Origin of the sequence: Enterobacter sp. 01-M-03-SI-ECC, from assembly GCF_047530215.1 — a bacterium.
Taxonomy (GTDB): Bacteria; Pseudomonadota; Gammaproteobacteria; order Enterobacterales; family Enterobacteriaceae; genus Enterobacter; species Enterobacter chengduensis.
Genome location: NZ_JBLKDA010000001.1, coordinates 230,687 through 286,923 on the forward strand (window position 1 = coordinate 230,687; position 56,237 = coordinate 286,923).

Sequence of the window (56,237 nt, forward strand, 5' to 3'; positions counted from 1 at the left end):
GAGTTAGAGCTGTTCTGCGCCTGAACGGTCAGATCACGGATACGCTGCAGGTTGTTGTTGATTTCACCTAATGCACCTTCTGCCGTCTGAGCCAGAGAGATACCGTCGTTGGCGTTACGTGCAGCAACGGTCAGACCGTTGATGTTAGAGGTGAAACGGTTAGCGATTGCCTGACCAGCAGCATCATCCTTCGCGCTGTTGATGCGCAGACCGGAGGACAGACGCTCGATCGCGGTGCCCAGAGAAGACTGAGATTTGCTCAGGTTGTTCTGAGTCATCAGAGACAGGGTGTTAGTATTAATAACAGCCATGATGTATTCCTTTGAAAAAGTTGTCAGATTTAGGCATCTACCTACGGCTTTCTCACCGTCAATGAGGTTATCGACCGCCCTTTCTCAAGCTTTAGGAAAAAAATCATTTTTTTAAACCTGTAAACTGCCTGAATTTCTCCCTCTTTATTTACGCATTGTTTTTTTTAAATAACGCTAATCTTTTTCTCGTTTCTGCCGATAGACCATCCAGCGATTGTCTCAATAAAGGATGAAAAAATGGCAAGTATTAGTTCACTCGGCGCAGGCACTTCACTGGACCTGAATACGTTGTATGACAATTTACAGACAGCTGAGCAAACCAAGCTAAAGCCTATCACTACCCAGCAAACGTCATATAAAGCCAAGCTGACAGCGTGGGGAGTGGTGCAGACAGCACTCACTAAATTACAGACTGCTTCAGATGCATTAAAAAATACCTCTGCTATTGCACAATCAAAAGTTTCCAGCACTAACACGGCGTTTAGTGCGACGCTTGCCAGCAGTGCAGCAGCGGGATCTTATTCCGTTGAAGTGACGCAACTGGCAGCAGCGCAGTCTCTGTTAAGTCCTAAAGTCGGCAGCAAGGATACCGAACTCGGCGACAGCAGCATGAGCACGCGCACCCTTACAATTACTCAGCCGGGGCAGAAAGATCCGTTAACGATCACCCTGGCGAGTGATAAGACCAGCCTTGCCGATGTGCGTGACGCAATTAACGCCAAGCAGGGAAGCGTAAACGCCAGCATCATCAAAGCGGATGACAATAGTTACTACTTAGCGCTGACTTCTCGTGATACCGGTACAGCAAACGAGATGACCATTACGACGGATGATAGTCAACTGGCGAAATACATCAGCTACGACTCATCCAGCGCCACCAACGTAATGAGTGAACAGGTTCCTGCTGCCGACGCAAAAGTGAATATCAACGGCATCGAGATCGTTCGTAGCAGTAATGCCATCACTGATGCACCAGAAGGCGTTACCCTAAACCTGACGAAGACCAATAAAGGCAGCCCGGAGACATTGTCAATTGTCAAAGACAAGCAGCCAATGACCGATGCCATTCAGGCTTTTGTTGATGCGTATAACTCTCTGCAAACAACCATTGCCAATCAGACGAAATATACGGCGGTGGATCAGGGAAGCACCAACCAGGACAGCAGCAACGGCGACCTGTTGGGCGACGGAACGCTACGTAATATTCAGACCCGTCTACGCTCGATGATTTCGGCCAGTCAGGGCTCAGGCGATCTGGCCACCTTATCGCAGCTTGGGATTACGCAGGATACTACCGGTAAACTGACGGTAGACAGTACCAAACTTAACAAGGCACTGAACGAAAAATCGGCTGACGTTGTCGCGTTCCTGTCTGGCGATGGAAAAACCACCGGATTTGCCACCCAGACCAGCAGTCTGCTGAAAGATATGCTCGGAACTGATGGTTCCGTTCAGAATGCCACCGCTGGCATCAACAAGACCCTGAAACAACTGTCTGACGAATACGATCGCGTAAATGCGCAGATCACCGCCACCATGGCACGTTACAAAACACAATTTACCAGCCTGAGCCAGCTTGTTTCACAGATGGATCAGACCGGAAGTTATCTGACCCAACAGTTCAACGCCATGAACCGTTAATAAATGATGAATTGAGGTTTTACAATGTATACAAAATCGGGAATTCAGGCATACGCTCAGGTCGGTGTTGAATCAGCCGTTCTGAGTGCCAGCCCACATCAACTGGTTGTGCTTCTTTTTGATGGCGCATTAAGCGCCATGAAGAAAGCCACGATTTTGATTGAACAAGGTGATATTCCCGGTAAAGGGCAGGCCATAAGTAAAGCAATCAATATCATCAGCAACGGTTTGCAGTCAGGTCTAAACCATGAGGTAGGTGGCGACCTGGCGGCAAATCTTGATAGTCTTTATGACTATATGACCAGGCGTCTTTTACAGGCAAATCTTCACAACGACATTAATGCCATTAATGAAGTCGTGGAGTTACTCAATAACATTGCTGATGCCTGGAAAGAGATAGGCCCTCATTCTCAAAACATGTGGGACAATTACTAATGGACGTCCATTTCGGCTTGCTCCAACATTATCAGCAGTTATTAACAACCAGTAACACGATGCTTGTTCTTACCCAGGCAGGGCGCTGGGATGAGCTTATCGCTTACGAGGTTGACTATCTGACATCAGTTGAAAAACTTACCATGTTCCAGGATGCCAGCGAAATTCCGCCTCATATTCAGGCGCAAATACGCCCTATTCTGAGAAAAATACTCGATAATGAAATCGAGTTGAAAACCTTGCTGCACCAGCGCATGGAAGAGCTGAAAGCACTGGTTGGGCAGACGTCGAGACAACATAATCTGAACTCAACTTATGGACGTTTATCAGGAAATGTTCTCTTTCCCTCAGATCTTTAGTGTGGATATGATCTTTTGCGGATGAATATTATTTTGTGATTTCATCCGCGTTTTATCCCCATTTCGCCCATACTCACTGTGTTCTCAAAATGGAGCACGGACGATGAAAAACCCCACCCTGTTACAATGTTTTCACTGGTATTACCCTGCTGGCGGTGAATTGTGGCGAGAGGTCACGGCGTTAGCCCCCAATCTTAATGAAATCGGCATCAACATGATCTGGCTGCCGCCTGCCTACAAAGGCGCGTCCGGCGGGTATTCTGTTGGCTATGATTCTTACGATCTATTCGATCTCGGCGAGTTTGATCAAAAAGGCAGTATTGCCACCAAATACGGCGATAAAGCGCAGCTGCTGGAGGCCATCGACGCCCTCAAGAGCAACGACATAGCCGTGCTGCTGGACGTGGTGGTCAACCACAAAATGGGCGCCGACGAAAAAGAGTCCGTTCGCGTACAGCGCGTAAATCAGCAGGACCGCACGCAAATTGATGACGAGGTCATCGAGTGTGAAGCCTGGACCCGCTACACCTTCCCCGTCCGGGCCGGGCAGTATTCCCAGTTCATCTGGGATTACAAATGCTTCAGCGGCGTCGACCATATTGAAAACCCCGATGAAGACGGCATCTTTAAAATCGTCAACGACTACACCGGCGAAGGCTGGAACGATCAGGTTGATGATGAGATGGGCAACTTCGATTATCTGATGGGCGAAAACATCGATTTTCGCAACCACGCCGTGACCGAGGAGATCAAGTACTGGGCCCGCTGGGTGATGGAACAGACGGGCTGCAACGGTTTTCGTCTGGACGCGGTGAAACACATTCCCGCCTGGTTCTACAAAGAGTGGATTGAGCACGTCCAGGAGGTCGCCGACCAGCCGCTGTTTATCGTGGCGGAATACTGGTCCCACGAGGTGGATAAGCTTCAGGCCTACATTGACCAGGTCGACGGCAAAACCATGCTCTTTGATGCCCCCCTGCAGATGAAATTCCACGAGGCGTCGCGCCAGGGGCGGGATTACGACATGAGCCAAATCTTCACCGGCACCCTGGTGGAAGCCGATCCGTTTCATGCGGTAACGCTCGTCGCCAACCATGACACCCAGCCCTTGCAGGCGCTGGAGGCCCCGGTCGAAGCCTGGTTCAAACCGCTGGCCTACGCGCTGATCCTGCTGCGGGAAAATGGCGTACCGAGCGTCTTTTATCCGGATCTCTTCGGCGCCAGCTATGACGATACGGGAGGCGACGGTGAAACGTATCATATTGACATGCCGGTTATTGAGCAGCTCCACGAGCTGATCCTCGCCCGCCAGCGCTTTGCCCACGGCGTGCAGACGCTGTTTTTCGACCATCCTAACTGCATCGCCTTCAGCCGCAGCGGCACGGATGACGATCCCGGGTGCGTGGTGGTGCTGTCAAACGGGGACGACGGTGAGAAGGTCATTTGCCTGGGGGAAAACTACGGCAACAAAACGTGGCGGGATTTTCTCGGCAATCGTCAGGAAACGGTTACCACGGCGGCGGATGGCGAAGGGACCTTCACCTGCAATGGGGGAAGCGTCAGCGTGTGGGTTATTGAGGATGCGCTGTAGAAACAATGCCGGGTGGCGCTGACGCTTACCCGGCGTACGAGAAGGCACTTTTGTAGGCCGGGTAAGGCGAAGCCGCCACCCGGCAACAAACGGCTAGGGCAGCTTGCTCTCCAGCGGGTTCTTGCTCAGGTAATCCGCGCACTCAACCGTTGGGCGATCGACCTTCTGTAGCTCCAGCCCGTCGTACTCAAGCGTCGCGCCATCGCGCTCCAGCGGGTAGATATCCAGCTTGCGCGTGACGTTGTAATAACTGTCTGAACGCAGCATGATTTTACCCGGCACGGCAATCACGCGCTGCCACTGGCGGCAGTCCAGCGTGTCGCCCTCTTCCGTCACCACCAGCGTGGCAATCGCTTTCGGGCTGACCAGGTTGCTCTGCGGCCCTTTCGACTGCCAGTATCCGGCCAGATTCGCCGGGACAGGATGCTTAATCACCTCGTTATAGTTATCGACCTGAACGCACCCGGTCAGTGCCAGCAGCGCGCCAGCAATTGCTATTTTTTTCATCATCTTTCCTGCATTCGAAGAAAAAAATATTGTGGCATTAAAGCGCTGCGGCTGCCAGCGAAGATCGACAGGTCTTAAACCTGCATCCCCATCACTTCCTGATAGGCAGAGACCAGCTTGTTACGCACCTGGATCCCCATCTGCAGGGAAACCGAGGCTTTTTGCAAATCGGTCATCACATCATTCAGCGCCACGCCCGGCTCGCCGAGGGTAAACTTCTCTGCCTGCGTGCGCGCGGCGGTCTGGGTATCGCTGATACGGTCAAGCGCGGCATGCAGCTGCCCTGCAAAGCTGATGCTCGGCGGCTGATCAGCCACATTCTGATTACGGGCCGTCATCGCCGTTGCCTGCAGCTGACTGATTACCCCTTCGATGCCCTGTATAGCCATGACTCTCCCCTGGATGGTTTTTTACGCGGTCAAGACTAACAGCTTGTCAATAAGATAATGGCGGTAAATAGCGTGAAAAAACCAGGTTATTTGACGCATAGAAAATCACGAATCATCAAATAATGGCAGGGCCATCAATATGGAACTTTTGTCGTGTTTGCCGACCCGGGAGTCAGTTTTGTTTCTCTACACGAATAACGTAAACCACCAGGATTTAAGAGGTGCGCAATGAGTGCAACAGCATCGACAGCGCCGCAGAATAAATCACTCGAGTGGATGAACCGCCTTCGCGCGAATCCTAAAATCCCGTTGATCGTGGCAGGCGCTGCCGCAATTGCGATCCTTGTAGCGATGGTTCTGTGGGCGAAAAGCCCTGACTACCGGACGCTCTACAGCAACCTTTCCGATCAGGATGGCGGCGCCATCGTCACCCAGCTGACCCAGATGAACATCCCCTATCGCTTTGCCGATAACGGCGGCGCGCTGGAGGTTCCGGCAGATAAGGTGCATGAGCTGCGCCTGCGTCTGGCACAGCAGGGTCTGCCTAAGGGCGGTGCCGTTGGCTTTGAGCTGCTGGATCAGGAAAAATTCGGTATCAGCCAGTTCAGCGAGCAGGTGAACTACCAGCGTGCGCTGGAAGGTGAGCTGGCCCGCACCATTGAAACACTCGGCCCGGTAAAGAGTGCCCGCGTGCACCTGGCGATGCCTAAACCTTCTTTATTTGTTCGCGAACAGAAATCACCGTCGGCTTCCGTAACCGTTAACCTGCAGCCTGGCCGCGCGCTGGACGAAGGGCAAATCAGCGCGGTGACGCATCTCGTCTCCAGCGCCGTTGCCGGTCTGCCGCCGGGTAACGTGACGCTGGTTGACCAGAGCGGTCACCTGCTGACCCAGTCCAACACCGCCGGTCGCGACCTGAACGATGCGCAGCTGAAATACGCCGCCGATGTGGAAAGCCGCCTCCAGCGCCGCATTGAAGCGATTCTCGGCCCGGTCGTGGGCAACAGCAACGTGCACGCGCAGGTCACCGCGCAGATCGACTTCGCGAATAAAGAACAAACCGAAGAGCAGTACACCCCGAACGGCGATGCGGCTCAGGCGGTGATGCGTTCACGCCAGATCAATTCGAACGAACAGGTCGGCGGTGCATACCCGGGCGGCGTGCCGGGCGCGCTGTCTAACCAGCCTGCCCCGGCTAACGCGGCACCGATCTCTACGCCGCCGGCCAGCCAGCAGAACGGTCAGCAAAATAACCAGCAGACCACCTCAACGGCGAACACCAGCGGTCCGCGTACCAGCAGCCGTAACGAAACCACGAACTACGAAGTGGATAGAACAATTCGCCACACTAAACTGAACGTGGGCGATATTCAGCGTCTCTCTGTTGCGGTGGTGGTGAACTACAAAACGCTGGCGGATGGCAAACCGCTGCCGTTGACCGCCGAGCAGATGAAGCAGATTGAAAACCTGACCCGTGAAGCGATGGGTTACTCCGAGAAGCGTGGCGATACCCTCAACGTGGTGAACTCGCCGTTCAACGCGGTTGAAGAGACCGGCGGTGAACTGCCGTTCTGGCAACAGCAGGCGTTTATCGACCAGCTGCTGTCCGCGGGACGCTGGCTGCTGGTGCTGATCGTCGCGTGGCTGCTGTGGCGTAAGGGCGTGCGTCCGCAGCTCCAGCGCCGTGCGGAAGCTGAAAAAGCGGCTCGCGAGCAGATGAATACGCGTCAGGAGACGGAAGAAGCGGTTGAAGTTCGCCTCAGCAAAGATGAACAGATGCAGCAGCGTCGTGCTAACCAGCGCATGGGCGCTGAGGTCATGAGCCAGCGCATTCGCGAAATGTCAGATAACGATCCGCGCGTCGTGGCGCTGGTCATCCGCCAGTGGATGGGTAACGAACATGAGTAATACGCTTACGGGCACCGATAAAAGCGTCATCCTGCTGATGACCATTGGCGAAGACCGCGCGGCAGAGGTGTTTAAACACCTCTCCCAGCGAGAAGTGCAAATTCTCAGTGCGGCCATGGCCAACGTGCGTCAAATCTCCAACAAGCAGCTGACCGAAGTGCTGTCGGAATTTGAGCAGGAAGCCGAACAGTTTGCCGCGCTGAACGTCAACGCCAACGACTACCTGCGCTCCGTGCTGGTCAAGGCGCTGGGCGAGGAGCGTGCCGCCAGCCTGCTGGAAGACATTCTGGAAACCCGCGATACCGCCAGCGGTATCGAAACGCTCAACTTTATGGAGCCGCAGAGTGCCGCCGACCTTATTCGCGACGAGCACCCGCAGATTATCGCCACCATCCTGGTCCACCTGAAGCGTGGTCAGGCGGCCGATATTCTGGCCCTGTTCGAAGAGCGCCTGCGCCACGACGTGATGCTGCGTATTGCCACCTTCGGCGGCGTCCAGCCGGCCGCGCTGGCGGAGCTGACCGAAGTGCTGAACAACCTGCTCGACGGTCAGAACCTCAAGCGCAGCAAAATGGGCGGCGTGAGAACGGCGGCGGAAATCATCAACCTGATGAAAACCCAGCAGGAAGAGGCCGTTATTACCGCAGTTCGCGAATTCGACGGCGAGCTGGCGCAGAAAATCATCGACGAGATGTTCCTGTTCGAAAACCTCGTGGAAGTGGACGATCGCAGCATCCAGCGCCTGCTCCAGGAAGTGGATTCCGAGTCGCTGCTTATCGCCCTCAAAGGCGCCGAGCAGCCGCTGCGCGAGAAGTTCCTGCGCAACATGTCCCAGCGTGCGGCCGATATCCTGCGCGACGACCTTGCCAACCGCGGCCCGGTTCGTCTGTCTCAGGTGGAAAACGAACAGAAAGCGATTCTGCTTATTGTTCGTCGCCTGGCGGAAACCGGCGAGATGGTGATTGGCAGCGGAGACGACACCTATGTCTAACGAGCTGCCGTGGAAGCGCTGGACGCCGGACGATCTGGCGCCTCCCCTCTCCGAGTTCACGCCAGCCGTGATGCCGACCGAGGCGCCTGACCCGGACGTCGAGCAGCCCGAGCTGAGCGAAGAGGAACAGCAGGCACAGATGCTGGCCCAGCTGCAAATGCAGGCCCACGAGCAGGGCTACAATGCCGGTCTCAACGAAGGACGGCAGAAAGGCCACGACCTCGGGTATCAGGAAGGTCTGGCAAAAGGGTTAGAGCATGGTATCGATCAGGCGCGGCAGCAGCAGGCGCCGCTCCACGCCCGCATGCAGCAGCTGGTCAGCGAGTTTCAGCACACGCTGGACGCGCTGGACAGCGTGATCGCCTCGCGGCTGATGCAGATGGCGCTGGAAGCCGCGCGCCAGGTGATCGGCCAGACGCCCGTGGTGGATAACACGGCGCTGATCAAACAAATTCAGGGTCTGCTGCAGCAGGAGCCGCTGTTCAGCGGCAAACCGCAGCTGCGCGTCCATCCGGACGATCTGCAGCGCGTGGAAGAGAGCCTGGGCGCAACGCTTAGCCTGCACGGCTGGCGCCTGCGCGGCGACCCGTCGTTACACCACGGCGGCTGCAAAGTCTCTGCGGATGAAGGCGATCTGGATGCCAGCGTCGCCACCCGCTGGCAGGAGCTGTGCCGCCTGGCGGCACCGGGAGTCGTCTGATGACCGCGCGCCTCACCCGCTGGCTCACCACGCTCGACAACTTCGAGACGAAGATGACGCAACTGCCCGCCGTTCGTCGCTATGGGCGACTGACGCGCGCCACCGGTCTGGTTCTCGAAGCCACCGGCCTGCAGCTGCCGCTGGGGGCAACCTGCGTCATTGAGCGTCAGGACGGGCAGGAAACGCGTGAAGTCGAAAGCGAAGTGGTCGGCTTTAACGGCCAGCGCCTGTTCCTGATGCCGCTTGAAGAGGTGGAGGGTATTCTGCCCGGCGCCCGCGTCTACGCGAAAAGCGTCAGCGGCGACGGTCTGCAAAGCGGAAAACAGCTGCCCCTTGGCCCTGCGCTGCTGGGCCGCGTGCTGGACGGCAGCGGGAAACCGCTCGACGGGCTCCCTTCCCCGGACACCACCGAAACCGGCGCGCTGATCACCCAGCCGTTCAACCCCCTGCAGCGTACGCCTATCGAGCATGTGCTGGACACCGGCGTGCGCCCGATTAACGCCCTGCTGACCGTGGGACGTGGACAGCGTATGGGCCTGTTCGCCGGTTCCGGCGTGGGTAAATCCGTTCTGCTCGGCATGATGGCGCGCTACACCCAGGCCGACGTTATCGTCGTGGGGCTGATTGGCGAGCGCGGTCGCGAAGTAAAAGATTTTATTGAAAATATTCTGGGTGCGGAAGGCCGCGCCCGCTCGGTGGTGATTGCCGCCCCGGCGGACGTATCGCCGCTGCTGCGTATGCAGGGTGCCGCCTACGCCACCCGTATTGCCGAAGATTTCCGCGACCGCGGGAAGCACGTGCTGCTGATCATGGACTCCCTGACCCGTTACGCGATGGCGCAGCGTGAAATCGCGCTGGCCATCGGCGAGCCACCGGCAACCAAAGGCTACCCGCCTTCGGTCTTTGCCAAGCTCCCGGCGCTCGTTGAACGCGCGGGGAACGGCATCAGCGGCGGCGGATCCATTACCGCATTCTATACGGTGCTGACGGAAGGCGATGACCAGCAGGATCCGATTGCCGACTCCGCGCGCGCGATCCTTGACGGCCATATTGTGCTGTCGCGCCGTCTGGCCGAAGCCGGGCACTATCCGGCGATTGATATTGAAGCCTCTATCAGCCGCGCAATGACGGCGCTGATAACCGAGAAGCACTACGCCCGCGTGCGTAACTTTAAACAACTCCTCTCCAGCTTCCAGCGCAACCGCGATCTGGTCAGCGTCGGGGCGTATGCCAAAGGCAGCGATCCGATGCTCGACAAGGCGATTACCCTGTGGCCGCAGCTGGAGGCATTTTTGCAACAAGGCATTTTTGAACGCGCCGACTGGGAAGATTCACTTCAGGCACTGGAGCTGATTTTCCCGCAGGTGTAACACAGGTGGAGGGCGAAGGTCATGGCGCAAAACAGCGCGTTATCAACGCTGAAAGATCTGGCAGAAAAAGAAGTTGATGATGCCGCATTGCAGCTTGGCGCAATGCGACGCGGGTGCCAGCAGGCTGAAGAACAGTTGAAGATGTTAATCGACTATCAGCATGAGTATCGCACCAACCTCAATACCGATATGACCCAGGGCATTGGCAGCCAGCGCTGGATTAACTATCAGCAGTTTATCCAGACGCTGGAAAAGGCGATTGAACAGCATCGCCAGCAGCTAAACCAGTGGACCCAAAAAGTCGATACCGCGCTGAACTTCTGGCGCGAGAAAAAACAGCGGCTGCAGGCCTGGCAAACCTTACAGGACCGGCAGATTGCAGCCTCGACCCTGGCGGAAAACCGTCTGGATCAGAAAAAAATGGATGAGTTTGCCCAGCGCGCATCAATGAGGAAACCGGAATGATCACACTGCAACAACTGCTGATGAGCGACAGCGACCTGTCGGGCGGCACGCAAACGGGGAAAGGCGCCGACGGTGCGCAGGACTTTCTCTCCCTGCTGGCGGGCGCCCTGTCGGACGCAACGGGCAAGGGCAAAGATGCGCCGCTGACCCTGGCTGACCTGAAAGCCGCCGGCAGCAAGCTGTCAAAAGTGGCGCAGGACGCCAAAGGGGATACCGCCCTGCAGGCCAAAATTGCCGATCTGCTCGCGCGTCAGCCTGCTCTGAGTGGCGATGAGACCGCGCAGCTTACCGCCCCTGAAACCCTGATGTCCGGTCTGGTGCCCCTGTCAAAGGGCGATGCCGTGAAGACGCTGACGGCGGCAAACGGCAAGGATGACGGCAAAAGCGAACTGACTGAAGAAGAGCTGGCCGGATTAAGCGCGCTGATGGCCATGCTGCCGCACCAGCAGACCAGCACCGCTCACGCAGCGGGCAGTGACGGTATTGCGGCACGATCGGCGCTCGGTTCCGCGACGCTCGCTCAACGTGGTGCGAGCCAGCTGCCGCTGAACGCCCCTGCGGGAAGCCACGATAAAGGCCAGACGGCTGCACCTTATCAGAGCCAGGTGAAAACGAGCGGCCCGGATCTGACAGCCAGCGCGCCAGCCGCACCGGTTGTTCCCGCCGCGGCAGAGAAGCAGGAGCTCGCCAGCTCCTCCTCCACGGCCTCCCCAGCGGCTACCCTGGCACCGATTCTGTCCAGCCATGCCACCAGCCAGCCTGCCGCCACCGTTGCCACCGCGCCGGTGTTAAGCCAGCCGCTGGGCACCCACGAGTGGCAGCAGTCCCTGAGCCAGCACATCACGTTGTTCACTAAGCAGGGCCAGCAGACGGCCGAGCTGCGCCTGCACCCGGAAGATCTGGGTCAGGTGCAAATTTCGCTTAAGCTGGATGATAACCAGGCGCAGCTGCAGATGGTCTCCGCGCACAGCCACGTGCGTGCGGCGCTGGAAGCCGCGCTGCCGGTCCTGCGGACCTCGCTGGCGGAGAACGGCATTCAGCTTGCGCAGAGCAGCGTCAGCAGCGAGAGCTTCGCCGGGCAGCAGCACTCCTCATCCCAGCAGCAGCACCAGGCTTCGCGTTCCGGCAACACCGGCGGGTTTAATGAAGAGAGCGATGAATTACTGCCTGTTCCTGCCGCCCTGCAATCCGCAGCGCGCGGTAACGGTGCCGTAGACATCTTCGCCTAAACGCCAGAGGTAGCGTGATTATCCCCGTCTTTTCCACGCTTTGACGACGGCAGGACACGGGATAATCACCTTATTAAGCTGTACCGAAACAGGAAGCTCGTATCAGATGACTGACTCCGCTATCACCAAAAAAAGTAAGCGTTCCATCTGGATCCCGCTGCTGGTGTTGATCACGCTCGCCGCCTGCGCTACCGCGGGCTATAGTTACTGGCGTATGCAGCAGGAACCAACCACCGCTGCAGCCAAGGCTGAAGCGCCACCTCCGCCGGCTCCAGTGTTCTTCCCGCTGGATACCTTCACCGTCAATCTGGGTGATGCGGATCGCGTGCTTTATGTGGGCATTACGCTGCGCCTGAAAGATGAAGCCACCCGTTCACGTCTGAACGATTATCTTCCTGAAGTGCGCAGCCGCCTCCTGCTGCTGTTCTCTCGTCAGGACGCTTCGGCGCTGGCCACCGATGTGGGTAAGCAAAAGCTGGTCGACGCCATCAAACAAACGCTGGCGACCCCGCTGGTAAACGGCCAACCTAAGCAGGAAGTCACTGACGTTCTGTATACAGCATTCATTCTGCGGTAACGACATGGGCGACAGTATTCTTTCTCAGGCAGAAATCGATGCGCTGCTCAACGGCGACAGCGATAAAAACGATGATCCGCAACCGGGCCTAACGGGTGACGACAATATTCGTCCCTATGATCCGAATACCCAGCGCCGCGTGGTGCGTGAACGCCTGCAGGCGCTGGAGATCATTAACGAACGTTTTGCACGTCAGTTCCGTATGGGGCTGTTTAACCTGCTGCGTCGTAGCCCGGATATTACGGTCGGTGCGATCCGCATTCAGCCGTATCACGAGTTTGCCCGCAACCTGCCGGTGCCAACCAACCTTAACCTGATTCATCTGAAGCCGCTGCGCGGCACCGGTCTGGTGGTGTTCTCCCCAAGCCTGGTGTTCATCGCGGTGGATAACCTGTTCGGCGGCGACGGGCGTTTCCCGACCAAGGTAGAAGGCCGTGAATTCACCCACACCGAACAGCGCGTCATTAACCGCATGCTGAAGCTGGCGCTGGAGTCCTACAGCGACGCGTGGAAAGCGATTAACCCGCTGGAAGTGGAGTACGTCCGTTCCGAGATGCAGGTGAAATTTACCAATATCACCACCTCCCCGAACGATATCGTCGTGAACACCCCGTTCCACGTGGAGATCGGTAACCTGACCGGCGAGTTCAACATCTGCCTGCCGTTCAGCATGATCGAACCGCTGCGCGAGCTGCTGGTTAACCCGCCGCTGGAGAACTCCCGCAACGAGGACCAGAACTGGCGTGAGAACCTGGTCCGCCAGGTCCAGCATTCGCAGCTTGAGCTGGTGGCGAGCTTCGCCGATATCCCGCTGCGGTTATCTCAGATCCTGAAATTACAACCCGGTGACGTTTTGCCGATAGAAAAACCCGACCGCATTATTGCCCATGTGGATGGTGTCCCCGTGCTGACAAGCCAGTACGGCACGATTAACGGTCAGTATGCGTTACGCGTTGAGCACTTGATCAACCCGATTTTGAATTCGCTGAATGAGGAACAGCCCAAATGAGTGACATGAACAATCCGTCCGATGAAAACAGCGGAGCACTGGACGATCTGTGGGCTGACGCGTTAAACGAGCAAAAAGCACCTCCGGCCAAAAGCGCTGCGGATGCCGTATTCCAGCAGCTCGGCGGCGGTGACGTCAGCGGTACGCTGCAGGACATCGACCTGATTATGGATATCCCGGTAAAGCTGACCGTTGAGCTGGGACGCACCCGTATGACCATTAAAGAGCTGCTGCGCCTGACGCAGGGCTCCGTGGTGGCCCTTGACGGTCTGGCCGGCGAGCCGCTGGATATTCTGATCAACGGCTATCTGATTGCCCAGGGCGAAGTGGTGGTGGTTGCCGATAAATACGGCGTACGTATCACCGACATCATTACCCCGTCTGAACGTATGCGTCGTCTGAGCCGTTAAGCATGAAAACCCAGGCAACGCTATCGCAACCTTCTGCCGTTCCAGGCTCGCCTCTGCTCCAGGTGAGCGGGGCATTGTTCGGTATTATTGCCTTTATTCTTATCGCCGCCTGGCTGGCGAAGCGCTTTGGCCTGGCGGGGAAAACCGCCGGTGCCCGCGGCATGAAGGTCAGCGCCAGCACCACGCTGGGGCCGCGCGAACGCGTGGTTATCGTCGAGGTGGACGATGCGCGTCTGGTCCTGGGCGTGACGGCCTCAAACATCAGCCTATTACATAAGCTGCCGCCCGCCCCTACCGTGGTGGACGAGCGCGCAGACGCCCCCGCGGATTTTCAGTCCGTCATGAAGAGTTTGCTTAAGCGTTCCGGGAGATCCTGATGCGCCGTTTGTTATCCCTGACGCTCGCGGGCGTTGGCCTGTTTGCTCCCGCGGTTTATGCTCAGCTGCCCGGTCTGGTCTCCACCCCTCTGGCGGGCGGCGGACAAAGCTGGTCGCTGCCGGTGCAGACGCTGGTGTTCATCACCTCGTTGACGTTTATTCCGGCCATCCTGCTGATGATGACCAGCTTCACCCGCATCATTATCGTCTTTGGTCTGCTGCGTAACGCGCTGGGTACCCCTTCCGCCCCGCCAAACCAGGTTCTGCTGGGGCTGGCGCTGTTTTTGACCTTTTTCATTATGTCGCCGGTGATCGATAAGATATACACCGACGCTTACCAGCCGTTCAGCGAAGACAAAATCTCCATGCAGGAGGCGCTGGATAAAGGCGCGCAGCCGCTGCGCGAATTTATGCTTCGCCAGACGCGCGAAGCGGATCTGGCCCTTTTTGCCCGCCTGTCCAATACCGGCGAGCTGCAGGGGCCTGAAGCGGTGCCGATGCGCATTCTGCTCCCTGCTTACGTCACCAGCGAGCTGAAAACCGCGTTTCAGATTGGCTTTACCATCTTTATTCCGTTCCTGATTATCGACCTGGTGATCGCCAGCGTCCTGATGGCGCTCGGGATGATGATGGTGCCGCCCGCGACCATTGCCCTGCCCTTTAAGATCATGCTCTTTGTGCTGGTCGACGGCTGGCAGCTGCTGGTCAGCTCGCTGGCGCAAAGCTTCTACAGTTAAGGAACGGCAATGACACCCGAATCGGTCATGATGATGGGCACGGAAGCGATGAAAATCGCGATTGCCGTTGCCGCGCCGCTGCTGCTTGTCGCGCTGGTTACCGGTCTGATTATCAGCATTTTGCAGGCCGCCACGCAGATTAACGAAATGACCCTGTCATTTATCCCGAAAATCATCGCCGTGTTCGTGGCGATTATCGTTGCCGGGCCGTGGATGCTGAACCTGCTGCTGGACTATATGCGCAACCTGTTTACCAACCTGCCGTACATCATCGGCTGATCTGACGATGCTGCACTTCACCAGCGACCAGTGGGTTCAGTGGCTCGGCGTCTATTTCTGGCCGATGCTGCGCATCATGGCGCTGATTTCTACCGCCCCGATCCTCAGCGAGAAATCGATACCCAAGCGCGTCAAGGTGGGGCTGGGCATTATCATCTCCATTATCGTCGCGCCCTCTCTGCCGCCCGTGGATATTCCCATTTTCTCGGCGAATGCGGTATGGGTGGCCTTGCAGCAGGTGATGATTGGCGTCGCCGTCGGCTTTACCATGCAGCTCGCCTTCGCCGCGGTGCGTACCGCAGGGGAACTGATCGGCCTGCAGATGGGGCTATCGTTCGCCACGTTTGTCGACCCCGGCAGCCATCTCAATATGCCCGTGATCGCGCGCATTATCGATCTGCTCGCCATGCTGCTGTTTTTGTCCTTCAACGGTCATCTGTGGCTTATCTCCATGCTGGTGGATACGTTCCATACGCTGCCGATTGGCGATAATCCGGTGAACAGCAACGCCTTTCTGGCGCTCACCCGCGCGGCGGGGCTGGTGTTCCTTAACGGGCTGATGCTGGCGCTGCCGATCATCACCCTCCTGCTGACCGTCAACCTGGCGTTAGGTTTACTCAACCGAATGGCACCGCAGCTGTCGGTGTTTGTCATTGGTTTTCCACTCACCTTAACGGTCGGCATTTTATTAATGTCCTTGCTGATGCCACTTATCGCTCCCTTCTGTGAACATTTATTCGGCGAGATATTCAACCTGTTAGCGGATATTTTTAGCGAACTGCCACGTAAATAATAACCCTCACTGTTGCTATTGTCTTTCTGAGGATATTCCTAAAATAAAACGTGAAAAACATCTTCCAGGATATATCTGACGCGGTTTAATTGTTTCTAACCACCTCACAATACTTAATATTTACTTTACTTTAAGAAGATTCCTGGCAAATTATACGTAACTTTACGGGATAGTGAGTCCGCCTGAAAGTCTTTGTCATGCTCACAGGTTTATTATTTTTTTCCATCCCGTATGGCTGTTTTGAGCTCTCAGGCAGATGGTGAATTATCGTTACGCATTGAGTGAGGGTATGCCATGTCAACGATCATTATGGATTTATGCAGCTACACCCGGCTAGGGTTAACCGGGTACCTGGCAAGCAGAGGGGTAAGAAAGAGAGACATCAACGATGCGCACACCGTTGACGAACTCGCAGCCGCTTGTGACGAACTAAAACCAGGCGTGGTGTTTATTAATGAGGACTGTTTCATTCACGATCCAGCCAACAGTCAGCACATTAAGCAAATCATTAATCAGCATCCAAAAACCCTGTTTATTGTTTTTATGGCGATCGCGAATATCCATTTCGATGAGTATTTGTTGGTCCGTAAAAATTTATTGATTAGTTCTAAATCGATTAAACCCGAGTCGCTGGATGACATTCTGGGTGATTATTTGAATAAAGAAGTTAAAAATGTAGGAGCGGTTAACTTGCCCACCCTATCATTAAGCAGGACTGAATCAAGTATGCTGCGAATGTGGATGGCGGGACAAGGAACTATTCAGATCTCGGACCAGATGAATATTAAAGCGAAAACCGTTTCGTCACACAAAGGAAATATTAAACGGAAAATTAAAACGCATAATAAGCAAGTGATCTACCACGTGGTACGCCTGACCGATAATGTGACGAACGGGATTTTCGTCAACATGCGTTAGTCGCTTAAAACCCTGTGCACCCTACCTTTGATCTCTGGCCTGGCCAGAGATTTTTGCTTCCGTGAGGTTGTCGGGCGCGCTGTGCTACCCGACGCCGTGCTAGTCTGCTTTCTCAACAAAAATACCGTCCGGATGCCCCAGTTCGTTAAAAAACCAGATGCCAAGCGGGTAGTCTTCCAGCGATACCAGGTACATGGTGCCTTCACTAAACTCTTCAATTGCCAGTACCACACCCGGGCGGCGCGGCCCACCGTCCGTTTTAACCGTTACCCGATCGTTGACCTTCATACATTCCTCCTCTGGTTTTGAGCCAGTGTAGAACAAAACGCAAAAACGCACATCGCTGCCCGGCGCGAATGGCGCTTTTATCGACAGTCTATACTTATGGTTGGATCCGGCTGAATGAGGAACCCCGTAATGAAGACCGATAAAGCGTACAGCGACACCATCAAGCGCGACGTCGAGGTGGATGTCGATGCCCTGCTGGCCGCCATCAATGAGATCAGCGAGTCAGAAGTCCGCCGCACCGACGACAATTCGGACCGCGTCATCGTCAACGGAAGGGACTATCACACCTATCGTGAGTTGGCCGAAGCCTTCGAGCTTGATATTCACGACTTTAGCGTGTCGGAAGCCAATCGGTAGGACGAAAAAAATCCCGGTCATGGGGATGACCGGGATCAAAACTTGCTTATGCAAGAAGCACTTGAAAATTCGTTACACCAGGAAATCTGATGTACGAGCCACACTATCTCCAACGAATTTGTCTGACAAGCATATATTCTTGGGATGAATATAATATTTTTAACATAATGCTTTTAGTTATGAGGAATAACGCGCGCCGAATGCGGGTTTGCCTGGAATTGTTCCCATTTCTCCGGTGACGCGCCTGGTGATTTTTTAAGAATTTTCCTAGAGAGGAAGACACCCCTTACGAGGAGTCGCTATGCCTTCACTGCGGGATAACTTGCTGATTTTTTCTGACCTGGATGGCTCGTTGCTGGATATTCATACCTATGACTGGCAACCCGCCATGCCCTGGCTCGACAGGCTGCTGGATAACCAGGTTCCGGTCATTCTCTGCAGCAGCAAGACTGCGGCAGAGATGCTGGATATTCAGCAGGATCTTGGGCTGGAAGGCCTACCGTTTATTGCCGAAAACGGCGCGGTGATTCAGCCTGACGTGCGATGGGAGACGGTCCAGCGCCAGATACGCGGGACGGTGCATCGGGATATTCGCCCGCGCGTCGAGCACATTCGCCTGCAGACGGGCGCTAAGTTTACCACCTTTGACGACGTGGACGACCACGTCATCAGCGAGTGGACCGGGCTAACGCGCTACCGTTCGGCGCTTGCCCGCAGGCATGAGGCATCCGTCACGCTCATCTGGCGCGATACCGATGAGAAAATGGTTCAGTTTGAAGAGGAGCTGGCGCGCATCGGCCTGAAATGTCTGCAGGGGGCGCGCTTCTGGCATATTCTCGACGCCCGCTGCGGCAAGGACGTGGCGGTGAACTGGCTGATTGCCCAGTACCGCGAGCAGGAGGAGATGGACCCCACCACGCTGGGGCTTGGCGACGGTCCTAACGATGCGCCGCTGCTCGACAGCATGGATTTAGCGGTGGTCATCAAGGGCATTAACCGCCAGGGGATCATGCTACGGGACGATAACCCCGAGCGGGTTTATCACACCCGGCAGCCGGGGCCCGCAGGCTGGCAGGAGGGGCTGGATCACTTCCTGTCCTGATCCCGCCAGACGACCCGGTTACGCCCGCGCTGTTTGGCCTGATAGAGCCGGGTGTCCGCAATGGACTGCAGTTGTTCAAAATCGTAAAGACCCGCTTCTTCCGCGCTGCTCACCCCCAGCGACGCGCTGATGCGAAGAGTCGTGCTCTTCTTCACCAGGATCTCCTTACTGTTGATCCGGCACCGAATCCGGTCCGCCACTCCCCTCGCCTCCTCCAGGCCGATCCCCGGCAGGACGACACAGAACTCCTCCCCGCCGACGCGCCCTGCCACATCATTCTTGCGTAACGCGCTCGCAATCAGCCCCGCGGTGTGGGAGAGCACCTTATCGCCCGCCTGATGGCCGAAACGGTCGTTGACGTTTTTAAAGTGATCGAGGTCGAGCTGAATCACGGAGACGGGCAGCGACTGCTGACGACAGGTTTCCGTCAGTATTTTGGCGCGATCGAACAGCGCGCCGCGATTATTCAGCCGGGTAAGCGGGTCATGCCAGGCCTGCCACTGGAGCGAATGCTGCAGCGTATACATGTTGCTGACCATGCGGCGAATAACCAGCCACGAGATTAACAGCATGGCGGTAAAGAGCGCCCACAGGAGCGCCAGCACGATGCTGATGCTGCCGAAGTCGTCCTGCACCCCTTCGTGCAGGGTGTGGATCCGCAGGACGACGCCATCGAAGTGATCGAGCCGCTCCCAGCTTACAAATCGGCTTCCGAGGCGGATCCCGCCGCCGGTGGCGTGCTCAATCGCCTGAGCAATCTGCGCCGTTTCGCGTTCGTCAAAATGGTTAACCGGGCTTCCCGCGTGGGCAGAGGTGGCAATCATATTGAGCCGGGTGTCGTACAGCTGGTACTCCCCCTCCGTTCGGTCTTCCGTCGCCTCTGCCAGCAGCTGCTGCATCGTGCTCAACGTGAAATCCATCGCTACGACGCCATACCAGTAGCGATCGTAATAAATGGGCACGCTGGCGGTGATCGTGCGTTCGTCACGGGTCCAGGATGAAGGCGTAGAGATAAACCAGCGCACCGCGCGCGCGCGATTGTTACGCTCGGACTGCTGGGTAAACCAGGACTGGGTCACCAGGTTGTAATAGCGGGCGGTAATATCACCCGCCTGGTCCGGCGTATCGGTTGAAATGAAAAATCCGGCACGGGAGACGTAGATCACCCGCGCTTCGGTTTGCGCTCTCGACGACGCCAGCCTGAGCAGATACCCCACTTCCAGCGCGGCAGAAATTTCATGGCCGATGCGATCGGCGTCTCGATTGAGAAGCGTGGTTTTTTCAACGAACGCATCCGACACCCCGTTGATCGGAAGGGTGCGTTTTTTATCAACGGCAAGCTGCCAGGTGGGGAGCATGCGGACGGTGTTAAAGCGTGACACCGCATCCTTAAGGACATCAAAGGCCAGCGGCGTCTGGAGTGCATCCCCCATGCCCTGACGGAAGAACAGCATTCTGTCCACGCTGTTCTGCAGCTCCCTGTCCAGGGAGCTCGCCACCGTATCCAGATGGTTGCGCTGGCTGGAGATGTACGCCTCTTCGAGCACCACCACCTCGCGCCAGGTCAGGAGCGTGGAGAACACCAGCACGAACAGAAAGCAGAGATTAACAATCAATCCCGGATTGCTACGCTTATGCAGCCATTGCAAAAAAGATTGTCTTACAACAAAGGTATCGTGCTGCACACACACTCCCTGATAACGGCCTTACACCCGGTACGTGAGATAAAAACGCCCGGCAAAGCCGGGCGTTATGTGATCAAGCCTTGTCCCGCTTGTGCTGCCCGTCCCCCGGCTGAAGCTCATCTTCACGAAATGCTTCCCGCTTGATGCTGTAGCCATCGTGCCACCGACATTCTACCATTCCGCTGGAATACCCGGTGACGATCATACGTGGGCCGCCCTTTTTAGGCTTAACTTCATCACTGACCAAAAAGACCATACCTGCCTCCTGTATCAGGGTGAAACTGTTTCAATTTAGACGAGGAATGGTCTTTTTGCATCCCATAGCGGGTAACAATTAGTGCGAGGTGCCGCGCAGTTTTTCGACCAGCTTCACCACCGCGACCACGATAGCGCCGATGATAAAGCCCAGCACCAGGTTCAGCAGCGTGGGCAGAATCGCCGCGATAACGGCTCCCTGCGCCGAGGCGAAATGCTCGATGGCATGATGCAGCGGCGCAATGCCGTGAACCACGATCCCGCCGCCTACGAGGAACATCGCCAGCGTGCCCACCACCGACAAACTCTTCATCAGCCACGGGGCCAGCACCAGCAGGCTTTTACCGATGCCTCTTGCCACCGCGCTCGACTTTTCTTCCAGCCAGTAGCCGATATCGTCCAGCTTCACGATCAGCCCCACCAGGCCGTAGACGCCTACCGTGACCAGAATGGCAATGCCGGAGAGGATCAGCACCTGATTCAGGAGCGGCGCGTCGGAGACAATGCCCAGCGTAATGGCCACAATTTCCGCCGACAGGATAAAGTCGGTCCGAATAGCGCCTTTGACCTTATCGCGCTCGAAGGTTTTCGGATCCTGCGCGGCCAGCGCCTCAAGACGCTGCTGGCGCACCTCCGGCGTATCGCTCTGCTTGCGCGCGCTAAGGGAGTGCAGCACCTTCTCCACGCCTTCGAAGCAGAGAAACGCCCCGCCGATCATCAACAGCGGCGTGATGGCCCAGGGAATAAACGCGCTGATCAGCAGCGCCAGCGGCACCAGAATCACCTTGTTCAGGAAAGAGCCTTTCGCCACGCCCCACACCACCGGCAGCTCCCGGTTTGCTCTTACCCCACTCACCTGCTGGGCGTTAAGCGATAAATCATCTCCCAGCACGCCTGCGGTTTTCTTCGCCGCCAGCTTCCCCATGACTGAAATGTCGTCCAGTAAGGTGGCAATATCGTCCAGCAATGTTAATAAGCTACTTCCTGCCAAAGTCTTAATCCTTCATTTTTTTGGTAATTAAGTGAATAGTATGGAGCAAAAGCGCAAACCCGGAAACACCCACCTTACGTCAACAGAAATTTCACATCATCCATACAATTAAAGGTCTCGCAAGCGCGATAGTTTTCGCGTTTACTATCAGCGACCTTTTTATTTCGTCGTGAGGGATTATGCGTTTCCGGCAACTGCTACCGCTCATCGGGGCACTCTTTTCGCTGTACATCATCTGGGGCTCAACCTACTTTGTCATTCGCATCGGCGTGGAGAGCTGGCCGCCGCTTATGATGGCGGGCATTCGCTTCCTTTCAGCGGGCGTGCTGCTGCTGGCGTTCCTGCTGCTGCGCGGGCATAAGCTTCCCCCGCTGCGGCCGCTGCTCAATGCCGCCCTGATCGGCCTGCTGCTGCTGGCGGTGGGAAATGGGTTTGTGACGATTGCCGAGCACCAGAACGTCCCTTCCGGGATCGCCGCCGTAGTCGTCGCCACCGTACCGCTGTTTACCCTCTGCTTTAGCCGCCTTTTCGGCATCCGCACCCGCAAGCTGGAGTGGCTGGGGATTGGTATTGGTCTGGCCGGCATTATTCTGCTCAACAGCGGGGGCAACCTGAGCGGGAATCCGTGGGGCGCGGTAATTATCCTGATAGGCTCGATGAGCTGGGCGTTTGGTTCCGTCTACGGTTCGCGTATCGAACTGCCGACCGGCATGATGGCCGGAGCGATTGAGATGCTCGCCGCCGGGATTGTGCTGCTGCTGGCCTCCGCGCTGACGGGAGAGAAGCTAGCTGCCCTGCCGCCGCCGTCGGGCTTCCTTGCGGTAGGCTACTTGGCGCTGTTTGGCTCTATCATTGCTATCAACGCCTATATGTTCCTGATCCGCAACGTCTCTCCGGCCGTCGCCACTAGCTACGCCTACGTCAACCCGGTCGTGGCCGTCCTGCTCGGAACGGGGCTGGGGGGAGAAACGCTCTCTCCCGTGGAGTGGATTGCTTTAGGGATCATTGTCTTTGCCGTCGTGCTGGTCACGCTGGGCAAATATTTGCTGCCTGCCAAACCGGTGGTTACGCCTTGCGGGGTAGAGAAACCGTAAGCAGGTGAATGCCCTGCGTGTCGATCTGCGCGGTCTGGCCGCCGCCGCAGATCCACTCTTCCAGCCGTTCGCGCAGATCGGTATCGTTCAGCTTTAATTTGCCTCTCAGCGCACACTCCCAGACGATCAGCACCCGCCAGCCCTGCGCAACAAGCGCAGCGAGATCCCGTTTGTCCCGCTCGACGTTCTTGCCAATCTTCTCCAGCCAGAAATCGGTGCGGGTCGCGGGGACTTTGAACAGGTAGCAGTCGTGATGGTGCCAGAAACAGCCGTGGGTAAAGATGATGCACTGCCAGGCGTCGATGACGAAATCCGGGCGACCCGCCAGGGCGGGATCCTGCACGCGGAAGTCAAACCCCGCCAGCGTCAGCAGCCCGGCAAGGCGCTTTTCGATGGCGGTGTCACGCGTGCCGATGGCCCGCATGTTTTTACTGCGCGTGGCCTTATCGTGAACGTCCGTCATTGACGGCCTTACCCTGACGGAGCGCCGCCGCCTGTCTGATGCGCGAGGCCAGCAGTTTTGCCACCGCCGCGAATGCGGGCACCACCACCGAGTTGCCAAACTGGCGGTACGCCTGGGTGTCCGACACCGGAATACGGAAACCATATCCTTGCGGAGTCTCAAAGCCCATCAGCCGGGCGCATTCCCGCGGCGTGAGGCGTCGCGGACGGTGACGCTGGTTGTGCGGATCGTCAAAATCTTTTTCGCCCAGCGCCTTGTCCCAGCCTCTGTCGATCAGGATTTCCGCGCCGTCCTTGTAGTAGCGCGCGGAGAGCGTGCGGGTAACGCTGTGCGGATCGTTCGGGTTTACCATGCCAAAACCGAAGCCGTTGCCCTTCGCCTGATGCTTCTTGGCATAGCGGTAAAGGTACTTCCACAGGATCGGCGTAAGGATAAATTTCGCGTCGACCACCGGTTCCAGCAGGTCGGCCACCGTAGGGCGGCGCTCGGGATAAAGAGAAGGAATATCCCGCAGGGTGAAATCGCCTTTCAGATTGAGATCGCGGCGGAAGCCCACCAGCACGATACGTTCGCGATGCTGGGGCAGGAAATGTTTCCCATCAATGATTTTAGGGTCATCCGCGCCCATATCCTGCGAGTCGGCCACGTCATAGCCCAGCTCATCCAGCGTTTGCATGATAATGCGGAAGGTTTTCCCGCCGTCGTGGCTCTTTAAATTCTTAACGTTTTCCAGCACGAAGATGGCCGGGCGGCAGGCATCAATAATGCGCGCTACGTCAAAAAACAGCGTTCCCTGGGTATCGCAGGCGAAGCCGTGGGCGCGTCCGAGGGCATTCTTTTTGGAGACCCCGGCCAGCGAGAAGGGCTGACACGGAAAGCCCGCCAACAGCACGTCATGCGCCGGGATGGTCTGACGAATGTGCTCGGCGGCCTGTTCATCGCTCACGCCGCTTTTATGGCTCAGGGTCACGTCGCGGATATCCGCGTTGAAATGGTGCTCGTGCGGATCGCAGTACCAGTTAGCCTTGTAGGTCCGCACGGCGTGTTTGTTCCACTCGCTGGTGAACACGCACTGTCCGCCGATAGCTTCAAAACCGTGTCGTATGCCGCCGATACCGGCAAACAGATCGATAAAGCGGAAGGCATAGTTTGGATGCGCGGCAGAAGGACGCGGAAGCAGGTTTTGCATATAACGAAACTCGCCTTCGCTCAGGCGACGCCCCGCGCGTTCGCTGGTCACCAGACGTTTGAGGATCGCCGGGCTCCAGTGGCTCTCGCCGTGCGCCACCAGCAGATTAGCCAGCGTTTTAGCATCATAGATATCCAACAGCTGGCGCAGTAACGCCTGCACCGTTGCCGTTGATTTCTCAGCCTGCTCGGGCGCGGGCTCTGTCACTGATCGATTTTCCTGCATTCTTTTAACCGGAGAATAAAGACTGGAAACAGATTACCACAGTTCAATTGTGCAAACTGCGACGGAAGCGGTTCACCACCTGGCTATCCAGCCCAATGCAGTCACCGCGTAATTCGGCGCTGAGTTTCGCCATAAACTGGATCAGGAAATCGGCATTGTGACGCGCCAGCTCGCGGCCCATTTGCGTTTGCATTGTATCAGGCAATCGCAGCAGCTTGGTCTGAAAATGGTCGAGGGCATACGCCCGGTCGTCGAGGGGACGCGCATCGGCAAAGGGATCGTTGGCATCAAAAAGCGGCACGCCCAGCGCGCCTGAGACGGCAAAGACGCGCGCCAGGCCGATAGCGCCTAACGCTTCCAGCCGATCGGCGTCCTGCACAATTTTGGCTTCCATGCTCTGCGGCGCAATCCCGGCGCTGAAGCTATGCGCTTCAATCGCGTGCGCGACGGCCGCAACATGGTCTGGCGGAAAGTCCGGGAAGTCGCGGCGCAGAATGTCACCCGTTCTAAGCGCCGCGAGCCGTGACGACTGGCTGCGTTCGGGATGGTTTTTCGGCAGGCTGACAATATCGTGGAAATAGCAGGCGGTAAGAACCACCAGCGGCTTCACCGGCTGGTGGACCATGATTTTTTGCGCCGTCATCCAGACCCGACGAAAATGCGAAATATCATGTGCGGTATCGTCGGTGCTGTGGTTTTCCTCAAGCCAGCGCTCAAAAATGTGCTGCCACCCGGCAAGTTCCATCGTCATGTCCTGTTATTTAAAAGAGCGTTAATTATAACACAGCCGAATCAAACAAATTAAAAAATAGAATTAAGAAATACTTAATAATAATTACACCTTATAAATTCAATAGATTAATTCATGAGAAAAATACAGAGACCATTAGAAATATCTTGCAATATTTCATAGAACTTAATTACATTTATTTTTGAAACTAAACGCTATCTCCTGGAATAGTATCGACCACGTAATTACGGAGGGTGATTACATATATTCATATAAATTATCTTTAAAGGGAATATATAATGAAAAGAAAAGTTCTGGCAATTCTGGTACCCGCATTATTAATGGCAGGCGCAGCAAATGCGGCTGAGATGTACAACAAAAACGGCAACAAAGTTGATCTGTACGGGAAGGTTGATGCGCGTCATACCTTCTCTGACAACCCGGGCGATGACGGCGACGAAACCTATGTACAGGTTGGTTTCAAAGGCGAAACCCAGATCGCAAATGACCTGATCGGTTATGGCCAGTGGGAATATAAAGTCTTCGCGAACGACACCGAAGGCTCCAATAAATCATATAACCGTCTGGCGTATGCTGGCCTGAAATTTGGCGAATACGGCTCATTTGACTACGGCCGTAATTACGGCGTCGTGTATGACGTTGAAGCCTGGACCGATATGCTGCCCGTATTCGGCGGTGATTCTTACACCTGGACCGATAACTTCATGAACGGCCGTGCTAACGGTCTGGCTACCTACCGTAATAGCGATTTCTTCGGCCTGGTGAACGGTCTGAATTTCGCGCTGCAGTATCAGGGTAATAACGAAGGTGGCCCGCACGAAGATCAAAACGGCAATGTTGTTAATGTTCAGGAAGGCACTAAAAACGGTCATAAAGACGTGCGCTTCCAGAACGGTGACGGCTTCGGTATGTCTACCTCCTATGACTTCTCTGGCGATCTGACCGGCCTGAGCCTGGGTGCGGCATACTCTTCTTCTGACCGTACCAACGAACAAGAGGCTGCGGGCGTAAATAACGCGCACTTTGCCGGCGGTAAAACAGCAGAAGCATGGACCATTGGCGCAAAATATAATGCCAATAGCATCTATCTGGCGATGATGTACGCTGAAACCCGCAACATGACGCCATACGGTAACTATGGTATTGCGGATCAGACCCAGAACTTCGAAGCGGTAGCACAGTACCAGTTAGACTTCGGCCTGCGTCCGTCCCTGGCATGGGTTTACTCCAAGGGCAAAGACATGACTTATCCTGGCACCGCCAGCCACCCTCAGGGTCAGCATGGTGACATGGATCTGGTTAACTACATTGACCTGGGCATGACCTACAGCTTCAACAAAAACTTCTCCACCTATGTTGATTACAAAATCAACATGCTGGACAACGACGAAAGCTTCTACAAAGCCAATGGTATTTCCACCGACGACATCGTTGGCGTCGGCATGACCTACCAGTTCTAATCTCTAAAAATACCAAAGGCCGCATTTGCGGCCTTTTTTATCTCTCTGCGGTCTGTGTTATGGCGCTTCCTGCAGCGCCACGCGGATAAATCCGTTGTTCTGCGCCAGCAGCTCATGGGCTTTCCACGCGTCCAGCCCCGTCAGCACCATCAATAACGCCGTTTTGCAGTGATGATTACAGCTCTCCAGCGCGGCTTTTGCCTGCGCCCGGGAGCATCCCCCCGCCTCCATCACAATGGCGATTTGTCGTTCAGCCCATTTGGTATTGCTTGCCTCAAGATCCACCCGCAGGTTGCTGTATACGCGCCCCGTTCGGACGGCCAGCCCGGTGGCGATCGTCGAGAGGATCATTTTCTGCGCAATCCCCGCTTTGGTGTTGATATAACCTGCGACCACATCGGGACCCAACTCCGGAGCGATGACCATGCTTGCCAGCTGCGCGGCTTCACTTTGCGCATCACCGGTAACAATGGCGACCGGTGACCCCAGCGACCACGCATGGCGCATGGCCCCCCAGACCCACGGCGTTTTTCCGCTGACCGTGACTGCCAGCATCATATCGTGTTCACCAAACCTGATGGCCTGCAGATCGGCAACGCCGCGCTCGTAGCTCCCTTCCCCTTCTTGCGCCGTAACGGCAATGACAGGGGTTTTGCCGGGCGCATAGTCATCGGCAACCTGCTGTGCGGCTCGCCCCGACGGCCCCGCGCCCACGATGACCAGGCGACCGCCGTGGCCGAGCGTCGCGGCGGCGTTGTCCACCACGCGGGCGAGAGCTGGTAAACAGGTGGCGATTGCAGCAGAAATGAGTGCATCATCCTGGTGAATGACTTTCAGCATGTCCAGCGTGGACAATCTATCAATATTCATCGTGCTGGCGTGCCGTCTTTCCTTGACCGAACCGGTAAGCATAATGCTCATAAACAGCCTCCTTATTATGAGTACCCACACACTATAAAGTGTTTTATATAGATGACCTGCGAGGAGGGTCACGAAAAGAGGACCCAATCCACGGCTTTACATGGCTTTAAGAAACGCGCGTCATCGGCGATAATTACCCCTTTCTTACTACCGCGGAGTGTTGATGAGCGATTTGCAGCCTTTCCTTCCGACGCGCAAGCGCCCCATGAAACTGAATACGCTGGTCACGCTGATGGTGTGCGCGATTATTGCCTCTGTGCTGCTGCTGGTCTTTGCGCTCTACTCTGTCCAAATCACCCGGGCGACCCGCGATGATGTGAAAGATACGGCGCTGGGTATCGCCCGCACGCTGGCCGACAGCCCCGAAATCAAGCGCGGTTTGATGCAGCCCCCGCAGGCGGACATCATTCAGCCCATCGCCAGAGCCGTCACCCAGCGCAACGATCTGCTGCTCACCGTGGTGACCGACATGCGGGGGATTCGCTACTCGCACCCGAACGAAGCGCTCATCGGCCTGCACTTTATTGGTGACGACCTGGAACCCGCGCTGGAAGGTAAAGAGAACGTCTCCGTCAACCGCGGCGCCCTCGCCGAAGCGCTCCGCGTCTTCACGCCGGTTTATGACAGCCAGCACGACCAGATTGGGGTAGTCGTGGTCGGTATCTCCCTTAAAAAGGTGGAAGACCAGATTGCCCGCGGGCGGCTTAATGCGCTGTGGACAATTTTATTCAGCATCTTTATGAGCTCCATGGCGATTTGGGGCCTGGTGCGGGTGCTGAAGCGCATCCTGTTCGGACTCGAACCGTACGAAATTTCCGCCCTGTTCGAGCAGCGTCAGGCGATGCTGCAGTCGCTGCGCGAGGGGGTGCTGGCCGTCGATATTCACGGGCGCGTGACGATGATCAACCAGACTGCCAGAGAAATATTGCTTCTCCCTTCCGGCAAGCAGAGCGAAAACGCCAGCGCGCCCCTGCTGGCCAGCCTGCGTGACGTCTCAAAGACGGGCGTTGCGCGAAAGGATCAGGAGATCAGCTGCAACGGGCGTCTGCTGCTGTGCAATATGGTGCCCGTGAAAAGTCAGGATCGGGTGATCGGCGCTATCACCACCTTCCGCGATAAAACGGAAATCAGCCAGCTGATGCAGCGCATTGATGGCATGGTGAACTACGTGGACGCCCTGCGGAGCCATACGCACGAGTTTATGAATAAGCTGCATGTGATCCTGGGCCTGCTGCACATGAAGCGCTACGACAAGCTGGAGGAGTACATCCTCCAGACGGCGCATCATTACCAGACGGATATCGGTACAATACAGAGCAAGGTAAAATCCCCGGTTATCGCCGGCTTCCTGCTGGGTAAAATCAATCGGGCGAAAGAAGCGGGCGTCACCCTGACGCTGGCGGATGAATGCCAGATACCCGATACCGCCAGTGAAGAGCAGGTCGCGGTGCTGATCACCGCGCTGGGTAACCTCATTGAAAACGCGCTCGACGCGATGGCAGGACAGCAGGACGGTGAGATCGGCCTGCTGCTGCATTATCAGAACGGCTGGCTCAGCTGCGAAGTCAGCGACGATGGCCCCGGCATTGATCCCACTCAGCTGGAGGCTATTTTTACAAAGGGCTTCTCAACAAAAGGTGAAAACCGCGGCGTTGGGCTGTTCCTTGCTCGCCAGCAAATCCAGAATCTCGGCGGCGATATCACCGTCGAGTCTGAGCCTGGCGTATTTACCCAATTTTTTGTTCACATCCCCTGGGATAGCGAGAGGAATATCGCGTGATAAATGTATTAATTGTCGATGATGACGCCATGGTAGCCGACCTCAACCGTCTGTACGTCAACCGTGTTGAAGGTTTTAGCTGCTGCGGCGTCGCCTCCACGCTCAACCAGGCCGAGGCCATCATTAATAACCCCAGCCAGCCTGTCGATCTGGTGCTGCTGGACGTATATATGCAGCAGGATAACGGGCTGGATCTGCTGCCCGTGATTCGCGCATCCGGCCGCCCCATTGACGTGATTATGATCTCGTCGGCTGCCGACGCCGCCACGATCCAGACCTCCATCCATTACGGCGTGGTGGATTATCTGATTAAACCGTTCCAGTTCCCGCGCTTTGAAGAGGCGCTGAACGGCTGGAAGGCAAAGCATACTCTGATGGAGTCGCACCCGTATTATGAACAGGCCGACGTCGACCGGCTGATCCACGGCGGCGCGCCGGAACTGGCGGACAGTAAAAAGCTGCCGAAGGGGCTAACGCCGCAAACGCTGCGTACGATTTGCCAGTGGATTGACGCTCATCCGGAAACGGAGTTTTCCACCGACGATCTGGCAAACGCGGTCAATATCTCCCGCGTGTCCTGCCGCAAATACCTGATCTGGCTGGCGCAAATCAACATACTGTTCACCAGCATCCACTACGGCGCCACCGGCCGTCCGGTGTATCGCTACCGCCTCCAGCCGGAGCAAACGGCGCTGCTCAAGCAGTACTGTCAGTAACGCGGTAGGTATTATCCAGCAGCGTAAAGCGGAAGTGGCGCATCGAAGAGATCGCCACTTCTTTTGTTTTGGTCACAAAAATGGCTTCAATATCCGGGCGAGAGCGCAGCACCGCGCAGCCCTTTTCCACGCCCATGCCGTACATCAGCGTGGTCCAGATATCGCCGTCGATGGAATCTTTTGAAATGATGGTCACGCTATCCAGCTCGTTGTCCAGCGGATACCCGGTACGCGGATCGAGAATATGGTGGTAGCGCCTGCCGTTTTGCTCAAAGTACCGCTCATACGTGCCCGACGTTACCACGGAGCGGTTTTCCACCGTCATTGCGCCAATCAGCGCCTCACCGGCGAACGGTTTTTTCAGCCCCACGCTCCAGCCCCCTTCCGGCGAGCCTAACGTCTGAACGTTTCCGCCGAGGTTGATCAGCCCCCGCTCGGTGCCTTCTTTGTGAAGATAATCCCGCACCCGGTCGGCAATATACCCTTTGGCGATGGCCCCCAGATCGATTTCCATCCCTGCTCGGGTCAGAAACACGCTGCTCTGCGCCTCGTCAAGAATGACATCTTCAGGACGGGTTATCTCAAGCAGCGCCGCGATTTCGTCTGCGGGCGGAACGCTGTCGCCCTGAAAGCCAATTTTCCAGCGCTTCACCAGCGGACCAATCGCCAGGTTAAAGGCGCTGTCCTGAAACAGGCTTGCCGCTTTTGCGCAGCGGATCAGCTCGAACACCGCCCGGCTGACGACGACCGGATGCTGCCCAGCCGCATGGTTGATGTCCATCACCTGCGAGCGCGCGCGGTTGACGGTGAGCAGATCTTCATATTGTTTGATCAGTCGAAACACGCGGGACGCGAGGGCTTCATCGTGGGAGAAGAGTTTCAGGAGGATGGGCGAGCCCATCAGAACGGCGGAGTAGCTGTAAACACGGTTATCAGACATGGCACGTTTCCTCAGATGTAGCCCCGGCAGGCACCGCGCCGCCGGGGAAATTGCCGGATAACGTTGCGTTTATCCGGCCTACAGCACAGGTGCTTTATGCCATTTTTGCGCGCATCGCCGCCTGATGTCCGGCAAGGGTACCAAAAATAATGATGTCTGCCACTGCGTTACCGCCGATACGGTTACCGCCGTGGATCCCGCCGACCACTTCCCCGGCCGCAAACGCGCCCGGCAGCACGTTGTGGTTGCTGTCCAGCACGCAGGTGTCGGTGTTGATGGTCACGCCGCCCATGGTGTGGTGCACGCCCGGCGCAATCTGAATGGCGTAGAACGGCCCTTCATTGATTGGCGCACGCAGCGCGGTGGTGCGGCCAAAATCATCGTCGTGCTGTTTTTCGACAAAGCCGTTGTAGCGTTCCAGCGTGGCCAGGAAGGCGTGATGATCCATACCCAGCGCTTCCGCCAGGGCTTTTGGCGAGCTGGCGCTGGTCACGAAGCCTTTCGCGATGTACTCATCCGCGGCTTTGTTTTTGGCGCGTACGTGCTCATCAAAGACGATGTAAGCGTATTTCTCCGGCAGCGCGATGATTTGCGCCGAGACTTTATCGCGGGTCGACATTTCGTTGTAGAAGCGTTCCCCTTTCTGATTGACCAGAATCGCCCCGCCGCCGCGAATGGATTCGGAAATCAGGTACGAGGTTTTCTGCTCCACGGTTGGGTGAATTTGAATTTCGCCCATATCCACGGTGCCCGCCCCGATGCGTTCCAGCAGCGCGATACCGCCCCCGGTGGCCCCTTTGTGGTTGGTGGTGACAAACCCTTCCAGATCCGGACGGTATTTCACCACCATCTGGCTGTTGGCGCTGAACCCACCGGTGGCGACAATCACGCTTTTGGTTGCCACAGTGACGGTTTCGTTCTCTTCGGTGGTCAGGCGCACGCCGGTGACTTCGCCGTTTTCAAAGATAATGTCGCTGACGGAGGTATCCAGCATCACCTCGATGTTGCGTTTGTTGACGTTACGCACCAGGCCGCTGATCAGATAGCCGCCCACCGCAGAACCGTCTTTTGGACGGTGAGTACGGTCAATGCTCATCCCGCCGGTGGTGGTGATGTCGTTCAGCATAATGCCGCGCGTTGCCAGCCACTCAATCGCCTGCGGCGCGTTCTCGACAAAGCGACGCAGCAGTTCCGGGTTGTTTTTGTTACCGCCGCCCTTCAGGCTTTCCTGATAGAACAGCTCTTTGCTGTCCTGGATGCCCTTCACGCGCTGGAAGCGGGTTTCAGCGGCGTTCATCCCGGCAGAGGCTTTAATGGTGTTCCCGCCGATGGTCGGCATTTTCTCGACGATCAGCACGCTCGCGCCTTCGTCGTGAGCCTGAATTGCCGCCGCCAGACCGGCACCGCCGCTGCCGACAACGACCACGTCCACGCTGCGGGTTTCGTTCAGGTCGACGCCCTCTTCTGCCGCCAGCGCTTTGCTGGATTTCAGCATCGCTTTAGAGACCGCTTTCTTCACCGCTTCACTCTGGCTGGTTGCGCCGGTAATGGCGTCCACGTGCGGAGTATTGGCGTCCAGAATGCGGGTACGGATCTCTTCAAAGCTGGTCACAAACTCAACGTCTTCGCTTGGGCCGGAGGCCAGCTCGATGTCCGCAATGCGGTCGGTTTCAAGGCTGACGTTAATCACCAGCTCGTTGGCGTCGTCCTGCACTTTCTCAACGAAGGTGCCCGGCTTGAATTTGGACTCGCCCATGCTCATGTCGCGGATCATCGCTTCTACCAGCGAGAAGCGCCACAGCGGTTCCGGAATGCTCAGCGCTTCGCGTTTGGTGCTGTCCATAAACAGCTCGAGGCTTTCGCCGGCCGCGATACGGTCTGTCCAGTCCGGATACGCGATGGTGGCGCGGCCAACCGCAATCAGGTCGTAGCCGTGGTCAAGCGCTTCATTCACGTCTGCAGCATTTACCACGCCGCCCACGCCCATGACCGGAACCTGCGCCAGCGTTTCAGAACGCATCGCGCAGTATTTTTCGATGAGCGGGGTCGGGTCCTGAGTGTCGACAATGGAAGGACGCAGGGTCGCGCCGACGGAGAAGTGCAGATAGTCTACGCCGCGCGCGGCCAGCTTCTCCAGCAGGTACATGGTGTCTTCAAAACGGATGCCCGGGACTTCCAGCTCTTCAGGGGAGAAACGGTAACCAATGATAAAGGCGTCGTCCGCATACTGGCGCACCATTTTGTGGGTGATGTCCAGCACCGCCAGCGGGAACTTCGCGCGATTATCGCGGCTGCCGCCCCACTCGTCATCGCGCTGGTTAGAGTTCGGTGAGTAGAACTGCTGAATCAGGTAGGTGTTCGCCCCGTGGATTTCCACGCCGTCGAAACCGGCCTGAATGGCGCGGCGCACGGCCTCACCAAACTTGCCGATCATGCCTTCGACTTCTTCAGCGGTCAGCGCAACCGGCGTCGCGGCACCTTCGCGCGGTGCGGCTACGGCACTTGGGCCAACCGGGGTACGGCCGCCGATCAGCTTAGGGTCGACCATGCGGCCGCCGTGGTAGATCTGCAGCAGCGCCTTAGATCCTTTAGATTTAATGGCCTCTGCAATTTTCGCCAGCCCGGCAATTTTCTCGTCATTATCAATACCGATGGCGCCCGGGAAGGCGAGACCGAGATCGTCGACGAAGCAGCACTCCACGATGATGGTGCCGATGCTGCCGGAGCGGGCCCGGTAGTACTCCACCAGCTCGCTGGTGACGGTACCGTCATAGTAGCCGGTACAGGTGGTCATCGGGGCCATTAACAAACGGTTTTTCAGTTCAGTACCATTCGGTAATGTGAAGGGGCTAAGAATACGTTCGTTAGTGCTCATAATAGAAACTCCAAACTTTAAAAATTAAGAATTCGTTATCGGATTGATTTTTTAGTTCGTCGTTATTTGCCGATGTCATGATATTAATATAATGATTTTTTTAGTTTCTAAAGCTATTACATTAGTTAAAAAACTATTTAATACCCGGGATAACAGAAATAACACAATGGTGTTAGCGAGAATAATTCACTCATTCACAATAATTTAAAATACGTTAAATTTTTATTGGTAAGACCAATTTCACAAATCACTTATAAATTCATTAAAATCAATACAATGAGCAAATACCAGAATTACAATTGTTACAAACATGATAAAGAAAACAGCAAAAAACAGATAATAACCACATACGCCTGAGTGGTTATTATTAAAAGCACAAAAATAATCCTGCAATTCTGTTTTTTTGATCCGGATCAATAGTTCTGGCATCCAAAAGCGCAATATAAAAACATCATCAATTTTTAATTTAGCGCACACAAAAAAGCGTTAAATCGTTATTAACAGAAAAACCAAACCGCATCTTTTATAACTAAAAAAAGCAAAGAAACTTAAAAAACCGCGTTTGGCTTTTTTGTACCACCGAATTCTTAACAACTTAAGACGTGAAACTATGAATACAAAAACTGCTGTAACGCCCCCCGTGGCGAACCAGGCATCAAACGGAAACGCAAAACGTCTGCTGATGATGGCATTGCCCGTCATCGTCGCCGTACTGCTGCTGTTTGTCCCGGTACCGGAAGGACTGCCTCCTTACGCATGGCACTACTTCGCCATCTTTGTCGGCGTGATCGTCGGTCTGATCTTCGAGCCGTTGCCGGGTGCGGTGATCGGCCTGACCGGCGTGGTCGCCATTGCCCTGTGCAGCCAGTGGGTGCTGTTCAGCCCGGAACAGCTGGCGGATCCGAAATTTAAGCTGGCGGGCGCCTCCTTTAAATGGGCGGTGAGCGGCTTTGGTAACTCGACCGTCTGGCTGATTTTCGGTGCCTTTATGTTCGCCGCAGGCTACGACAAAACCCGCTTCGGCCGCCGTCTGGCGCTGATTCTGGTGAAGTACCTCGGTCGTCGCAGCCTGACGCTCGGTTACGCGATTACGTTTGCTGACCTGCTGCTGGCACCGTTCACGCCGTCCAACACCGCGCGCAGCGGCGGGACCATCTATCCGATTATCGCTAACCTGCCGCCGCTGTACGGTTCAAAACCGAATGACCCAAGCGCGCGCAAAATTGGTTCGTATCTGATGTGGGTGGCGATCACCGCAGCCTGTATCACCAGCTCCATGTTCCTCTCCGCACTGGCGCCTAACCTGCTGGCGCTGGCGCTGGTGAAAAGCACGGTTGGGATCGACATCTCCTGGGGCACCTGGTTCCTCGCGTTCCTGCCGCTGGGCATCCTGCTGATTCTAACCATGCCGCTGCTGGCCTACTGGTTCTACCCGCCAGAAGTGAAAGTGAATAACGAAGTACCGCTGTGGGCGACCCGCGAGCTGGAAAAACTGGGCAAACTGTCCCGCAATGAAATCCTGCTGCTGGTGTTCGTCTGCTGTGCACTGCTGATGTGGATCTTCGCCGCCGCGTGGATTGAGCCTGCCATGGCTGCCCTGCTCATCGTCGGCCTGATGCTGTGGACCGGCGTGCTGGAGTGGAACGATATCACCGGCAACAAGGCCGCATGGAACACCTTCGTCTGGTTCGCCACCCTGGTGGCGCTGGCGGATGGCCTCTCCTCTACCGGCTTTATCAGCTGGCTGGGTAAAGAAGGCGGTCTGTTAATGAGCGGTATCTCTCCGGGCGTGGCGACCATCGTCCTGCTGCTGGCGTTCTACCTGCTGCACTACCTGTTTGCCAGCACCACCGCGCACACTACGGCGCTGCTGCCCGCGATGCTGACCATCGCCTCCACTATTCCGGGCATGAATATGGAAGTGTTTGTCCTGCTGATGGTGACCTCGCTGGGCGTAATGGGGATTATCACCCCGTACGGTACTGGCCCAAGCCCGATTTACTACGGCAGCGGCTACCTGCCAACCAAAGACTACTGGCGCCTCGGCACCATCTTTGGTGCCATCTTCCTGGCGGCCCTGCTGCTGATTGGTTATCCGTGGATGTCCATGATGTTCTAAGAACAATGCCCGGTGGCGCAAGCTTACCGGGCATACTCGTTCTCATCATGCTTTGATTTTGTAGGCCTGATAAGCGAAGCGCCATCAGGCAAAAACAGATTTTGGAGTTGAGTATGTCGAATAAGCCCTTTGTGTACCAAAACCCCTTCCCGCTTTCCCATGACGACACCGAATACTATCTGCTGACCAAAGAGCACGTTTCCGTTGCCGAGTTCGACGGCCAGGAAGTGCTGAAGGTAGAGCCCGAAGCCCTGACCCTGCTGGCGCAACAGGCCTTCCACGATGCCGCGTTTATGCTGCGTCCTTCACATCAGAAGCAGGTTGCCGCGATCCTGCACGACCCGGAAGCCAGCCAGAACGACAAATATGTTGCCCTGCAGTTCCTGCGTAACTCTGAAATTGCCGCTAAGGGCGTGCTGCCAACCTGCCAGGACACCGGCACCGCGATCGTCATGGGTAAAAAAGGCCAGCGCGTCTGGACCGGCGGCGGTGACGAAGCCGCCCTGAGCCAGGGCGTGTACAACACCTACATTGAAGATAACCTGCGTTATTCCCAGAACGCCGCGCTGGATATGTATAAAGAGGTGAATACCGGTACCAACCTGCCGGCGCAGATTGACCTCTACAGCGTGGACGGTGACGAGTACAAATTCCTGTGCATGGCAAAAGGCGGCGGTTCTGCCAACAAAACCTATCTGTATCAGGAAACCAAAGCACTGATCACCCCGGCTAAGCTGAAAAACTATCTGGTTGAGAAGATGCGCACGCTCGGCACCGCCGCGTGCCCACCGTACCATATTGCCTTCGTCATTGGCGGGACCTCTGCAGAAGCCACGCTGAAAACCGTGAAGCTGGCCTCTACCCGCTACTACGACGCGCTGCCAACCGAAGGTAACGAACACGGCCAGGCGTTCCGCGACGTTCAGCTCGAACAGGAGCTGCTCCAGGAAGCGCAGAACCTCGGCCTGGGCGCACAGTTCGGCGGTAAATATTTCGCTCACGATATCCGCGTGATCCGCCTGCCGCGCCACGGCGCGTCCTGCCCGATCGGCATGGGGGTTTCCTGCTCCGCAGACCGCAACATCAAAGCGAAAATCAACCGCGACGGGATCTGGATTGAGAAACTGGAGCACAACCCGGGTCAGTATATTCCTGAATCACTGCGCCAGCAGGGTGAAGGCGACGTGGTCAGCATCAACCTGAACAAGCCGATGAACGAGATCCTGGCGCAGCTTTCCGCGCACCCGGTTTCTACCCGCCTGTCGCTGAACGGCACCATCATCGTGGCGCGCGACATCGCCCACGCGAAGCTGAAAGAGCTGCTCGACAACGGTGAGGAACTGCCGCAGTACGTTAAAGATCATCCGATCTACTACGCGGGCCCGGCTAAAACGCCGGAAGGCTATGCCTCTGGCTCACTCGGCCCGACCACCGCAGGACGCATGGATTCGTACGTAGACTTGCTGCAATCCCACGGTGCGAGCATGATCATGCTGGCGAAGGGCAACCGCAGCCAGCAGGTAACCGACGCCTGCCATAAGCACGGCGGCTTCTACCTCGGCAGCATTGGCGGCCCGGCTGCGGTGCTGGCGCAAAACAGCATTAAGAGCCTGGAGTGCGTGGCGTATCCTGAACTGGGTATGGAAGCCATCTGGAAGATCGAAGTGGAGAACTTCCCGGCGTTTATCCTGGTGGATGACAAAGGCAACGATTTCTTCCAGCAGATCCAGAATCAACAGTGCAAAGGCTGCTCACAGCGCTGAGGCCTTCCACAACGCCGGTAACAGCGACAGCGTTTCGTTGATGAGCCCGCGCTTGTCGCTACCCGGCTTCCAGATGGTGACCATCGTCTGAGCTATCCCCTGGCTGCCCACCTCGGTGTGCAGCCTTTTTACATCCTTCCACCGCGCCGCATGAAGGTGCGTCGGCAAAAATCCCCAGCCGCACCCCTTTTCCAGCAGACCGCGCAGCATCTCGAGCTCGTTGGTAAAAAGGGTATGCCCGGAGATTTGCAGACGGCGCGCCACCGGCTCGTCAGACGCCGCGTGCATAATCACCTGCGGCACCAGAGAGAGATCGAGAAGCGAAACCGGTGCCGTAATATCCCTGAATAGCGTCTTCGAGGCGTAGAAATCCATATCAATCGCCCCTAACGCCCGCCATTCCATCTCGTTGCCGACGCTGCGATTGCGCGCCTGACAGATCCCCACATCGGCCTCACCGCTGGCGAGCATCGCTTCCGCTTCATCGCGCGAGGCGCTGGTCAGGCTCAGCCGAATATTCTGGCTCGCCATTTTTGCGATTAGCGCCTGCAAAAAAGCGCGCGGTGTGAACGGATCGTAGACGAGCGCAATATCCTGCGTCGCGCTTTCCGGAACGGCTCTGGCAAACGCCTCAAAGGCTTTTACCTGACGCATCAGCAGATGCGCCTGCCGCTGGAGCTGCTCCCCTTCCAGCGTCAACCGCAGGACGCGCCCCTCGCGAATAAACAACGCGTAACCCAAACCATCTTCGAGAAAATCAATCAGATCGCGCAGGGTCGTGCGGTCTTTACCCAGTTTACCGGCCGCCTTCACCAGGCTGCCGTGCTCAGCCACGGCGGTGAACGCCTCAAGCTGGGCAAATGAATAGTTCAGTGACGCCACAGCATCCTCCACAGCGACTTTTCGGGGGATTTTCCCCCATAACGCGTTTTTTATTATAGGCCGCGGGTTCATAAACTGAAGCCCTTCCTGAGCCATACGAGAAAAACATGAAAAACAAAACAAACCGCACTCTGCTCGCGGCGCTGGTTGTCGGCAGCCTAATTTCCCCTGCCGTCATGGCCGCCTGCAACGATACCGTACTTGAAACCTGTCCGGCCCCTTTTGACGCAAAACTGCCGGACGCGCATACCATGCTCACCTGGAGCCAGGCCGACCGCGTTGTGGGATTTCGCAATGACTACCGCAACTACGCGGGCGACGTGTTCCGCCACGGCAACGCCTCGCCGCTGCTGGCCGCGGATAAACCGCTGACCGATGCCCGTTACCAGGTCAATGGCAAAACCTACAATCTTGTTGATTACCTGAAGCGCCAGAACGTCAGCGGCATGCTGGTATTAAAAGACGGTAAGGTTGCCTATAAGTATCTGGGCGAAGGCAATACCGACAGCACGCTCTGGACCTCACGCTCCGTCGGAAAATCGGTGGTCTCTGCGCTGGTAGGGGTGGCAATTAAAGAGGGAAAAATCCACTCCCTCGACGATCTCGTCACCCAATATGAACCCGATTTAAAAGGCACGGCCTGGGACGGCGTGACGCTGAAACAGCTTATCACCCACACCTCCGGCGTGGCGTGGAATGAGGACTACACGAATCCGACATCCGATTTCGCAAAGCTGACGGAATGCGAGGCCAGGCCGGGCACCTACGACTGCGTGCGAACGTTAGTAAAAGGGTTACACCGCGCGCATCCTGCAGGCGAAAGCTGGTCCTATTCCTCGGGCGGCGCGTGGCTGCTGGGTGACGTGCTTGAACGCGCCACCGGCATGACGCTCGCGGCGTATCTGGAAAAGAGCATCTGGCAACCGTACGGTATGGCGAGCGACGGCGTCTGGCACGCCTACAGCAAAGGCGAGCATGATGTCGGCGCCCACGGCTTTAACGCCACGCTGGAAGACTGGGGCCGCTTCGGTCAGTTTATCCTCCATAACGGCACGTTGCCGAACGGGAAGCCGCTCCTGCCCGAAGGCTGGGTGAAACAGTCCGCGGACTGGACGCAGGCAAAAGGATCGGTGTCAAACGCCCATCCGGACGGGCTGTATGGCTATCAGTGGTGGAACAACGAAGTGCCGGTCAATGCCGCCAGCGTCGAGCCGAAGGCGGAAAATTCCCTCAAAGGGTCGCTCTGGGCGCTGGGGATTTTTGGTCAGATGATAATGGTGAATCAGAAAGAGAACCTGGTCATCGTCCAGTGGTCCACCTGGCCACAGGCGGAGCCGTCATTCAGCGCCCAGCCGCTTGAGGCGTCGTTAATGTTTAGCGCCATAGCCAACGCGCTGCGCTAATGCTCATAGCCAGGCGCTGCCTGGCTTCCCCTCTGCGCCATGTCACAAAACAGCGATATCAGCCACTTAGCGAATTACCGTGAATAAAAAATCACATAATTGTTAAGTTATTGTTAGTCATGTAAATCCTGGTCAATCCCGCGTCATTGATGCGCAGCACGCATCGATTCATTCGCGATTTGCGCTTATTAATTTCCGCTTCCTGATCCAGTTTTCAGAAACAGACGAGCATAACGTCACGATAAAAACTGGAGATAATCATGGTTTCCTCAACCTCACCTGCAACGGTCCGTGCGAAAGCAGGCGCGATTTTTCGCGTCACCTCGGGCAACTTTCTTGAGCAGTTCGACTTCTTTCTGTTCGGCTTCTATGCCACCTACATCGCCCACACCTTCTTTCCGGCGAGCAGTGAATTTGCCTCGCTGATGATGACCTTCGCCGTCTTCGGCGCGGGCTTTTTGATGCGCCCGATTGGGGCCATCGTGCTCGGCGCTTACATTGATAAGGTTGGCCGCCGTAAAGGGCTGATTGTCACCCTGTCGATCATGGCCGCCGGGACGTTTCTGATCGTGCTCATTCCGTCGTATCAGAGCATCGGCCTGTGGGCGCCGCTGCTGGTCCTGACGGGCCGCCTGCTGCAGGGCTTTTCCGCCGGGGCGGAGCTTGGCGGCGTGTCGGTCTATCTGGCTGAAATCGCCACCCCGGGCCGCAAGGGTTTTTACACCAGCTGGCAGTCCGGCAGCCAGCAGGTTGCCATTATGGTCGCCGCGGCGATGGGCTTTGCCCTGAATTCCCTGATGGCGGAGAGCGCCATACGCGAATGGGGCTGGCGCATCCCGTTCCTGTTCGGCTGTTTAATCGTGCCGTTTATCTTTTTCCTGCGCCGCAGGCTGGAGGAGACGGAAGCGTTCAGCGCGCGCCGCCAGCATCTGGACATGCGTCAGGTCTTTAAAACCCTGCTTGCCAACTGGCAGGTGGTGGTCGCGGGCATGCTGATGGTGGCGATGACCACCACCGCGTTCTACCTGATCACCGTATACGCCCCCACCTTTGGCAAAAAGGTGCTGATGCTGAGCGCGTCAGATAGCCTGCTGGTGACGCTGCTGGTGGCTATCGCTAACTTTATCTGGCTGCCGGTGGGCGGCGCGCTGTCGGACCGCTTCGGGCGCAAGCCGGTGCTGATTGCCATGGCCCTGCTGGCGCTGGCCACCAGCTACCCTGCCCTGACGCTGCTGGCGAACGCCCCCAGCTTCTCGATGATGCTGGGCGTCCTGCTGTGGCTCTCCTTCCTCTATGGCCTCTATAACGGCGCGATGATCCCGGCCCTGACGGAGATTATGCCTGCTGAAGTGCGGGTGGCGGGATTCTCTCTGGCTTACAGCCTGGCAACGGCGGTCTTCGGCGGCTTTACCCCCGTCATGTCCACCGCGCTGATCGAATACACCGGCGACAAAGCCTCCCCCGGCTACTGGATGAGCTTCGCTGCCGTGTGCGCCCTGCTGGCCACGCTCTACCTCTACCGCCGCCGTGCGGTATCGCTGCAAAACACCGTCAAGTCACAGGAGGCCGTATGAAACGCACTGCTTATCCCGCCATCGCGCTGATGCTGGCCTTCCTGAGCGTCAATGCCGGTGCTAAAGACGTAAAGGTCATGATTTCGGGCGGCTTCAAAGCCGCCCTGGAAAAGCTGGCCCCGGAGTATGAACGCCGCACCGGGGATAAAATTGTGATTATTCCCGGTCCCTCGATGGGCACGACGCCGCAGGCGATCCCAAACCGACTGGCGCGCGGCGAGAAGGCCGACGTGGTGATTATGGTGGGCGATGCGCTGGCGACGCTCGAAAAAGCCAGCCTGACCCGGCCCGGCTCGCGAACGGAGCTCGCGGACTCTCCCGTGGGCATGGTGGTAAAAAAAGGGGCGGATATCCCGGACATCAGCAGCGAGGCGACGCTGCGCAATACGCTGCTGCAGGCCCGCTCCATCGCCTACTCCGACAGCGCCAGCGGCAGGTACGTCAGCCAGGCGCTGTTTAAAGAGCTGGGGATTGAAAAAGAGGTGGCGGGCAAAGCGACCATGGTCGAGCGTATTCCGGTCGCCTCGGAAGTGGCGAAAGGTAAATACGCGGTGGGCTTCCAGCAGGTCAGCGAGCTGCTGCCGGTTCAGGGCGTCACCTTTATCGGGAAAATCCCGGATACGCTGCAATACATCACGCGCTTCGCCGGTGCGGTTACCCGTGACGCGGAACATCCTACGGAGGGAAAAGCGCTTCTGACCTATCTCGCCTCGCCGCCATCAGGGGAAGTCATACGCGAGACGGGGATGACCCCCGTTACGTCCGGCGATACTGCCCGGTGATCTGCTTTTCCAGTTCAGCCGCAATGTAAGACTGGATGCGCCCCCGGCGCCGGATAAGCCCCACGGTGCGCTTCACTTCCGGCGCCACCAGCGGCAGATGCGTCAGCGGCGTGTGCGCTGACGTTGGCATCGACATGGCGGGAACGGCAGCAATGCCGATCCCCGCCTCGACCATGCCGAGCATCGTGGTGACGTGACGCGTTTCGCAGACGCTCGGGCGTTCGGGAACGATCTCCCCCAGCATCCGATCGAGCAGGTTACGGTTGCCTGACGTTTTATCGAGGGAGATATAGTCCTGCTGGTAAAAAGCCTGCCACGTCAGGTGGCTCTTCCGCGCCAGCGGGTGATCCTTTCGGCACGCGGCGACATAGACATCCTCCACCAGCGGGAAAAATTCGATTTCAGTCGGCAGGTTTCCGGCGAAGCAGATGCCAAAATCCGCCTGGCTGCGGGCCACGGCGTCAATCACATTCCCCGCGCTGCTGTCGATGAGCTTGATGCGCACGCGCGGATAGCGAGACTGAAAGCGTCGGATCACATCAGGCATAAAATAGCAGGCCGCAGAGGGTACCGCGGCAACCGCAATCAGCCCCGTCCGCTCTTCGCTGGCTTTATCGACATCCGCCAGCATGGACTCCACGTTGTCGAGCAGCTGCGCGGAACGTTCAGCAAAGTTTTGACCGTATAACGTTAAGGCCACGCGGCGGGTGGTACGATCGAACAGCCGGTTTCCCAGCGCGGCTTCCAGCTTTTCAATCCTGCGGCTCAGCGCCGACTGGGACAGGCAGATAGATTCAGCGGCGACACGGAAGTTACCGTATTCCACTAACGCTCTGAAAGCATAAAGATCGTTAAGGTCAAAATTCACGGGCATAGCGTCTGGATGTCCTGTCGGGGGTCAGAGATCGTTGAGATTAAGGCGGATGTAGCGGGCGCGATCGGCAATAGCCTGCCGTTCCCCGTCCTGCATGTCCGCAAGCTGTTTAAAGACAATGCCCAGCCGGGGATTATGACCCAGACGCGCCTGATTGCGCGCAAAGAAATCCCAGTAAAGGGCATTGAAGGGGCACGCCAGCTCGCCGGTGCGCTGGTTGTGCTGATACCGACACCCCTGGCAGTAATTACTCATCTTATGAATATACGACGCGCTTGAGACATAGGGCTTACTGGCCAGTAGCCCGCCATCGCCAAACTGGCTCATGCCGAGGGTATTGGGCAGCTCAACCCACTCAAAGGCATCAATATAGACCCCCAGATACCATTCATGAACCGCCTGCGGGGAGAGGCCGCCGAGCAGGCTAAAGTTCCCGATGACCATCAGGCGCTGGATATGGTGGGCATAAGCCTCGGTGAGCGACTGCCCAACGGCATGCGCCAGGCAGCGCATCTGCGTCTTGCCGGTCCAGAACCAGTCCGGCAGCGGGGCGTGCTGGTCTAAGGCGTTCAGCTCCCGGTAGCCCGGCATCTGCGACCAGTAGATCCCGCGCACGTACTCCCGCCAGCCGAGTATTTGGCGGATAAAGCCCTCAACGGCAGGCAGCGGCGCGTGGCCCGAACGCCACGCCTGCTGGGCGGCCGCCACCACTTCCCGCGGATTAAGCATTTTGGTGTTCAGCGCGAATGAAATTAATGAGTGGAAGAGAAAGGGCTCTTCCGCGTGCATCGCATCCTGCCAGGCGCCGAACTGCGGCAGCACGTGCGTGATAAAGTCATCCAGCCGGGCTTTGGCTTCCGCACGATTGAGCGGCCAGCGAAAATTGTCGGCCTGCGGTTCGCCGAAGGTCTTTACGCCACAGCGCTGGATCTCTTCCCACAGCGCCGTGCGATCGTGGCGGAGGCGAGCGTCGTCCGGTGCGGGCGGCTCGCCGGACCAGCGCCTGCGGTTTTCAGCATCGAAATTCCATTTCCCCCCTTCGGGCTCGCCTTCCGCGGTCAACAGTATGCCGTGTTGACGGCGCATTTCCCGGTAAAAGTACTCCATGCGCCAGCTTTTGCGCGACGCAAAGAACGCCGCCACCTGTTCACGGGTGGTGAAGAAATGCTCGCTGCTGACGCAGGCGGTTTCGACGGACGCCGTTTTCGCCCACGCCTGCAGCTGCGTATCAAGACGCCATTCGTCGGGCTCCTGCCACACCACCCTGTCTGCGCCATAATGCGCGACGAGCGCGTTGAGATTGTCTTCCAGCGCACCGCGGTTTGAGCGGTCAGAGAGCCGGACATACCTCACCCGATGTCCCTTCTCCTTTAACGCAGCGGCAAACGCGCGCATGGCCGCGAAGATGGCAATCACTTTCTGAGCGTGATGAAGCACGTAGGCGGTTTCCGCCTGAAGTTCGAGCATCACGTAAATGACGTTCGAATCGCGGCTATCAAACCAGCTGTGGTGCGGATTAAGCTGATCGCCCAGGATCAGGCGCAGCTCGGTCAACGGTGGCTCCTGCGGCAGCGCTCGGAACAGTATTTGACCTCATCCCAGCATTTCGCCCACTTCTTGCGCCACGTCATGGGCCGCTGGCAGTGCACACACGGTCGACTGGGCAGGTCCTGCTTATTACCTTTGAAATCGCTCATCTTTTCAATACCGTACTGATTTCTTCACTGAACCTGTGGGTTAAGGCTACGACAGACTTCACAAAATGAAGGTGATGCCCGCAAACCGCTACCCACCGCTACGTACGAATGATAGTTTATTCGGGCTGGAATTGTCGCCGCGAGCAATTTTCTGGCATCTTAACCTAATCTGACTTTCCCATTTTTGTTCAAGTGACGAGTTTGCGAGCAAAGCGATGATAAAGTGGCCCTGGAAAACGAATGAGGCTGGCCGGGATATGGCGCTGCCGTGGGATGAGGCGCTGACGATCCCGGTTCTGGCGAATCTAAACCCGGATGAACAAGCGAAGCTGGTTCAGCTGGCGGATCGTTTTTTGCAGCAAAAACGCCTGGTGCCGCTGCAGGGGTTTGAACTCGATCCCCTGAAAAACGCGCGCATCGCCCTGCTTTTCTGCCTGCCGGTGCTTGAGCTCGGTATTGAGTGGCTGGACGGTTTCCACGAGGTGCTGATCTACCCTGCGCCGTTCATCGTCGACGATGAGTGGCAGGACGATATCGGGCTGGTGCACAACCAGCGCGTGGTGCAGTCCGGACAGAGCTGGCAGCAGGGGCCGATTATCCTCAACTGGCTCGATATTCAGGACTCGTTCGACGCCTCCGGTTTTAACCTGGTTATTCATGAGGTGGCGCACAAGCTGGATACCCGCAACGGCGATCGCGCCAGCGGCGTCCCGCTGATCCCGCTTCGCGAGGTGGCAGGCTGGGAGCACGACCTGCATGCGGCGATGGATAACATCCAGGATGAAATAGACCTGGTGGGCGAAAGCGCGGCCAGCATTGACGCCTACGCGGCAACCGACCCGGCCGAGTGCTTTGCGGTGCTTTCGGAGTATTTCTTCAGCGCGCCCGAGCTCTTCGCGCCCCGTTTCCCGGCGCTGTGGCAGCGTTTCTGCCAGTTCTATCAGCAGGATCCCCTGCAGCGCCTGCGGCAAAATGAAGCGTCTGACGGGCAGGCCTCCCGCCAGATCCATTAAGGTTTTTCAGGACGGGTACGCGCGGTTGACCGTACCCCGATGCTCACCGCTAAAAACAGCAACGCCATTCCCCATGCGGCCACCGTCAAAGATTGCTCTGAGAAAAAGCGCGTCACCACGGGCACCAGCAGCGCGCTGAGGCCGTAGCCTAACGTATGGCTGGTGGCGATGACGCCCGCGCCCTTCCCGGTGGTGAGCCGATCGTTCAGCAGCAGCTGGTAGCCCGGCGTGGCCATCGCCGCCCCGAGTGACGTAATAACGATACCCACGTAGAACAGCGTTAAACCCGCGAGGGACATCAGCCCAAGCCCTGCCACCATCAGCACCGCCGCGATGCAGAGCAGCGTCATCGGGGTGAAATGCTGCGGGCGAACCACCAGAAACTGCGCCGCGAGCGTCGCCAGCGCGGCCAGGCTCAGCAGAAGCGCGACATGATGGCCGATCTCGCGGGCGTTGCCGTCCAGCAGCGGGCTAAGATGCGGTGACAGGCCAAGCTGCATCAGGCTCACCAGCGCCGCCAGCAGCAGCGCCAGCAGCAGGAACGGCAGCATGGAGGCCTGCAGGCGGGTCGCCTGGTGCGCCACCGGCGGCAGCGGCGGATCTGCGGCTTCGCGTAGCACCAGCAGCAGGGCAACTAACGGCGCGATCGCCATCAGCCAGAGCGGCGCCACCGGGCTGACGCTGAGCATCAGCGCCGCCAGCGGCGGGCCGAGCAAGCGTCCGCAGCTGAGGCCGGAGCTTATCGTCGCCAGCGCCGACATTCTTTTATCCAGCCCCGCACGCTGAATCGCCCACGTCTGGGCCGCAGGCACCAAACCTGAGACCGTCAGTCCGTAGAGCAGGCGCGAGAAGATCAGCCCCGCCAGCCCCCAGGCCGGGTCCAGCCTGCCGGCCGCCAACGCCCAGACCACCAGCGCCATGACGGCGAAGCTGGCCAGGTAGCCGCTCAGCGAGGCCAGCATCACCGCCTTGCACCCTCTCCGCTCGCTCTGGCGTCCCCACCAGGGCGATGCCGGTAAAAAGAGCATGGATCCAAACATCAGCAGCCCGGCCCAGACCGAAAGCGACAGCCCGGTCAGGGTCACCAGCAGCGGGAGCATCACCAGCAGGCCGTTTTGCCCGATACCCAGTAAACCCGCAGATAGCGCCAGGGTCCAGTTAGCTTTTGAGGTGACGTTTTCCGTCAGGGTTTCAGAGTCAGCGCGCATAAGAATGTGAACATAGTGTCAATAAATGTGTGGAAATCATGAAGTTTATGAAAACAAATATTGCAAAAATGGTTGCGACTGTAAACAGAATGAATATCATAACGAGAATTATTATCAATCATGGAATGAGGTACACCTATGCGTGCTCTGCCCCGCTCTGCCGGTACAGACGTTGCGGCCCAGTGTTTTTTAAACGCCCTGTTGCGCGAAACGAAGGACTGGCGCTATCTCCCCGCTACCGCCGCGGATGCGCTATCTGAGATCCATATCCCGCTTTCCCAAACCCAGGCGCTTCGGGTGCCGGTACGCTATTTCTCTCCCACTCAGCATCATCAGTACCGTTTTCCGGCAACGCTTATTCAACGCAACAAAGATGATGGTGACGCCGTCACATTTACCCAACTGGTTGATTTAATTCTTGAAAAACCGTCCGTGAAAGGCTCGCTGGATGTCGATACGCTGGCGCGCTTTAAGCAGCGCGTCCTTGAAAGCCATGCGCACACCTGGCAGGCGATCGATCTGCGCCACGGCTGGGCAGCCCTGCGCGATAAGCCGCTGACGTTTGCCGAAGCCGAACAGGCGCTGCTGGTCGGCCACGCGTTTCACCCGGCGCCGAAGTCGCACGAGCCGTTCAGCGAAACCGAGGCGCGTCGCTATCTGCCCGACTTCGCCTCCCGCTTTCCGCTGCGCTGGTTTGCCGTTGAGAGCACGCTCGTGGCCGGTGACAGCCTGAACGTCTCCCTGCGTGAGCGCCTGCTGCGCTTCGCGGCCCAGAGCGCGCCCGAGCTGCTCGGCCACTTCACCGACACCCGCTGGCTGCTGCCGATGCATCCGTGGCAGGCCGACTATCTGCTGGAGCAGGCCTGGTGCCAGCGTCTGGTGGAAAACGGTGCATTGCAGGATCTGGGCGAGGCGGGCGCGCAGTGGCTGCCCACCAGCTCCTCCCGCTCGCTGTACAGCGAAAGCAACAGCGACATGATTAAGTTCTCCCTCAGCGTGCGTCTGACCAACTCCGTGCGCACGCTGTCGGTCAAAGAGGTGAAGCGCGGCATGCGCCTGGCGCATCTGGCGAAAACGGAACGCTGGCAGGATTTACAGGCGCGCTACCCGACCATGCGCGTGATGCAGGAAGACGGCTGGGCGGGGCTGCGTGACGAAAGCGGCACGGTTCAGGAAGAGAGCCTGATGGCCCTGCGCGTCAACCTGCTGTTCGACACGCCTGACACCCAGACCAACGTGCTGGTCAGCCTGACCCAGGCCGCGCCGGACGGCGGCGACAGCCTGCTGGCCTCCGCGGTGCGCCGCCTGAGCCAGCGTCTGGATTTACCGTTCGCCCAGGCCGCCCGCTGCTGGCTGGACGCCTACTGCGACCGCGTGCTGCTGCCGCTGTTCAGCGCCGAGGCGGACTACGGTCTGGTCCTGCTGGCGCACCAGCAAAATATCCTCGTCGAGATGCAGCAGGATTTCCCGGTCGGACTTATCTACCGCGACTGCCAGGGCAGCGCCTGGACCGAAGGGGCCGACGCGTGGCTGAAAGAGGCGGGCGAAACGGAGGTAGAAAACCGCTTCGGTGAGAGTCAGCTGCTGCGCTACTTCCCTTACTACCTCCTGCTGAACTCTACCCTTGCCGTCACCGCCGCCCTCGCCGCCGCCGGTTTCGACAGCGAGGAGAACCTGATGTCCCGCGTGCGCGACGCGCTGGTGGGTCTGCGCCAGACCGCGAAGCAGACCCGCTGCCTCGACTACGTGCTCGACAGCCCGACCTGGAACTGCAAAGGCAACTTCTTCTGCTATCTGCACGATCGCAATGAAAACACCATCGCCGATCCGGCGGTGATCTATTTCGACTTTAGCAACCCGTTTTACAAGGAGAAGGCGTAATGGCCATCGCGAATATCGTCCATTCCGGCTACGGCTTTCGCTGCACCACAACGGATCGCGCCCTGCCGCTGACGTTGGGTCTCGACGGCAGCGCGGTGCTGGAGCGTCTGAATGCGATCCCGGACGGCTGGCTGGTGGAAGCCCTGGATCAGCTGTTTGTGGCGGCCCCCGCGCTGACCGGCATTACCCTGCCGTGGGCAGCCTGGCAGGATGAACCCCAGGCAAAGGCGCTGTTTAGCCTCGCCCACGGGGACTATCTGGCGCGTGAAACCTTCTGGCAGCTGCCGCTGTGGCTGAAAGGCGAGCAGCCGCAGGCCAGCGGCGGTATGCTGTTTGACGAGAGCCGCCAGCTGTACTTCCCGCTGCGCCCTCACCGCCCCGAGGGCGAGGTATATCGTCGTTACGATCCGCAAATTAAGCGCACGCTGAGCTTCCGCGTGGCCGACGTGGCGCTGGACGGCGAGCGCTTTACCCAATGGATGAATAACCCGCGCGTTAACGCCTTCTGGGAGATGGCGGGCCCGCAGGCCGAGCAGGAAAGCTACCTGCGCCGTCAGCTCGACTCAGCGTACTGCTACCCGGTCATCGGCTGCTTCGACGACCAGCCGTTCGGCTATTTTGAACTCTACTGGGCGGCCGAAGACCGCATTGGCCGCCACTACCGCTGGCAGCCGTTTGACCGCGGGCTGCACATGCTGGTGGGCGAAGAGAGCTGGCGCGGCGCGCAGTACATCCGCAGCTGGCTGCGCGGCCTGAGCCACTATCTGTATCTCAATGAGCCGCGCACCACGCGGATTGTGGCCGAGCCGCGCTTCGACAACCAGCGCCTGTTCCGCCATCTGGCCTGCGCCGGTTTTGACACGGTGAAAGAGTTCGACTTCCCGCATAAGCGCTCGCGTCTCATCATGAGCCAGCGTCACCGCTTCTTCAGCGAGGTGGGCCTGTGAACGCGCGCTGGCAGAAAGTGAACCGCGAGATGGTAGGGAAGATCCTCGCCGAGCTGGAATATGAACGCACTCTGCGCGCCGAATCCCTCGACGTGGACCGCTGGCAAATCACCATGGGCAGCGAAACATGGCAGTTTCGCGCCGCGCGCGGGATCTGGGGCTGGCTGCATATCGACCCGGACAGCCTGACCACCGCCAGCGGCAATGTCGTGGAGGCGGAAAGCGCGCTGCTGCAGCTGGCGACGGTGCTGGAGATGAGCGACGCGCAAACGGCGGAGCACATGGAAGATCTCTACGCCACGCTGCGCGGCGACATGCAGCTGCTGCAGGCGCGTGAAGGGCTGGACGCGGACGCGCTGATCCACCTCGACCCGGACGAATTACAGTGTCTGATGAGCGGCCACCCGAAGTTTATTTTCAACAAGGGACGCCGCGGCTGGGGGCTGGACGCCCTGCGCCAGTACGCGCCGGAGTACCGCGGGCGTTTCCGCCTGCACTGGATCGCCGTGCCCCGGGAGCATCTGGTCTGGAGCAGCGACGTCGATTGCGACATTCACAGCCTGCTGTCCAGCGCCATGGACAATGCCGAGCGCGCCCGGTTTGATGCCCGCTGGCAGGCGCTGGGTCTCGACGACGGCTGGCTGCCGGTGCCGCTGCACCCGTGGCAGTGGCAGCAAAAAATAGCCATTCACTTCGTGGCGCAGCTGGCGCGCGGTGAGATGGTTGAGCTGGGCGAGTTTGGCGATGAGTATCTGGCGCAGCAGTCTCTGCGCACGCTCACCAACGCCAGCCGTCGCGCGCCGTATGACATCAAGCTGCCGCTGACCATCTACAATACCTCCTGCTATCGCGGGATCCCGGGCAAATACATTGCCGCCGGGCCGCTGGCCTCTCGCTGGCTACAGCAGCAGTTCACCGCCGACGCTACGCTTGCCCGCTCCGGCGCGCAGGTGCTTGGCGAACCCGCCGCCGGCTACGTGTCGCATCCTGGCTATGCCGCATTGCCGAAAGCGCCCTACCGCTACCAGGAGATGCTGGGGGTGATCTGGCGCGAGAACCCGTCCTGCTATCTGCAGGACGGTGAACAGGCGGTCCTGCTGGCGGCGCTGATGGAAACCGACAACGCCGGGCGTCCGCTGATTGACGCGTGGATCGCGCACTCCGGCTTAAGCGCCGACGCGTGGCTGGAAAAGCTATTTGAGGCATCGGTGATCCCGTTCTATCACCTGCTCTGCCGCTACGGGGTGGCGCTGATCGCCCACGGGCAGAACGTGACGCTGGTGATGAAGGACTACGTGCCGCAGCGCATCCTGCTGAAGGATTTCCAGGGCGATATGCGCCTGGTGGATGAAGATTTCCCGCAGGCGCAGAGCCTGCCGGAGCAGGTAAAGGCCGTCACGGCGCGCCTTAGCGCGGATTACATTATTCACGACCTGCAAACCGGCAACTTTGTCACGGTGCTGCGCTTTATCTCACGCCTCACCCAGCAAAGCGGCGTCAGCGAAGCGCGCTTCTATCAGATCCTCGCCGGCGTTCTGCACCGCTATATGGCCGCGCACCCTGAGCTTGCTGAACGCTTCGCGACGTTCGACCTGTTTAAGCCGCAAATTATTCGCGTGATCCTCAACCCGGTCAAGCTGACCTTCTCCGAACACGACGGCGGCAGCCGCATGCTGCCGAACTACGTTACCGACCTTGATAACCCTCTGTTTCTCGCCTCCCGGGAGTCCGCGCAATGAAAACCTATGATTTCATCGGCATTGGTATTGGCCCGTTTAACCTCAGCATCGCCGCGCTGGCGGAAGGGCTGGACGGCTTTAGCTCGCTGTTTCTTGAGCGTAAACCGCACTTCTCCTGGCACCCGGGGATGATGGTGCCGGACTGCCACATGCAGACCAGCTTCCTGAAGGATCTGGTCAGCGCCGTGGAGCCGACCAACCGCCACAGCTTCCTGAACTACCTGGTACAGCGTAAAAAGTTCTACCGCTTTCTGACCACCGAGCAGCGCACCGTTTCGCGGGAAGAGTTTGCGGACTACCTGTGCTGGGCAGCGGACAACCTCACCAATCTCGCCTTCAGCCAGCAGGTGCAGCAGGTGAACTTTGACGAGGAAAGCGGCCTGTTTGAGGTCGTGACCCAGCGCGATCGCTTCCTGGCGCGCCACGTCTGCGTGGGGATAGGCAAACAGAGCAACCTCCCGGACTGCGTTACGACGCAGGACGATACCTGCTTCCACGCCAGCGAGATGATGCTGCGCACCCCGGATCTCGCGGGCAAGCGCGTCACCGTCGTTGGCGGCGGCCAGAGCGGCGCCGACCTGTTCCTGAATATCTTCCGCGGCGAGTGGGGCCAGCCGCTGAGCCTGAACTGGATCTCGCGCCGCAACAACTACAACGCGCTGGATGAAGCCGCCTTTGCCAACGAGTACTTCACGCCGGAGTACGTGGACAGCTTCTCCACGCTGGGTGAAGAGGCGCGTCGCCAGATGCTGCACGAGCAGAAGATGACCTCCGACGGCATCACCACCGAGTCCCTGCTGGCGATTTACCGCGCCATGTACCACCGCTTTGAGGTGCTGCGTGAAAAACCGTGGGCGCACCTTCTGCCGTCCCGCTCGGTGACGTCGCTGGCGCGTCAGGAAAACGGTCAGCGCCTGAGCATTCAGCATCACCTCGACGGCGGCCGCGAGCAGCTGGATACCGACGTGGTCATTTTCGCCACCGGCTACCGCGCCGTTCAGCCCGCGTTCCTCGCGCCGCTGTCCCACCGCCTGCAGCTGGATGCGGATGAAGCCTTCTGCATCAACAATGATTTCACCCTCGAATGGGACGGCCCGCAGAGCAACCGCCTGTTCGCCGTGAATGCCGGGATGCACCGTCTCGGCATTGCCGAACCCCAGCTCAGCCTGATGGCCTGGCGCGCGGCGCGCATTCTGAATCGCGCCCACCCCGACGAGCCGTTTGAGCTGGCTACCACCCCTGGCGTTATCCACTGGCGAAGCACGACCCGCCCGGATAACAGCCAGGTTTTTAAATCCTTAGCAAAAACCACCGAGTACTGACACACACAATCAGGGTCAACATAACAATGAAACGTTCTCATCTTTGGGTTTTAAATCCTTGCTTGCTTGCAATGCTTTCTACCTCTGCGTGGGCGGAAGAACAAAAGGAAGAAAATATCGTTGTCTCCGCCAGCCGCGCGCACCGCAGCGTGGCGGAGATGGCGCAGACCACCTGGGTCATTGAGCGGGCTGAAATTGAGCAGCAGGTTCAGGGCGGGAAAGAGATTAAAGAGGTGCTGGCGCAGCTGATCCCGGGCATGGACGTCAGCAGCCAGGGGCGTACCAACTACGGCATGAACCTGCGCGGCCGCTCGATGATGGTGATGGTGGACGGCGTCCGCCTGAACTCCTCCCGCAGCGACAGCCGCCAGCTCGACTCCATCGATCCGTTCAACATTGACCGTATCGAAGTGATCTCCGGCGCCACGTCACTGTACGGCGGCGGCAGCACCGGCGGCCTGGTGAACATCGTCACCAAAAAGGGCCAGCCGGAAACCGAAGTGGAGTTCCAGACCGGGGCAAAGAGCGGGTTTAACAGCCATAACGACCACGATGAGAACGTGTCGGCAGCGGTCAGCGGCGGCAACGACAACGCCTCCGGCCGTCTGTCGGTGTCGTATCAGCGCTACGGCGGCTGGTACGACGGCAACGGCGACGAGGTGATCATTGATAACACCCAGACCGGCCTGCAGTATTCCGACCGTATCGACGTGATGGGAACCGGCACCCTCAATATTGACGAGCACCAGCAGCTGCAGCTGACGACCCAGTACTACAAGAGCGAGTCCGACGGCAAGCACGGGCTGTATCTCGGGAAGAACTTCTCGGCGGTCACGGGGGATGCTACCGCCTATAACAAAGGGAACCTCGATTCTGACCGCGTACCGGGCACCGAGCGCCACCTGATCAACCTGCAGTATTCCAATACCGACTTCTGGGGCCAGGATCTGGTCGCGCAGATTTACTATCGCGACGAAAGCCTGACCTACTATCCGTTCCCAACTCTGACCAAAGGCGTGGTGAGCAGCATCGGCGCGTCGCAGCAGAAAACCGATTTTTACGGCGGCAAGCTGACGCTGAACAGCAAGCCGGTAGACGATTTAACGCTGACCTGGGGCGTGGATGCCGACCACGAAACCTTTGACGCCAACCAGCAGTTCTTTAACCTGAGCAAAGCCGCGGCGAGTGGCGGCATGGAGCTGGAAAACGCCTACAACGTGGGCCGCTACCCGGGCTACAGCATCACCAACCTCGCCCCGTTCCTGCAGGCCAGCTACGACATTGACGCCATCACCCTGAGCGGCGGCGTGCGCTACCAGTACACCGAGAACAAGGTGGACGACTTTGTCGGCTACGCCCAGCAGCAGGCCATCGCTACCGGGAAAGCCACCTCCGCCGACGCGGTGCCGGGCGGGAAAACCGATTACAACAACTTCCTGTTTAACGCCGGGATCCTCGGTCGCCTGACCGAACAGCAGCAGGTGTGGTTTAACTTCTCCCAGGGCTTCGAAATTCCGGACCTGGCGAAGTACTACGGCTCCGGCACCTATCAGCTCAGCAACGGCCACTATCGCCTGCTGAACAGCGTCAACGTGAACGACTCAACGCTGGACGGTATCAAGGTCAACGCGTACGAGCTGGGCTGGCGCTATACCGGGGATAACCTGCGCACGCAGGTTGCGGCGTATTACTCGCTCTCGGATAAAACCATCACCATCAACAAGACGGACATGACCATCAACCTGGAAGACGACAAGCGTCGTATCTACGGGGTAGAAGGCCAGGTGGACTATTTCTTCACCGACAGCGACTGGAGCACCGGGGCGAACTTTAACGCCATCAAGTCTGAAACCCGCGAAAACGGCAAATGGGAGAAGCTGACGGTCGACAGCGCCAGCCCGTCGAAAGCCAGCGCATGGGTCAACTGGGCCCCGGGCGACTGGACCCTGCGCGTGCAGAGCACGCAGACCTTTGACGTCTCTGACGCCGACGGCAAGAAGATCGATGGCTATAACACGGTAGACTTCCTGGGCAGCTACGCCCTGCCGGTGGGGAAAGTCAGCTTCAGCGTGGAAAACCTGCTGGACAAAGACTACACCACCGCCTGGGGCCAGCGCGCGCCGGGACTGTATAGCCCAACCTACGGTGCACCGGGCCTGTATACCTATAAAGGCCGCGGACGGACGTTTGGCCTGAACTACTCCGTACTGTTCTAATCCTATGCGCCGCCTGCGGGCGGCGCATTTGCTGTGTAATTTGAACGCGAATTTACTATAAAATCAGCAATTTGCTGAAATTGTCAGCAAACGAACAAAAAGCGCGGTTTCACCCTTTGACAAGGCGTACTGAGGTCGCTACTATGCGCCTCGTTCACACGATTCCTCTGTAGTTCAGTCGGTAGAACGGCGGACTGTTAATCCGTATGTCACTGGTTCGAGTCCAGTCAGAGGAGCCAAATTTAAAAAGCCTGCTTTTAAAGCAGGCTTTTTGCTTTTCTGCATCTGGAAAGGTTGTCGGGTGGCGACTGCGCCTTACCCGACCTACGGGACCATAGGCACGATAAGCGCAGCGCCACCGGGCAATAAACCGCTGCTGTCATCAAGTTACCGCACGACCGGCGGAAAGACCCGTACCCCTAGGGCAGCCGGGCAATCACCTTAATCTCAAACTGGAATCCGTACAGCCACGTCACGCCTATCCCCGTCAAGGTAGGGTAAGGCGCTTCCCCCCAGTATTCTGGCAGGATGCGCCAGATAGCGTCGAGGTTTGACTCGGGATCGACAACAAAAAGGGTAACATCAACCACGTCATCGAACGTGCAGCCCGCAGCCGTGAGAACAGCATTAAGGTTATCGAATGCCAGCCGAACCTGCGCGTTGAGGTCCTCTTCAGGCGAACCATCCTCGCGGCTACCTACCTGCCCCGAAACAAACAGGAAACCGTTA

General features: G+C 57.7%; 53 protein-coding genes, 1 tRNA gene and 1 pseudogene (2 of these 55 running past the window's edge). 36 read left to right on the forward strand and 19 right to left on the reverse strand.

Annotated elements, in window-relative coordinates; genetic code table 11:
* Positions 1 to 311, reverse strand: partial view of a flagellin gene (locus tag ACMWKK_RS01100; protein ID WP_047716141.1) — the 5' end (the start) only. The gene continues 622 nt to the left of window position 1, outside the view; the window shows 311 of its 933 coding nt (coding positions 1-311); the start codon lies at positions 309 to 311; its stop codon lies off the left edge, out of view.
* A 237-nt stretch (positions 312 to 548) separates the two neighbouring features.
* Between ACMWKK_RS01100 and fliD the strand changes: the two genes are divergently transcribed.
* The 4 genes from fliD to amyA all read left to right on the forward strand — a co-directional run bounded on the left by fliD (position 549) and on the right by amyA (position 4,337).
* Positions 549 to 1,952, forward strand: coding sequence for a flagellar filament capping protein FliD (gene fliD, locus ACMWKK_RS01105; RefSeq protein ID WP_112781378.1), 1,404 nt, complete (start codon positions 549 to 551; stop codon positions 1,950 to 1,952).
* A gap of 24 nt (positions 1,953 to 1,976) precedes the next feature.
* Positions 1,977 to 2,387: a flagellar export chaperone FliS gene (gene fliS / locus ACMWKK_RS01110; RefSeq protein ID WP_045331630.1), complete on the forward strand. Its 411-nt coding sequence runs from the start codon at positions 1,977 to 1,979 to the stop codon at positions 2,385 to 2,387.
* Positions 2,387 to 2,746 (forward strand): flagella biosynthesis regulatory protein FliT, encoded by a 360-nt coding sequence (fliT, locus tag ACMWKK_RS01115; RefSeq protein ID WP_045331632.1) that lies wholly within the window; start codon positions 2,387 to 2,389, stop codon positions 2,744 to 2,746. Before fliS ends, fliT begins: the two co-directional genes overlap by 1 nt.
* Before the next feature lie 103 nt (positions 2,747 to 2,849).
* Complete coding sequence (gene amyA, locus ACMWKK_RS01120; protein WP_112781377.1) at positions 2,850 to 4,337, forward strand: alpha-amylase; 1,488 nt, start codon at positions 2,850 to 2,852, stop codon at positions 4,335 to 4,337.
* A gap of 93 nt (positions 4,338 to 4,430) precedes the next feature.
* On the opposite strand, the gene yedD is transcribed toward amyA, so the two are convergent.
* Entirely contained in the window at positions 4,431 to 4,844 is a 414-nt protein-coding gene (gene yedD / locus ACMWKK_RS01125; RefSeq protein WP_045331636.1) for a lipoprotein YedD, read from the reverse strand.
* A 74-nt stretch (positions 4,845 to 4,918) separates the two neighbouring features.
* Positions 4,919 to 5,233 (reverse strand): flagellar hook-basal body complex protein FliE, encoded by a 315-nt coding sequence (gene fliE, locus ACMWKK_RS01130; protein WP_032641425.1) that lies wholly within the window; start codon positions 5,231 to 5,233, stop codon positions 4,919 to 4,921.
* Positions 5,234 to 5,461: 228 nt separating this feature from the next.
* Here fliE and fliF point away from each other — a divergent pair, with 228 nt between their 5' ends.
* The 14 genes and pseudogenes from fliF (at position 5,462) to rcsA (ending at position 16,996) form a co-directional block, all read left to right on the forward strand.
* Complete coding sequence (fliF, locus tag ACMWKK_RS01135; protein ID WP_112781376.1) at positions 5,462 to 7,141, forward strand: flagellar basal-body MS-ring/collar protein FliF; 1,680 nt, start codon at positions 5,462 to 5,464, stop codon at positions 7,139 to 7,141.
* Positions 7,134 to 8,132 carry a flagellar motor switch protein FliG gene (fliG, locus tag ACMWKK_RS01140; RefSeq protein ID WP_008500327.1) on the forward strand — a complete coding sequence of 333 codons (999 nt, stop codon included), beginning with the start codon at positions 7,134 to 7,136 and terminating at the stop codon, positions 8,130 to 8,132. Before fliF ends, fliG begins: the two co-directional genes overlap by 8 nt.
* Positions 8,125 to 8,832: a flagellar assembly protein FliH gene (fliH, locus tag ACMWKK_RS01145; RefSeq protein ID WP_112781375.1), complete on the forward strand. Its 708-nt coding sequence runs from the start codon at positions 8,125 to 8,127 to the stop codon at positions 8,830 to 8,832. The genes fliG and fliH overlap by 8 nt, the downstream gene beginning before the upstream one ends.
* A complete protein-coding gene (gene fliI / locus ACMWKK_RS01150; protein ID WP_045328187.1) occupies positions 8,832 to 10,202 on the forward strand; it encodes a flagellar protein export ATPase FliI in 1,371 nt (456 codons plus the stop codon). Before fliH ends, fliI begins: the two co-directional genes overlap by 1 nt.
* 21 nt (positions 10,203 to 10,223) lie before the next feature.
* Positions 10,224 to 10,667: a flagellar export protein FliJ gene (gene fliJ, locus ACMWKK_RS01155; RefSeq protein ID WP_006811155.1), complete on the forward strand. Its 444-nt coding sequence runs from the start codon at positions 10,224 to 10,226 to the stop codon at positions 10,665 to 10,667.
* Positions 10,664 to 11,896, forward strand: coding sequence for a flagellar hook length control protein FliK (fliK, locus tag ACMWKK_RS01160; RefSeq protein WP_112781374.1), 1,233 nt, complete (start codon positions 10,664 to 10,666; stop codon positions 11,894 to 11,896). The genes fliJ and fliK overlap by 4 nt, the downstream gene beginning before the upstream one ends.
* Before the next feature lie 106 nt (positions 11,897 to 12,002).
* Entirely contained in the window at positions 12,003 to 12,473 is a 471-nt protein-coding gene (gene fliL / locus ACMWKK_RS01165) for a flagellar basal body-associated protein FliL (protein WP_023312306.1), read from the forward strand.
* 4 nt (positions 12,474 to 12,477) lie between these two features.
* Positions 12,478 to 13,482 carry a flagellar motor switch protein FliM gene (fliM, locus tag ACMWKK_RS01170; protein ID WP_112781373.1) on the forward strand — a complete coding sequence of 335 codons (1,005 nt, stop codon included), beginning with the start codon at positions 12,478 to 12,480 and terminating at the stop codon, positions 13,480 to 13,482.
* On the forward strand, positions 13,479 to 13,892 hold the full coding sequence (fliN, locus tag ACMWKK_RS01175) for a flagellar motor switch protein FliN (RefSeq protein ID WP_023312308.1): 414 nt from the start codon (positions 13,479 to 13,481) through the stop codon (positions 13,890 to 13,892). Before fliM ends, fliN begins: the two co-directional genes overlap by 4 nt.
* Positions 13,893 to 13,894: 2 nt before the next feature.
* Positions 13,895 to 14,269 (forward strand): flagellar biosynthetic protein FliO, encoded by a 375-nt coding sequence (fliO, locus tag ACMWKK_RS01180; RefSeq protein ID WP_112781372.1) that lies wholly within the window; start codon positions 13,895 to 13,897, stop codon positions 14,267 to 14,269.
* Positions 14,269 to 15,006, forward strand: coding sequence for a flagellar type III secretion system pore protein FliP (gene fliP, locus ACMWKK_RS01185; RefSeq protein WP_008500316.1), 738 nt, complete (start codon positions 14,269 to 14,271; stop codon positions 15,004 to 15,006). The genes fliO and fliP overlap by 1 nt, the downstream gene beginning before the upstream one ends.
* Positions 15,007 to 15,015: 9 nt before the next feature.
* Positions 15,016 to 15,285 carry a flagellar biosynthesis protein FliQ gene (fliQ, locus tag ACMWKK_RS01190; RefSeq protein ID WP_008500315.1) on the forward strand — a complete coding sequence of 90 codons (270 nt, stop codon included), beginning with the start codon at positions 15,016 to 15,018 and terminating at the stop codon, positions 15,283 to 15,285.
* A 7-nt stretch (positions 15,286 to 15,292) separates the two neighbouring features.
* Positions 15,293 to 16,085: pseudogene (fliR, locus tag ACMWKK_RS01195) on the forward strand (flagellar biosynthetic protein FliR); the annotation flags it as partial.
* 287 nt (positions 16,086 to 16,372) lie between these two features.
* The gene (rcsA, locus tag ACMWKK_RS01200; RefSeq protein WP_008500313.1) at positions 16,373 to 16,996 is read left to right on the forward strand and encodes a transcriptional regulator RcsA; all 624 of its coding nucleotides are present in this window, start codon (positions 16,373 to 16,375) and stop codon (positions 16,994 to 16,996) included.
* A gap of 99 nt (positions 16,997 to 17,095) precedes the next feature.
* On the opposite strand, the gene dsrB is transcribed toward rcsA, so the two are convergent.
* On the reverse strand, positions 17,096 to 17,284 hold the full coding sequence (gene dsrB, locus ACMWKK_RS01205) for a protein DsrB (RefSeq protein ID WP_008500312.1): 189 nt from the start codon (positions 17,282 to 17,284) through the stop codon (positions 17,096 to 17,098).
* A 129-nt stretch (positions 17,285 to 17,413) separates the two neighbouring features.
* Between dsrB and yodD the strand changes: the two genes are divergently transcribed.
* Both yodD and ACMWKK_RS01215 read left to right on the forward strand, forming a co-directional pair.
* Positions 17,414 to 17,641, forward strand: coding sequence for a YodD family peroxide/acid resistance protein (gene yodD, locus ACMWKK_RS01210; RefSeq protein ID WP_045328167.1), 228 nt, complete (start codon positions 17,414 to 17,416; stop codon positions 17,639 to 17,641).
* 301 nt (positions 17,642 to 17,942) lie between these two features.
* Positions 17,943 to 18,743 (forward strand): mannosyl-3-phosphoglycerate phosphatase-related protein, encoded by an 801-nt coding sequence (locus ACMWKK_RS01215; RefSeq protein WP_112781370.1) that lies wholly within the window; start codon positions 17,943 to 17,945, stop codon positions 18,741 to 18,743.
* On the opposite strand, the gene dgcQ is transcribed toward ACMWKK_RS01215, so the two are convergent.
* From dgcQ to ACMWKK_RS01230, 3 genes are all read right to left on the reverse strand, one after another.
* Positions 18,728 to 20,428: a cellulose biosynthesis regulator diguanylate cyclase DgcQ gene (dgcQ, locus tag ACMWKK_RS01220; protein WP_112781369.1), complete on the reverse strand. Its 1,701-nt coding sequence runs from the start codon at positions 20,426 to 20,428 to the stop codon at positions 18,728 to 18,730. The genes ACMWKK_RS01215 and dgcQ overlap by 16 nt on opposite strands.
* Before the next feature lie 73 nt (positions 20,429 to 20,501).
* Positions 20,502 to 20,684 (reverse strand): YodC family protein, encoded by a 183-nt coding sequence (locus ACMWKK_RS01225; protein WP_008500307.1) that lies wholly within the window; start codon positions 20,682 to 20,684, stop codon positions 20,502 to 20,504.
* Between the two features lie 78 nt (positions 20,685 to 20,762).
* Positions 20,763 to 21,674 carry a DUF808 domain-containing protein gene (locus ACMWKK_RS01230; RefSeq protein WP_047716144.1) on the reverse strand — a complete coding sequence of 304 codons (912 nt, stop codon included), beginning with the start codon at positions 21,672 to 21,674 and terminating at the stop codon, positions 20,763 to 20,765.
* 179 nt (positions 21,675 to 21,853) lie between these two features.
* Here ACMWKK_RS01230 and yedA point away from each other — a divergent pair, with 179 nt between their 5' ends.
* Complete coding sequence (gene yedA, locus ACMWKK_RS01235) at positions 21,854 to 22,768, forward strand: drug/metabolite exporter YedA (RefSeq protein WP_112781368.1); 915 nt, start codon at positions 21,854 to 21,856, stop codon at positions 22,766 to 22,768.
* Here yedA and ACMWKK_RS01240 read toward each other — a convergent pair.
* The 3 genes from ACMWKK_RS01240 to ACMWKK_RS01250 all read right to left on the reverse strand — a co-directional run bounded on the left by ACMWKK_RS01240 (position 22,740) and on the right by ACMWKK_RS01250 (position 25,390).
* Positions 22,740 to 23,231 (reverse strand): very short patch repair endonuclease, encoded by a 492-nt coding sequence (locus tag ACMWKK_RS01240; protein ID WP_045328162.1) that lies wholly within the window; start codon positions 23,229 to 23,231, stop codon positions 22,740 to 22,742. The two genes, yedA and ACMWKK_RS01240, sit on opposite strands and share 29 nt — an antisense overlap.
* Positions 23,212 to 24,627, reverse strand: a complete 1,416-nt coding sequence (locus tag ACMWKK_RS01245) for a DNA cytosine methyltransferase (RefSeq protein WP_406542735.1) — start codon at positions 24,625 to 24,627, stop codon at positions 23,212 to 23,214. Before ACMWKK_RS01245 ends, ACMWKK_RS01240 begins: the two co-directional genes overlap by 20 nt.
* Positions 24,628 to 24,688: 61 nt before the next feature.
* Positions 24,689 to 25,390 (reverse strand): phosphohydrolase, encoded by a 702-nt coding sequence (locus ACMWKK_RS01250; RefSeq protein WP_112781366.1) that lies wholly within the window; start codon positions 25,388 to 25,390, stop codon positions 24,689 to 24,691.
* 284 nt (positions 25,391 to 25,674) lie between these two features.
* On the opposite strand from ACMWKK_RS01250, the gene ompC reads away from it, so the two are divergent.
* Positions 25,675 to 26,856 carry a porin OmpC gene (ompC, locus tag ACMWKK_RS01255; RefSeq protein WP_112781365.1) on the forward strand — a complete coding sequence of 394 codons (1,182 nt, stop codon included), beginning with the start codon at positions 25,675 to 25,677 and terminating at the stop codon, positions 26,854 to 26,856.
* A gap of 57 nt (positions 26,857 to 26,913) precedes the next feature.
* On the opposite strand, the gene ACMWKK_RS01260 is transcribed toward ompC, so the two are convergent.
* The gene (locus ACMWKK_RS01260) at positions 26,914 to 27,777 is read right to left on the reverse strand and encodes an N-acetylmuramic acid 6-phosphate etherase (protein WP_112781364.1); all 864 of its coding nucleotides are present in this window, start codon (positions 27,775 to 27,777) and stop codon (positions 26,914 to 26,916) included.
* 163 nt (positions 27,778 to 27,940) lie between these two features.
* Between ACMWKK_RS01260 and ACMWKK_RS01265 the strand changes: the two genes are divergently transcribed.
* Positions 27,941 to 29,557 (forward strand): sensor histidine kinase, encoded by a 1,617-nt coding sequence (locus ACMWKK_RS01265; RefSeq protein WP_112781363.1) that lies wholly within the window; start codon positions 27,941 to 27,943, stop codon positions 29,555 to 29,557.
* Entirely contained in the window at positions 29,554 to 30,273 is a 720-nt protein-coding gene (dcuR, locus tag ACMWKK_RS01270; protein WP_112781362.1) for a two-component system response regulator DcuR, read from the forward strand. Before ACMWKK_RS01265 ends, dcuR begins: the two co-directional genes overlap by 4 nt.
* Here dcuR and ACMWKK_RS01275 read toward each other — a convergent pair.
* Positions 30,254 to 31,213 (reverse strand): FAD:protein FMN transferase, encoded by a 960-nt coding sequence (locus ACMWKK_RS01275; RefSeq protein WP_112781361.1) that lies wholly within the window; start codon positions 31,211 to 31,213, stop codon positions 30,254 to 30,256. The genes dcuR and ACMWKK_RS01275 overlap by 20 nt on opposite strands.
* A 94-nt stretch (positions 31,214 to 31,307) precedes the next feature.
* A complete protein-coding gene (locus ACMWKK_RS01280; RefSeq protein ID WP_112781360.1) occupies positions 31,308 to 34,088 on the reverse strand; it encodes a flavocytochrome c in 2,781 nt (926 codons plus the stop codon).
* A 610-nt stretch (positions 34,089 to 34,698) separates the two neighbouring features.
* Between ACMWKK_RS01280 and ACMWKK_RS01285 the strand changes: the two genes are divergently transcribed.
* Both ACMWKK_RS01285 and fumA read left to right on the forward strand, forming a co-directional pair.
* Positions 34,699 to 36,207, forward strand: coding sequence for an anion permease (locus ACMWKK_RS01285; protein ID WP_023325580.1), 1,509 nt, complete (start codon positions 34,699 to 34,701; stop codon positions 36,205 to 36,207).
* A 113-nt stretch (positions 36,208 to 36,320) separates the two neighbouring features.
* Positions 36,321 to 37,970: a class I fumarate hydratase FumA gene (gene fumA / locus ACMWKK_RS01290; protein ID WP_112781359.1), complete on the forward strand. Its 1,650-nt coding sequence runs from the start codon at positions 36,321 to 36,323 to the stop codon at positions 37,968 to 37,970.
* On the opposite strand, the gene ACMWKK_RS01295 is transcribed toward fumA, so the two are convergent.
* Positions 37,959 to 38,864 carry a LysR family transcriptional regulator gene (locus ACMWKK_RS01295; protein ID WP_112781379.1) on the reverse strand — a complete coding sequence of 302 codons (906 nt, stop codon included), beginning with the start codon at positions 38,862 to 38,864 and terminating at the stop codon, positions 37,959 to 37,961. The genes fumA and ACMWKK_RS01295 overlap by 12 nt on opposite strands.
* A gap of 95 nt (positions 38,865 to 38,959) precedes the next feature.
* Between ACMWKK_RS01295 and ACMWKK_RS01300 the strand changes: the two genes are divergently transcribed.
* The 3 genes from ACMWKK_RS01300 to ACMWKK_RS01310 all read left to right on the forward strand — a co-directional run bounded on the left by ACMWKK_RS01300 (position 38,960) and on the right by ACMWKK_RS01310 (position 42,611).
* Entirely contained in the window at positions 38,960 to 40,255 is a 1,296-nt protein-coding gene (locus tag ACMWKK_RS01300; RefSeq protein WP_112781358.1) for a serine hydrolase domain-containing protein, read from the forward strand.
* A gap of 260 nt (positions 40,256 to 40,515) precedes the next feature.
* On the forward strand, positions 40,516 to 41,829 hold the full coding sequence (locus tag ACMWKK_RS01305; RefSeq protein WP_112781357.1) for an MFS transporter: 1,314 nt from the start codon (positions 40,516 to 40,518) through the stop codon (positions 41,827 to 41,829).
* A complete protein-coding gene (locus ACMWKK_RS01310; protein ID WP_112781356.1) occupies positions 41,826 to 42,611 on the forward strand; it encodes a substrate-binding domain-containing protein in 786 nt (261 codons plus the stop codon). The genes ACMWKK_RS01305 and ACMWKK_RS01310 overlap by 4 nt, the downstream gene beginning before the upstream one ends.
* Here ACMWKK_RS01310 and ACMWKK_RS01315 read toward each other — a convergent pair.
* Genes ACMWKK_RS01315 through ACMWKK_RS01325 form a run of 3 tightly spaced genes read right to left on the reverse strand, consistent with a single transcriptional unit; the run spans position 42,586 to position 45,182 of the window.
* Complete coding sequence (locus ACMWKK_RS01315) at positions 42,586 to 43,485, reverse strand: LysR family transcriptional regulator (RefSeq protein ID WP_112781355.1); 900 nt, start codon at positions 43,483 to 43,485, stop codon at positions 42,586 to 42,588. The two genes, ACMWKK_RS01310 and ACMWKK_RS01315, sit on opposite strands and share 26 nt — an antisense overlap.
* A 24-nt stretch (positions 43,486 to 43,509) precedes the next feature.
* Positions 43,510 to 45,039, reverse strand: coding sequence for a cryptochrome/photolyase family protein (locus tag ACMWKK_RS01320; RefSeq protein WP_112781354.1), 1,530 nt, complete (start codon positions 45,037 to 45,039; stop codon positions 43,510 to 43,512).
* Complete coding sequence (locus tag ACMWKK_RS01325) at positions 45,036 to 45,182, reverse strand: DUF2256 domain-containing protein (protein WP_112781353.1); 147 nt, start codon at positions 45,180 to 45,182, stop codon at positions 45,036 to 45,038. Before ACMWKK_RS01325 ends, ACMWKK_RS01320 begins: the two co-directional genes overlap by 4 nt.
* A gap of 215 nt (positions 45,183 to 45,397) precedes the next feature.
* On the opposite strand from ACMWKK_RS01325, the gene mtfA reads away from it, so the two are divergent.
* Positions 45,398 to 46,195 (forward strand): DgsA anti-repressor MtfA, encoded by a 798-nt coding sequence (gene mtfA / locus ACMWKK_RS01330; RefSeq protein ID WP_048994860.1) that lies wholly within the window; start codon positions 45,398 to 45,400, stop codon positions 46,193 to 46,195.
* Here mtfA and ACMWKK_RS01335 read toward each other — a convergent pair.
* Positions 46,192 to 47,403 carry an MFS transporter gene (locus ACMWKK_RS01335; protein ID WP_112781352.1) on the reverse strand — a complete coding sequence of 404 codons (1,212 nt, stop codon included), beginning with the start codon at positions 47,401 to 47,403 and terminating at the stop codon, positions 46,192 to 46,194. The two genes, mtfA and ACMWKK_RS01335, sit on opposite strands and share 4 nt — an antisense overlap.
* A gap of 138 nt (positions 47,404 to 47,541) precedes the next feature.
* Here ACMWKK_RS01335 and ACMWKK_RS01340 point away from each other — a divergent pair, with 138 nt between their 5' ends.
* The 6 genes from ACMWKK_RS01340 to ACMWKK_RS01365 all read left to right on the forward strand — a co-directional run bounded on the left by ACMWKK_RS01340 (position 47,542) and on the right by ACMWKK_RS01365 (position 55,747).
* A complete protein-coding gene (locus tag ACMWKK_RS01340) occupies positions 47,542 to 49,284 on the forward strand; it encodes an IucA/IucC family protein (protein WP_406542736.1) in 1,743 nt (580 codons plus the stop codon).
* Complete coding sequence (locus ACMWKK_RS01345) at positions 49,284 to 50,231, forward strand: GNAT family N-acetyltransferase (RefSeq protein WP_112781350.1); 948 nt, start codon at positions 49,284 to 49,286, stop codon at positions 50,229 to 50,231. Before ACMWKK_RS01340 ends, ACMWKK_RS01345 begins: the two co-directional genes overlap by 1 nt.
* The gene (gene iucC, locus ACMWKK_RS01350; protein WP_112781349.1) at positions 50,228 to 51,970 is read left to right on the forward strand and encodes an IucA/IucC family protein; all 1,743 of its coding nucleotides are present in this window, start codon (positions 50,228 to 50,230) and stop codon (positions 51,968 to 51,970) included. The genes ACMWKK_RS01345 and iucC overlap by 4 nt, the downstream gene beginning before the upstream one ends.
* Entirely contained in the window at positions 51,967 to 53,292 is a 1,326-nt protein-coding gene (locus ACMWKK_RS01355; RefSeq protein WP_112781348.1) for a lysine N(6)-hydroxylase/L-ornithine N(5)-oxygenase family protein, read from the forward strand. The genes iucC and ACMWKK_RS01355 overlap by 4 nt, the downstream gene beginning before the upstream one ends.
* A 26-nt stretch (positions 53,293 to 53,318) precedes the next feature.
* Positions 53,319 to 55,508, forward strand: coding sequence for a TonB-dependent siderophore receptor (locus ACMWKK_RS01360; protein ID WP_112781347.1), 2,190 nt, complete (start codon positions 53,319 to 53,321; stop codon positions 55,506 to 55,508).
* A gap of 163 nt (positions 55,509 to 55,671) precedes the next feature.
* Positions 55,672 to 55,747 (forward strand) — tRNA-Asn (locus ACMWKK_RS01365).
* Positions 55,748 to 55,927: 180 nt separating this feature from the next.
* Here the strand turns inward: ACMWKK_RS01365 and ACMWKK_RS01370 are convergent.
* Positions 55,928 to 56,237: the 3' portion of a RidA family protein gene (locus tag ACMWKK_RS01370; protein WP_112781346.1), read on the reverse strand. 80 nt of this gene lie beyond the right edge of the window; only the last 310 of its 390 coding nucleotides appear in the window; its start codon lies beyond the right edge, outside the window; the stop codon is at positions 55,928 to 55,930.

Excerpts from the sequence above, each read along its gene's own strand:
- fliS (WP_045331630.1), top strand. The coding sequence starts at position 1,977 with ATGTATACAAAATCGGGAATTCAGGCATACGCTCAGGTCGGTGTTGAA.
- fliG (WP_008500327.1), top strand. The coding sequence starts at position 7,134 with ATGAGTAATACGCTTACGGGCACCGATAAAAGCGTCATCCTGCTGATG.
- ACMWKK_RS01280 (WP_112781360.1), bottom strand. The coding sequence starts at position 34,088 with ATGAGCACTAACGAACGTATTCTTAGCCCCTTCACATTACCGAATGGT.
- fliN (WP_023312308.1), top strand. The coding sequence starts at position 13,479 with ATGAGTGACATGAACAATCCGTCCGATGAAAACAGCGGAGCACTGGAC.
- ACMWKK_RS01310 (WP_112781356.1), top strand. The coding sequence starts at position 41,826 with ATGAAACGCACTGCTTATCCCGCCATCGCGCTGATGCTGGCCTTCCTG.
- fliM (WP_112781373.1), top strand. The coding sequence starts at position 12,478 with ATGGGCGACAGTATTCTTTCTCAGGCAGAAATCGATGCGCTGCTCAAC.
- fliI (WP_045328187.1), top strand. The coding sequence starts at position 8,832 with ATGACCGCGCGCCTCACCCGCTGGCTCACCACGCTCGACAACTTCGAG.
- ompC (WP_112781365.1), top strand. The coding sequence starts at position 25,675 with ATGAAAAGAAAAGTTCTGGCAATTCTGGTACCCGCATTATTAATGGCA.
- fliF (WP_112781376.1), top strand. The coding sequence starts at position 5,462 with ATGAGTGCAACAGCATCGACAGCGCCGCAGAATAAATCACTCGAGTGG.
- ACMWKK_RS01335 (WP_112781352.1), bottom strand. The coding sequence starts at position 47,403 with ATGCGCGCTGACTCTGAAACCCTGACGGAAAACGTCACCTCAAAAGCT.
- fliO (WP_112781372.1), top strand. The coding sequence starts at position 13,895 with ATGAAAACCCAGGCAACGCTATCGCAACCTTCTGCCGTTCCAGGCTCG.
- fliH (WP_112781375.1), top strand. The coding sequence starts at position 8,125 with ATGTCTAACGAGCTGCCGTGGAAGCGCTGGACGCCGGACGATCTGGCG.
- rcsA (WP_008500313.1), top strand. The coding sequence starts at position 16,373 with ATGTCAACGATCATTATGGATTTATGCAGCTACACCCGGCTAGGGTTA.
- mtfA (WP_048994860.1), top strand. The coding sequence starts at position 45,398 with ATGATAAAGTGGCCCTGGAAAACGAATGAGGCTGGCCGGGATATGGCG.
- ACMWKK_RS01265 (WP_112781363.1), top strand. The coding sequence starts at position 27,941 with ATGAGCGATTTGCAGCCTTTCCTTCCGACGCGCAAGCGCCCCATGAAA.
- ACMWKK_RS01360 (WP_112781347.1), top strand. The coding sequence starts at position 53,319 with ATGAAACGTTCTCATCTTTGGGTTTTAAATCCTTGCTTGCTTGCAATG.
- fliK (WP_112781374.1), top strand. The coding sequence starts at position 10,664 with ATGATCACACTGCAACAACTGCTGATGAGCGACAGCGACCTGTCGGGC.
- yedD (WP_045331636.1), bottom strand. The coding sequence starts at position 4,844 with ATGAAAAAAATAGCAATTGCTGGCGCGCTGCTGGCACTGACCGGGTGC.
- ACMWKK_RS01285 (WP_023325580.1), top strand. The coding sequence starts at position 34,699 with ATGAATACAAAAACTGCTGTAACGCCCCCCGTGGCGAACCAGGCATCA.
- ACMWKK_RS01215 (WP_112781370.1), top strand. The coding sequence starts at position 17,943 with ATGCCTTCACTGCGGGATAACTTGCTGATTTTTTCTGACCTGGATGGC.
- ACMWKK_RS01355 (WP_112781348.1), top strand. The coding sequence starts at position 51,967 with ATGAAAACCTATGATTTCATCGGCATTGGTATTGGCCCGTTTAACCTC.
- ACMWKK_RS01340 (WP_406542736.1), top strand. The coding sequence starts at position 47,542 with ATGCGTGCTCTGCCCCGCTCTGCCGGTACAGACGTTGCGGCCCAGTGT.
- fliT (WP_045331632.1), top strand. The coding sequence starts at position 2,387 with ATGGACGTCCATTTCGGCTTGCTCCAACATTATCAGCAGTTATTAACA.
- ACMWKK_RS01240 (WP_045328162.1), bottom strand. The coding sequence starts at position 23,231 with ATGACGGACGTTCACGATAAGGCCACGCGCAGTAAAAACATGCGGGCC.
- ACMWKK_RS01315 (WP_112781355.1), bottom strand. The coding sequence starts at position 43,485 with ATGCCCGTGAATTTTGACCTTAACGATCTTTATGCTTTCAGAGCGTTA.
- ACMWKK_RS01250 (WP_112781366.1), bottom strand. The coding sequence starts at position 25,390 with ATGGAACTTGCCGGGTGGCAGCACATTTTTGAGCGCTGGCTTGAGGAA.
- fliD (WP_112781378.1), top strand. The coding sequence starts at position 549 with ATGGCAAGTATTAGTTCACTCGGCGCAGGCACTTCACTGGACCTGAAT.
- fliP (WP_008500316.1), top strand. The coding sequence starts at position 14,269 with ATGCGCCGTTTGTTATCCCTGACGCTCGCGGGCGTTGGCCTGTTTGCT.
- fliJ (WP_006811155.1), top strand. The coding sequence starts at position 10,224 with ATGGCGCAAAACAGCGCGTTATCAACGCTGAAAGATCTGGCAGAAAAA.
- dsrB (WP_008500312.1), bottom strand. The coding sequence starts at position 17,284 with ATGAAGGTCAACGATCGGGTAACGGTTAAAACGGACGGTGGGCCGCGC.
- ACMWKK_RS01225 (WP_008500307.1), bottom strand. The coding sequence starts at position 20,684 with ATGGTCTTTTTGGTCAGTGATGAAGTTAAGCCTAAAAAGGGCGGCCCA.
- yedA (WP_112781368.1), top strand. The coding sequence starts at position 21,854 with ATGCGTTTCCGGCAACTGCTACCGCTCATCGGGGCACTCTTTTCGCTG.
- fliQ (WP_008500315.1), top strand. The coding sequence starts at position 15,016 with ATGACACCCGAATCGGTCATGATGATGGGCACGGAAGCGATGAAAATC.
- ACMWKK_RS01305 (WP_112781357.1), top strand. The coding sequence starts at position 40,516 with ATGGTTTCCTCAACCTCACCTGCAACGGTCCGTGCGAAAGCAGGCGCG.
- ACMWKK_RS01260 (WP_112781364.1), bottom strand. The coding sequence starts at position 27,777 with ATGAGCATTATGCTTACCGGTTCGGTCAAGGAAAGACGGCACGCCAGC.
- fliL (WP_023312306.1), top strand. The coding sequence starts at position 12,003 with ATGACTGACTCCGCTATCACCAAAAAAAGTAAGCGTTCCATCTGGATC.
- fumA (WP_112781359.1), top strand. The coding sequence starts at position 36,321 with ATGTCGAATAAGCCCTTTGTGTACCAAAACCCCTTCCCGCTTTCCCAT.
- ACMWKK_RS01325 (WP_112781353.1), bottom strand. The coding sequence starts at position 45,182 with ATGAGCGATTTCAAAGGTAATAAGCAGGACCTGCCCAGTCGACCGTGT.
- ACMWKK_RS01345 (WP_112781350.1), top strand. The coding sequence starts at position 49,284 with ATGGCCATCGCGAATATCGTCCATTCCGGCTACGGCTTTCGCTGCACC.
- ACMWKK_RS01300 (WP_112781358.1), top strand. The coding sequence starts at position 38,960 with ATGAAAAACAAAACAAACCGCACTCTGCTCGCGGCGCTGGTTGTCGGC.
- ACMWKK_RS01275 (WP_112781361.1), bottom strand. The coding sequence starts at position 31,213 with ATGTCTGATAACCGTGTTTACAGCTACTCCGCCGTTCTGATGGGCTCG.
- amyA (WP_112781377.1), top strand. The coding sequence starts at position 2,850 with ATGAAAAACCCCACCCTGTTACAATGTTTTCACTGGTATTACCCTGCT.
- fliE (WP_032641425.1), bottom strand. The coding sequence starts at position 5,233 with ATGGCTATACAGGGCATCGAAGGGGTAATCAGTCAGCTGCAGGCAACG.
- yodD (WP_045328167.1), top strand. The coding sequence starts at position 17,414 with ATGAAGACCGATAAAGCGTACAGCGACACCATCAAGCGCGACGTCGAG.